The 55,785-nt window shown below is 70.8% G+C and carries 56 protein-coding genes (1 of these 56 only partly in view); 36 read left to right on the top strand and 20 right to left on the bottom strand.

Annotated features, from left to right (window positions below):
* Positions 1-149 carry the final stretch of a CDP-alcohol phosphatidyltransferase family protein gene (locus BUE48_RS13550; RefSeq protein ID WP_286990025.1) on the top strand. Its footprint begins 607 nt before the window's first position, so 149 of the gene's 756 nt are visible here — the last part of the coding sequence; its start codon lies beyond the left edge, outside the window; its stop codon occupies positions 147-149.
* A gap of 264 nt (positions 150-413) precedes the next feature.
* Positions 414-947 (top strand): DoxX family protein, encoded by a 534-nt coding sequence (locus BUE48_RS13545; protein WP_012853074.1) that lies wholly within the window; start codon positions 414-416, stop codon positions 945-947.
* 12 nt (positions 948-959) lie between these two features.
* Here the strand turns inward: BUE48_RS13545 and BUE48_RS13540 are convergent, their stop codons facing one another.
* The 4 genes from BUE48_RS13540 to BUE48_RS13525 all read right to left on the bottom strand — a co-directional run bounded on the left by BUE48_RS13540 (position 960) and on the right by BUE48_RS13525 (position 4,192).
* The gene (locus BUE48_RS13540) at positions 960-1,664 is read right to left on the bottom strand and encodes an alpha/beta hydrolase fold domain-containing protein (protein ID WP_012853073.1); all 705 of its coding nucleotides are present in this window, start codon (positions 1,662-1,664) and stop codon (positions 960-962) included.
* A 143-nt stretch (positions 1,665-1,807) separates the two neighbouring features.
* On the bottom strand, positions 1,808-2,128 hold the full coding sequence (locus BUE48_RS13535) for a DUF202 domain-containing protein (RefSeq protein WP_012853072.1): 321 nt from the start codon (positions 2,126-2,128) through the stop codon (positions 1,808-1,810).
* Positions 2,125-2,484: a YidH family protein gene (locus BUE48_RS13530; protein WP_012853071.1), complete on the bottom strand. Its 360-nt coding sequence runs from the start codon at positions 2,482-2,484 to the stop codon at positions 2,125-2,127. The genes BUE48_RS13535 and BUE48_RS13530 overlap by 4 nt, the downstream gene beginning before the upstream one ends.
* A 1,030-nt stretch (positions 2,485-3,514) precedes the next feature.
* Positions 3,515-4,192, bottom strand: a complete 678-nt coding sequence (locus tag BUE48_RS13525) for a TetR/AcrR family transcriptional regulator (protein WP_012853070.1) — start codon at positions 4,190-4,192, stop codon at positions 3,515-3,517.
* Between the two features lie 481 nt (positions 4,193-4,673).
* On the opposite strand from BUE48_RS13525, the gene BUE48_RS13520 reads away from it, so the two are divergent.
* Positions 4,674-5,072, top strand: coding sequence for an RNA-binding S4 domain-containing protein (locus tag BUE48_RS13520; protein WP_012853069.1), 399 nt, complete (start codon positions 4,674-4,676; stop codon positions 5,070-5,072).
* 49 nt (positions 5,073-5,121) lie between these two features.
* Here BUE48_RS13520 and BUE48_RS13515 read toward each other — a convergent pair whose 3' ends face one another.
* Entirely contained in the window at positions 5,122-6,501 is a 1,380-nt protein-coding gene (locus BUE48_RS13515) for an FAD-binding oxidoreductase (protein ID WP_286990024.1), read from the bottom strand.
* Positions 6,502-7,206: 705 nt separating this feature from the next.
* On the opposite strand from BUE48_RS13515, the gene BUE48_RS13510 reads away from it, so the two are divergent.
* The 3 genes from BUE48_RS13510 (at position 7,207) to BUE48_RS13500 (ending at position 8,464) form a co-directional block, all read left to right on the top strand.
* Positions 7,207-7,686, top strand: a complete 480-nt coding sequence (locus tag BUE48_RS13510) for an ATP-binding cassette domain-containing protein (protein WP_286990023.1) — start codon at positions 7,207-7,209, stop codon at positions 7,684-7,686.
* Positions 7,631-7,837 carry a hypothetical protein gene (locus BUE48_RS24610; RefSeq protein WP_245536858.1) on the top strand — a complete coding sequence of 69 codons (207 nt, stop codon included), beginning with the start codon at positions 7,631-7,633 and terminating at the stop codon, positions 7,835-7,837. The genes BUE48_RS13510 and BUE48_RS24610 overlap by 56 nt, the downstream gene beginning before the upstream one ends.
* A 147-nt stretch (positions 7,838-7,984) precedes the next feature.
* The gene (locus tag BUE48_RS13500; RefSeq protein ID WP_502694613.1) at positions 7,985-8,464 is read left to right on the top strand and encodes an ABC transporter permease; all 480 of its coding nucleotides are present in this window, start codon (positions 7,985-7,987) and stop codon (positions 8,462-8,464) included.
* 553 nt (positions 8,465-9,017) lie between these two features.
* On the opposite strand, the gene BUE48_RS24510 is transcribed toward BUE48_RS13500, so the two are convergent.
* The 7 genes from BUE48_RS24510 to BUE48_RS13475 form a co-directional block, all read right to left on the bottom strand.
* A complete protein-coding gene (locus tag BUE48_RS24510; protein ID WP_353745292.1) occupies positions 9,018-9,695 on the bottom strand; it encodes a winged helix-turn-helix domain-containing protein in 678 nt (225 codons plus the stop codon).
* Positions 9,599-9,925 carry a helix-turn-helix domain-containing protein gene (locus BUE48_RS24505; protein ID WP_353745291.1) on the bottom strand — a complete coding sequence of 109 codons (327 nt, stop codon included), beginning with the start codon at positions 9,923-9,925 and terminating at the stop codon, positions 9,599-9,601. The genes BUE48_RS24510 and BUE48_RS24505 overlap by 97 nt, the downstream gene beginning before the upstream one ends.
* Positions 9,926-10,129: 204 nt before the next feature.
* Positions 10,130-12,418 carry an SF1B family DNA helicase RecD2 gene (gene recD2 / locus BUE48_RS13495; RefSeq protein WP_286990022.1) on the bottom strand — a complete coding sequence of 763 codons (2,289 nt, stop codon included), beginning with the start codon at positions 12,416-12,418 and terminating at the stop codon, positions 10,130-10,132.
* Positions 12,419-12,606: 188 nt separating this feature from the next.
* Entirely contained in the window at positions 12,607-13,623 is a 1,017-nt protein-coding gene (locus BUE48_RS13490) for a hypothetical protein (RefSeq protein WP_012853066.1), read from the bottom strand.
* Between the two features lie 16 nt (positions 13,624-13,639).
* Positions 13,640-15,562 (bottom strand): hypothetical protein, encoded by a 1,923-nt coding sequence (locus BUE48_RS13485; RefSeq protein ID WP_012853065.1) that lies wholly within the window; start codon positions 15,560-15,562, stop codon positions 13,640-13,642.
* Positions 15,559-16,281 carry a toll/interleukin-1 receptor domain-containing protein gene (locus tag BUE48_RS13480; protein WP_286990021.1) on the bottom strand — a complete coding sequence of 241 codons (723 nt, stop codon included), beginning with the start codon at positions 16,279-16,281 and terminating at the stop codon, positions 15,559-15,561. Before BUE48_RS13480 ends, BUE48_RS13485 begins: the two co-directional genes overlap by 4 nt.
* A gap of 145 nt (positions 16,282-16,426) precedes the next feature.
* On the bottom strand, positions 16,427-17,722 hold the full coding sequence (locus BUE48_RS13475) for a helix-turn-helix domain-containing protein (RefSeq protein ID WP_012853063.1): 1,296 nt from the start codon (positions 17,720-17,722) through the stop codon (positions 16,427-16,429).
* A gap of 231 nt (positions 17,723-17,953) precedes the next feature.
* Between BUE48_RS13475 and BUE48_RS13470 the strand changes: the two genes are divergently transcribed.
* Positions 17,954-18,403 carry a hypothetical protein gene (locus BUE48_RS13470; RefSeq protein ID WP_286990019.1) on the top strand — a complete coding sequence of 150 codons (450 nt, stop codon included), beginning with the start codon at positions 17,954-17,956 and terminating at the stop codon, positions 18,401-18,403.
* A 582-nt stretch (positions 18,404-18,985) separates the two neighbouring features.
* Here the strand turns inward: BUE48_RS13470 and BUE48_RS13465 are convergent.
* Positions 18,986-19,876: an aldo/keto reductase gene (locus tag BUE48_RS13465; RefSeq protein WP_286990017.1), complete on the bottom strand. Its 891-nt coding sequence runs from the start codon at positions 19,874-19,876 to the stop codon at positions 18,986-18,988.
* Positions 19,877-19,979: 103 nt separating this feature from the next.
* Between BUE48_RS13465 and BUE48_RS13460 the strand changes: the two genes are divergently transcribed.
* Complete coding sequence (locus BUE48_RS13460) at positions 19,980-20,849, top strand: helix-turn-helix domain-containing protein (RefSeq protein WP_286990015.1); 870 nt, start codon at positions 19,980-19,982, stop codon at positions 20,847-20,849.
* Positions 20,850-21,058: 209 nt separating this feature from the next.
* Here the strand turns inward: BUE48_RS13460 and BUE48_RS13455 are convergent, their stop codons facing one another.
* Entirely contained in the window at positions 21,059-21,430 is a 372-nt protein-coding gene (locus tag BUE48_RS13455; protein ID WP_041441777.1) for a nuclear transport factor 2 family protein, read from the bottom strand.
* 378 nt (positions 21,431-21,808) lie between these two features.
* Here BUE48_RS13455 and BUE48_RS13450 point away from each other — a divergent pair, with 378 nt between their 5' ends.
* Positions 21,809-22,291: a MaoC family dehydratase gene (locus tag BUE48_RS13450; protein ID WP_012853059.1), complete on the top strand. Its 483-nt coding sequence runs from the start codon at positions 21,809-21,811 to the stop codon at positions 22,289-22,291.
* Between the two features lie 20 nt (positions 22,292-22,311).
* Complete coding sequence (locus BUE48_RS13445; RefSeq protein ID WP_286990012.1) at positions 22,312-22,986, top strand: TetR/AcrR family transcriptional regulator; 675 nt, start codon at positions 22,312-22,314, stop codon at positions 22,984-22,986.
* Between the two features lie 199 nt (positions 22,987-23,185).
* Here BUE48_RS13445 and BUE48_RS13440 read toward each other — a convergent pair whose 3' ends face one another.
* From BUE48_RS13440 to BUE48_RS13430, 3 genes are read right to left on the bottom strand one after another with little or no spacing between them, the layout of a single operon-like run.
* A complete protein-coding gene (locus BUE48_RS13440) occupies positions 23,186-23,698 on the bottom strand; it encodes a flavin reductase family protein (protein ID WP_041439709.1) in 513 nt (170 codons plus the stop codon).
* Complete coding sequence (locus tag BUE48_RS13435; protein ID WP_012853056.1) at positions 23,698-24,570, bottom strand: VOC family protein; 873 nt, start codon at positions 24,568-24,570, stop codon at positions 23,698-23,700. The genes BUE48_RS13440 and BUE48_RS13435 overlap by 1 nt, the downstream gene beginning before the upstream one ends.
* A complete protein-coding gene (locus tag BUE48_RS13430) occupies positions 24,567-25,304 on the bottom strand; it encodes an enoyl-CoA hydratase/isomerase family protein (RefSeq protein WP_286990011.1) in 738 nt (245 codons plus the stop codon). Before BUE48_RS13430 ends, BUE48_RS13435 begins: the two co-directional genes overlap by 4 nt.
* Before the next feature lie 201 nt (positions 25,305-25,505).
* Here BUE48_RS13430 and BUE48_RS13425 point away from each other — a divergent pair, with 201 nt between their 5' ends.
* The 11 genes from BUE48_RS13425 to BUE48_RS13375 all read left to right on the top strand — a co-directional run bounded on the left by BUE48_RS13425 (position 25,506) and on the right by BUE48_RS13375 (position 37,699).
* On the top strand, positions 25,506-27,008 hold the full coding sequence (locus BUE48_RS13425; RefSeq protein WP_041439705.1) for an ABC transporter substrate-binding protein: 1,503 nt from the start codon (positions 25,506-25,508) through the stop codon (positions 27,006-27,008).
* Between the two features lie 2 nt (positions 27,009-27,010).
* The gene (locus tag BUE48_RS13420) at positions 27,011-27,853 is read left to right on the top strand and encodes an ABC transporter ATP-binding protein (RefSeq protein ID WP_012853053.1); all 843 of its coding nucleotides are present in this window, start codon (positions 27,011-27,013) and stop codon (positions 27,851-27,853) included.
* Positions 27,850-28,773, top strand: coding sequence for an ABC transporter permease (locus tag BUE48_RS13415; RefSeq protein WP_012853052.1), 924 nt, complete (start codon positions 27,850-27,852; stop codon positions 28,771-28,773). The genes BUE48_RS13420 and BUE48_RS13415 overlap by 4 nt, the downstream gene beginning before the upstream one ends.
* Positions 28,774-28,780: 7 nt before the next feature.
* The gene (locus BUE48_RS13410; protein ID WP_012853051.1) at positions 28,781-29,689 is read left to right on the top strand and encodes an ABC transporter permease; all 909 of its coding nucleotides are present in this window, start codon (positions 28,781-28,783) and stop codon (positions 29,687-29,689) included.
* A gap of 11 nt (positions 29,690-29,700) precedes the next feature.
* A complete protein-coding gene (locus BUE48_RS13405) occupies positions 29,701-30,492 on the top strand; it encodes an ABC transporter ATP-binding protein (RefSeq protein WP_012853050.1) in 792 nt (263 codons plus the stop codon).
* A 21-nt stretch (positions 30,493-30,513) separates the two neighbouring features.
* Positions 30,514-31,911: a hypothetical protein gene (locus tag BUE48_RS13400; protein WP_012853049.1), complete on the top strand. Its 1,398-nt coding sequence runs from the start codon at positions 30,514-30,516 to the stop codon at positions 31,909-31,911.
* Positions 31,901-33,085: an acetyl-CoA acetyltransferase gene (locus BUE48_RS13395; RefSeq protein ID WP_012853048.1), complete on the top strand. Its 1,185-nt coding sequence runs from the start codon at positions 31,901-31,903 to the stop codon at positions 33,083-33,085. Before BUE48_RS13400 ends, BUE48_RS13395 begins: the two co-directional genes overlap by 11 nt.
* Entirely contained in the window at positions 33,082-33,984 is a 903-nt protein-coding gene (locus tag BUE48_RS13390; protein WP_012853047.1) for an SDR family NAD(P)-dependent oxidoreductase, read from the top strand. The genes BUE48_RS13395 and BUE48_RS13390 overlap by 4 nt, the downstream gene beginning before the upstream one ends.
* Positions 33,985-34,080: 96 nt before the next feature.
* Complete coding sequence (locus BUE48_RS13385) at positions 34,081-34,584, top strand: VOC family protein (protein WP_286990005.1); 504 nt, start codon at positions 34,081-34,083, stop codon at positions 34,582-34,584.
* A complete protein-coding gene (locus BUE48_RS13380; protein WP_286990004.1) occupies positions 34,584-36,107 on the top strand; it encodes a class I adenylate-forming enzyme family protein in 1,524 nt (507 codons plus the stop codon). Before BUE48_RS13385 ends, BUE48_RS13380 begins: the two co-directional genes overlap by 1 nt.
* A complete protein-coding gene (locus BUE48_RS13375) occupies positions 36,104-37,699 on the top strand; it encodes a class I adenylate-forming enzyme family protein (RefSeq protein ID WP_012853044.1) in 1,596 nt (531 codons plus the stop codon). The genes BUE48_RS13380 and BUE48_RS13375 overlap by 4 nt, the downstream gene beginning before the upstream one ends.
* Here BUE48_RS13375 and BUE48_RS13370 read toward each other — a convergent pair.
* Complete coding sequence (locus tag BUE48_RS13370; RefSeq protein ID WP_286990002.1) at positions 37,673-38,650, bottom strand: MBL fold metallo-hydrolase; 978 nt, start codon at positions 38,648-38,650, stop codon at positions 37,673-37,675. The two genes, BUE48_RS13375 and BUE48_RS13370, sit on opposite strands and share 27 nt — an antisense overlap.
* 66 nt (positions 38,651-38,716) lie before the next feature.
* On the opposite strand from BUE48_RS13370, the gene BUE48_RS13365 reads away from it, so the two are divergent.
* The 12 genes from BUE48_RS13365 to BUE48_RS13310 all read left to right on the top strand — a co-directional run bounded on the left by BUE48_RS13365 (position 38,717) and on the right by BUE48_RS13310 (position 51,006).
* Positions 38,717-40,276, top strand: coding sequence for an AMP-binding protein (locus BUE48_RS13365; protein ID WP_286990001.1), 1,560 nt, complete (start codon positions 38,717-38,719; stop codon positions 40,274-40,276).
* Between the two features lie 16 nt (positions 40,277-40,292).
* Positions 40,293-41,444: an acyl-CoA dehydrogenase family protein gene (locus BUE48_RS13360; protein ID WP_012853041.1), complete on the top strand. Its 1,152-nt coding sequence runs from the start codon at positions 40,293-40,295 to the stop codon at positions 41,442-41,444.
* A gap of 13 nt (positions 41,445-41,457) precedes the next feature.
* A complete protein-coding gene (locus tag BUE48_RS13355; RefSeq protein WP_286989999.1) occupies positions 41,458-42,486 on the top strand; it encodes an acyl-CoA dehydrogenase family protein in 1,029 nt (342 codons plus the stop codon).
* Positions 42,487-42,563: 77 nt separating this feature from the next.
* On the top strand, positions 42,564-43,652 hold the full coding sequence (locus BUE48_RS13350; protein ID WP_012853039.1) for an LLM class flavin-dependent oxidoreductase: 1,089 nt from the start codon (positions 42,564-42,566) through the stop codon (positions 43,650-43,652).
* On the top strand, positions 43,649-44,674 hold the full coding sequence (locus BUE48_RS13345) for an LLM class flavin-dependent oxidoreductase (protein ID WP_012853038.1): 1,026 nt from the start codon (positions 43,649-43,651) through the stop codon (positions 44,672-44,674). Before BUE48_RS13350 ends, BUE48_RS13345 begins: the two co-directional genes overlap by 4 nt.
* The gene (locus BUE48_RS13340; protein ID WP_286989997.1) at positions 44,671-46,236 is read left to right on the top strand and encodes a class I adenylate-forming enzyme family protein; all 1,566 of its coding nucleotides are present in this window, start codon (positions 44,671-44,673) and stop codon (positions 46,234-46,236) included. Before BUE48_RS13345 ends, BUE48_RS13340 begins: the two co-directional genes overlap by 4 nt.
* Entirely contained in the window at positions 46,233-47,219 is a 987-nt protein-coding gene (locus BUE48_RS13335; protein ID WP_286989996.1) for an LLM class flavin-dependent oxidoreductase, read from the top strand. The genes BUE48_RS13340 and BUE48_RS13335 overlap by 4 nt, the downstream gene beginning before the upstream one ends.
* Positions 47,220-47,270: 51 nt before the next feature.
* Positions 47,271-48,239, top strand: coding sequence for an enoyl-CoA hydratase/isomerase family protein (locus BUE48_RS13330; protein WP_012853035.1), 969 nt, complete (start codon positions 47,271-47,273; stop codon positions 48,237-48,239).
* 14 nt (positions 48,240-48,253) lie between these two features.
* A complete protein-coding gene (locus BUE48_RS13325) occupies positions 48,254-49,270 on the top strand; it encodes an LLM class flavin-dependent oxidoreductase (protein ID WP_169313028.1) in 1,017 nt (338 codons plus the stop codon).
* A complete protein-coding gene (locus tag BUE48_RS13320; RefSeq protein ID WP_012853033.1) occupies positions 49,267-49,587 on the top strand; it encodes a VOC family protein in 321 nt (106 codons plus the stop codon). The genes BUE48_RS13325 and BUE48_RS13320 overlap by 4 nt, the downstream gene beginning before the upstream one ends.
* Positions 49,584-50,369 carry an enoyl-CoA hydratase/isomerase family protein gene (locus tag BUE48_RS13315; protein WP_286989994.1) on the top strand — a complete coding sequence of 262 codons (786 nt, stop codon included), beginning with the start codon at positions 49,584-49,586 and terminating at the stop codon, positions 50,367-50,369. Before BUE48_RS13320 ends, BUE48_RS13315 begins: the two co-directional genes overlap by 4 nt.
* A 76-nt stretch (positions 50,370-50,445) precedes the next feature.
* A complete protein-coding gene (locus BUE48_RS13310; RefSeq protein WP_286989992.1) occupies positions 50,446-51,006 on the top strand; it encodes a TetR/AcrR family transcriptional regulator in 561 nt (186 codons plus the stop codon).
* A 592-nt stretch (positions 51,007-51,598) separates the two neighbouring features.
* On the opposite strand, the gene BUE48_RS13305 is transcribed toward BUE48_RS13310, so the two are convergent.
* Positions 51,599-52,156: a TetR/AcrR family transcriptional regulator gene (locus tag BUE48_RS13305; RefSeq protein WP_012853030.1), complete on the bottom strand. Its 558-nt coding sequence runs from the start codon at positions 52,154-52,156 to the stop codon at positions 51,599-51,601.
* Positions 52,157-52,232: 76 nt separating this feature from the next.
* Between BUE48_RS13305 and BUE48_RS13300 the strand changes: the two genes are divergently transcribed.
* The 3 genes from BUE48_RS13300 to BUE48_RS13290 all read left to right on the top strand — a co-directional run bounded on the left by BUE48_RS13300 (position 52,233) and on the right by BUE48_RS13290 (position 54,874).
* The gene (locus tag BUE48_RS13300; RefSeq protein WP_286989990.1) at positions 52,233-52,811 is read left to right on the top strand and encodes a hypothetical protein; all 579 of its coding nucleotides are present in this window, start codon (positions 52,233-52,235) and stop codon (positions 52,809-52,811) included.
* Between the two features lie 286 nt (positions 52,812-53,097).
* The gene (locus BUE48_RS13295) at positions 53,098-53,901 is read left to right on the top strand and encodes an SDR family NAD(P)-dependent oxidoreductase (RefSeq protein ID WP_286989988.1); all 804 of its coding nucleotides are present in this window, start codon (positions 53,098-53,100) and stop codon (positions 53,899-53,901) included.
* A 586-nt stretch (positions 53,902-54,487) separates the two neighbouring features.
* The gene (locus BUE48_RS13290; protein ID WP_286989986.1) at positions 54,488-54,874 is read left to right on the top strand and encodes a hypothetical protein; all 387 of its coding nucleotides are present in this window, start codon (positions 54,488-54,490) and stop codon (positions 54,872-54,874) included.
* On the opposite strand, the gene BUE48_RS13285 is transcribed toward BUE48_RS13290, so the two are convergent.
* Positions 54,841-55,785: phosphotransferase family protein (locus BUE48_RS13285; protein ID WP_286989985.1), on the bottom strand; the 945-nt coding region annotated here is incomplete at its 5' end. The genes BUE48_RS13290 and BUE48_RS13285 overlap by 34 nt on opposite strands.

Genomic DNA, 55,785 nt, shown 5'->3' with positions numbered 1-55,785 from the left:
CGGCGCTGCTGTGGTCCTTCGGACGGGACGTTCGCCGGCTGTGGCGCACCCACCGGGCAGCCGGACGGCGGGAACTGCCGGACCGGCCCGCCGCTTCCCGCCCGGAGCCGCCGCCCGTGCCCTGCCCCGCATCGGCCGGCTCGCACTGAGCCGTTTTCACCGGTCACCACCTCGCGGGTCACGGCACCGCCCCTGACCGCCGCATCCCCGCCTCGAACTGCGGGGACGGCGTGTCGAGAAAGGCTCACCCTTCGGGGTGCAGGCGCTCCCGATCGTTCGCATTCGCCGGGTTCCTCGGTGGCGGTCCCGCCCCCGGCGGGGTAATCCTGGTCACAGCCGACGCATGACGCCCGGGGACCGCACCGGGCCGACGGGGCGGCCGGCACCGGTGGGCGAGCCGACGGGAGCGCAAGATGACGGACGCCGAGGAAGTCGCGCTGCTGCTGGTGCGGGTGGTCGTGGGCATCACGATGATCGCGCACGGCTGCAACCACTGGCGGGGCGGCGGCCGCATCGAGGGCACCGCCCGCTGGTTCAGCGGGCTGGGCCTGCGGCACGGCAGGCTGCAGGCGTGGATGAGCGTGGTCACCGAGATCGGCGCCGGGGCGCTGCTGGTGGCCGGGCTGCTCACGCCGCTGGCCTGCGCGGCGGTCATCTCCGTGATGCTGATCGCCGGCATCCTGGCGCACCGGCCCAACGGGTTCTTCGTCTTCCGGGACGGCTATGAGTACGTCCTGGTGCTCGGGGTGACCACGCTGGCGCTGGCGATGCTGGGGCCCGGACGGCTGTCGGTGGACGAGGCCGCCGGCATCGCGGTGACCGGCTGGGCCGGCGGAGGGATCGCGCTCGGGGTCGCCGTGGCGGCGACCGCGGGCATGCTGGCGCTGTTCTGGCGCCCCCGGACGGGCCGGCCCGGGCGGGCCGAGCAGACCGGACCGGTCACCTGAAGGGGCCGGCCGTCAGGGGGCCTGCGCGGCGATGAAATCGGCCATGACCGGGATGAGCTCGGCGTTCAACGCCGCGGTGTCCGGCCGCACGTGCAGGTCCACCGCGACGCCGGAACGGGCCGCGCGGGCGGCCAGCGACAGCGAGTCGTCCAGCAGGGGATCGGTGCCCGCCACCAGGAGCTGGATGGGCGGCAGCCCGTGCAGGTTGGCATACAGCGGGCTCAGCAGCGGATCGGTCAGCGGCCTGCCGGCGGCGTAACGCGCCGCCTGCCGGCGCAGTTCGGTGACGTCGAAGGCGGGGTCGGCGGCGGAGTTGAACAGCAGGCTCGGCGCCTGCAGGGTCAGGTCGAGCAGCGCCGAGACCAGCACCGCGCCCCGCGGCGGCTCGGCGCCCAGGTCGCGCAGCCGCACCAGCAGGGCGGCCGCGAGCCCGGCCCCCGTCCGCCTGCCGGTCACCACCACCGGCCCCCATGCCCGGCTGTAACCGTAGGCCTCCTGGGCGTCTTCGAGCGCGGCGGGGAAGACGGGGCGGCAGCGGGCGCACACGACGGTGGCTCTCGTCCGCCGGGCCAGCCGCCGGGCCAGGTCGAGCGCCGGGTCGGGGGCGCCCTTCGGCCGCCGGTCCGCCTCGAGGTGGAGCACGACCGCCTCATCAGGGTCCGGCGGGTGCACCACCGGACCCATGGGGCCGCTTTCGACCCGCACATCGTCTGCCATAGGACATCACCCTGCCGACCGCGTCCCGGCGCTCATCGACGGTGCCGCTTGTGACCCGGCTGGACGGCGCGGCACCGGACACCATAGAGGGCTTTCCTCCCGGCGCCCAGGGACGACGTGCCGGGAAAAGCCTGGAAAAAGGCTCACCGGTGCAGCAGCGCGGCGGTCAGGTCCAGCAGCGCGATCACCACCAGCAGGCCGGTGAGCGCCCGCATCGCGCGTGCGGTCAAAACGTCGGTGCCCGACCCCGGGCGGCCTTTCCGGTAGGCGATGGCGGCGGCCAGCCAGACCGGCACGGCGGCCGCGGCCACCAGGCCACCCAGCACCAGCGCCACCGGTCCCAGCGTGGGCGCGGCCCGGGTGAGCAGCACCCCGTTCGCCGCGATCAGCAGCGCCGTGCGCCGCCAGGCCAGCACGGTGCGTTCCGGCTGGGCGCCCGGGTCCACCGGCTCGGCGGGGCTCATAGGGCGACCAGCACCACGACCGCCGCCGAGGCCAGGGCCGCCGCGGTCGCCAGCATGGGCATCAGCCACGACTCCGGCAGCGGCTCCCCCCGACGCATGGCCCGCTGGTTCTGCGACCACCGCCGGTAGCCGGCGACGGCGAGCACCAGCCCCAGGAGCGCCAGCGCCACCGCGACGCCGCGGCGCCAGGCGGCGGTCGCCACGTCCGGCAGCAGCTGCACCACCGCCAGCCCGCCGACGTCCACCGCCAGCGCCGTGCGCATGTATGCCAGAAAGGTCCGCTCGTTGGCCAGCGAGAACCGGTAATCCGGCTCCTGTTCGCCCGCGTGCGGCTCCCCGTGGCCCGGACCGCTCATCAGTGCCCCCCTGACGAAGAACTCCCGGCAGAACCCGCCGACCGCCGGGCGGCTCGCTCCTCGCAGCGGACGGGCTCGCACGCCGGCCCGCCCCGGCGGACGGGAATCCGGCGATCGGCTGTTTCATCCTCTTTCCGCCCATTGTCGACGCCTGCATCGGCCCTCCTGCCGGCGCCCTGAGCGGTATGCGCGGCGCGGTGTCCGGCCGTGCTCGCCTGACGCGGCGGAAGAGCCCGCAGGGCAGAGCCCTGGACCGCTTCCAGCACGCGGTCTCCGCGGGGCGCATGCGGGTGCCTCGCGGTCAGGGGTGAAGCTGTGGCCGGGACGTTGCGGCACCGGAAGGTCCACTGGGACGCGTGCCGAAGCGGGCGCCTTGAGCGGGCACGCCGTGAAGCGGAGCCGGACGCCGCCGAGGCCCTCTTCCCGACCCTGGGGCCATGTCCTGAAAAGGGTTCGGCGTCGGCGAGCCGGATCAGCGGCCCGGCCCTTCGCCGCCCATGGCCCATGGGACGGTGCTCGGGCATCTGCCTCTCCCGATCCGCACAGCGAACAGAGAGCAGCGTTCTCTTATTCAAATATGGCCGATATTACCGATTTTCGGCCGGTGGGAAACTCGTCTCGGCAGCGTTCTCCCTGCAATATGGGAAAACGCGCTCGCAACGTGGAAAGGGACAGGGGGCATCGAGGCGGGTGAACCTTTTTCAGCACGCCGTCTCCGCAGGTCGATGCGGGGGCGGCGCGTCCGGGGGCGATGCCGTGGCCCGGGAACGCCGCGATGCCGGACACCGAGGAGGCTCCCGCCTTCCGCCTCGTGGGCCGGGTGCCGAAAAAGGTCCGGTGATCACTCGGCGTCCGCACGTCGCGTCCGGGGGGCGGTGATCCGGACGGCCGCGGCGCTCCCGTGCGAGCGGCGCACGTGACGGCCCGGCGGCGGCATGCCGGCGGGGTCCGTCGTTCGGAAACCCGCAAGGCCGGGGACGGCGGGCGGACCGGCCGCGCCGCACCGGGACGCGGGGCGTCCCGGTCGCCTTCAGCCCTGGGTGACGCCCGCAGAACAGAACTCCCAGATCTCCTCGGCGGTGATGGGACGGCTGTCGTCGTTGCCGGAGGCGCCGCTGGTCTGGGCGATGAAGGTCACGGTCTGCATCACCAGGGCGGCGGCGCGGCGGGGGGTGAGGGCCGGGCGCAGCCGGCCGGCCTCGGCGGCCCGTTCCATCAGCTCGGTGAACAGCGCCAGCAGCGGCGCGTGGGCGATCCGCACCTCGGCCGGGTGGGAGATCAGCAGCTGCGGGGAGAAGTCGGTGAACAGCGGACGCTCGGCGTCCGGGTCGGGGCGCGACAGCTCGAACAACAGCTGGACGGCGGCCTTGAGCTGCTCCAGCGGGTCGGAGTGGCCGGCCGCGGCGGCGCGGATCTGCTGGGTCACCCGGCGCAGTGCGTCCTCGAACAGGGCCAGCAGCAGTTCGTGCTTGCCGTCGAAGTGCTGGTAGAAGCTGCGCAGCGACTGGCGGGAGCGGTCCACGACCTCCTGCACGGTGAAATCGGTGGTGCCCTTCTCGGCGATGATCGCCTGGGCGGCGTTCAAGAACCGCTCCACCCGCTGCTCGGCCCGGAGCTTGGCGGCCTTGGTGGAGCGCTCGACCGCGCGCTGCTTCCAAGCCGGCTCATCGCTCAGGGCGTGCGTGGAGATATCCGTCTTCTGCGCCATGGGCAGAACCTTACTGCAGAGTAGTGGTAGGGATTCTATGCGCCCGCAGTTTATCTCGTTGCAGTGTTGAGAACATTACTCTCTTATTAAGAGAGCACTAATACCAGCGACTTCGCGGAGCTGGGGGAACCGAGACCGATGCCACTCCTTGCCCGCTTATCAGAGAGTGGGAGTTTCGGACGTCCGGAACCTTCTGCGGCGGCGAGAACGACCCCCGATGAGCGGACCGCCGGGACCGCTGCTTCCCGTCGCGGCGAAGACGGTTCCGGCGGGCCGCGGGCCCCGCGCAGGCGGGGAGGCGGCCGCTTGGGCGTTCAAGGCCCAAGGCCCTGGCCGGCTCCGGGGGACCACCGAGCTGTTGTGCGAGCCGTCCCGGCTGTTCCGTGGCTCCCGAGCGTCCGTATCTTTTCCAGGCCCTGTCCGGAACCTTCCCCGCGCACCGGAACGCCCGCGGCCCCGGCCGCGGCGCTAGTGTCGTGCCATGGCCGATGAGGAGGGCTCGGTACGGGTCGACGTGTGGCTGTGGTCGGTCCGGTTGGTGAAGACCCGCTCTCAGGCGACCGCCGCCTGCCGTGCGGGCCACGTGCGGGTCAACGACGTGCGGGTCAAACCGGCCTCGCCGGTGCGGCCCGGCGACGAGGTGCGGCTGCGGCTGGACGGCCGGGAGCGGATCGTCATCGTGCAGCGCATCGTGCGCAAACGGGTCGGTCCCCCCATCGCCCGGGAATGCCTGATCGACAAGAGCCCTCCGCCGCCGCCCCGGGAGGCGCTGATCCCGGTCGCCCAGCGGGAGCGCGGCGCGGGCCGTCCCACCAAGCGCGAACGGCGGGAACTGGACCGCCTGCGCCGGCAGTGGCGGACCCCGCCGGGACTGCTGTGAACGGCCGGGGCGTCCCGCCCGCCGGGCCGCCTCGGCGCGCGCCGGCCGCTCAGGCGGCGGGCGCGATGTTCTGGTTCATCCGGAAGAGGTTGTCCGGGTCGTACTTCTTCTTGACCGCGACGAGCCGGTCGTAATTGCCCCCGTAGTTGTCGCGGACGCGGTGATCGTCGTCGCCGGACATGAAGTTGACGTAACCGCCCGGTCCGGAATGCGGCTCCAACGCCCGGTGGTACTCCCGCACCCAGCGGATGTTGGCGTCGTTACGGGCCGGATCGGGCCACATCCCGGCGATCACGGTCGCGAAGGTCGCGTCCCGGTGCCCGAAGGCCGTGGCCCCCGGCGGGACGCGATGGCAGGCCCCGTTGATCGGGTAGATGTGGACGGTGGAGTTGACGACCGGCACCCGCGGCCCGTGCTGCAGGTGCGCGGCGATGGCGCCGTCGGTCAGCTCCGAAGCGAACGAGGCCTTCCAGTAGTGCTGCAGCCCGTACGGGACGAGATCGTCGAAGGCGCTGTTGAGCACCGGATAGGGCATCGGCGTGCGCAGCTCGGCGGCCGGGGGCGCCACGTCACGGAGCGGGGCCAGCGCGCCTTCCCCCTGCTCCAGCGGCCCCGCCCAGCACGAGACGAGAGCACAAAGCGGCTTGCCGTGCTCTGATTCGGGAACGAACGGCAGCGGCGGGGCGATCTGGAAGGCCGGGAACACGCCCAGCTCCTCCGGAGCCGTGGCGATGAAGTCGCGGTAGAACTCCAGCACATCGCGCGTCCGCTCCAGCGGGAAGAAGAAGATGCCCGCATAGACGTCCACGACCGGGTGCAGCCGGTATTCGAACGAGGTCACCACGCCGAAGTTCCCGCCCCCGCCGCGCAGCGCCCAGAACAGGTCCTCATGCTCCTTCTCGCCGGCCTCCAGGAAACGCCCGTCGGCGGTGACGACGTCGGCGGAGATCAGATTGTCCGCCGACAGGCCCAGGCCGCGACTCAGATGGCCGATGCCGCCGCCGAGGGTGAGCCCGGCGATGCCCGTGGTGGAGATGATCCCGCCCGTGGTGGCCAGGCCGAACGCATGGGTGGCGTGGTTGAAGTCGCCCCAGGTGCACCCTCCCTCGGCCCGGGCGGTCTGCGTATGCGGTTCCACGCGGACGCCGCGCATCCGCGCCGAAAGGTCGATCACGACACCGTCGTCGTTGGTGCCGAACCCCGGAACGCTGTGGGAGCCGCCGCGCACGGAAAGACCGAGCTCGTTCTCCCGCGCGAAGTCCACGGCCGCCATGACATCCCCGGCGTCGGCGCACTGGACGATGACGCGCGGCCGGCGGTCGATCATGGCGTTGTAGACCTTGCGGGCCTCCTCATAGCCGGCGTCGCCCGGGGTGATCACCCGGCCGCGCGCCTGCTCGCGCAACTGCTCTACGGTGGGTCTGGCCATCTCATCGTCCTCCTTGCGTCATGGGCCGGAGGATCGGAACACCGCAGGCCGGGACTCTCGCCGCGCGTCCGCTCCTTCCCCCGAACGAAAATGATCGAATCCAACCGGGCGGCGCCGTTTCCGCCACCGCCGCGCGCTGCCCCTGCCCAGAACCATGCGGGCCAAACCATCCGGCCGGCACGGATGATGACCGCTGAACCTTGTCAACACGCGGTCCCAGACACCGGGGACGGGAGCCGGGGTCCAGCGCCGCGATCCGCCACGTCGCGGCATCGCCCCCGACTGCGCCGTTCCCGCCTGTGACCTGCGGAGACGGCGTGTTGAAGAAGGTTCACCGGGAAGCTCGGCGTCCGCCCGGCCGTGAACGCGCGCGAAGACACGGGACCGTCTCCGAAACCGGGGATGTATAGCATGAGCGGCGTGTATGGAGGTGTCGGCTCCCTGAAGCTCCGCCGCCGCGCCTGACGGCGCGGCACCGAGTTCTTCTCTTCCCTGTGCCCGCCGTCCCGGTGGTCAGGCCGGGCGGCGTTGTCGTGCTGCCCGGCTCCGAAACGAGCTGCGGAGCACATGGTGGAGCCATTTCCTGCAAAAAGCCGGCCGGTACCCGAACCCCTTCTGGACACCGGCACGAGCGGGCCGCTTCCCGCCGGGAGCGGCGCCCACATCCGGGCTCGCGGGATCCGGGCCGTCCTCGGCGGACGCCCAGTGCTGGACGGCATCGACGTGACGGTCTCCCACCGGTCACGGATGGCCGTCGTGGGTGAGAACGGCCGGGGCAAGACGACGCTGCTGCGCGTGCTGTCCGGTGACCTGGCACCCGATGCGGGACGGGTCGGACGCGCCGGCACGGTGGGCATGGTCCACCAGGCGCTCGGCGCCCGCGCCGGGGAGACCGTCGGGACCCTGGTCGCCGAGTCGATCCGTCCCGCACAGCAGGCCCTGCGCGCGCTGGACCTGGCCATCGAGGGTCTGGAAAAGGGCGAGGACGACGCGGACGCCCGCTATACGGCCGCGCTGGAGGCCGCGACGCGCCTGGACGCCTGGGACGCCGAACGCCGGGTCGACATCGCCCTCCAAGGGCTCGGCGCATGCACCGACCGGGACCGCCGGCTCGCCACACTGTCGGTCGGTGAGCGCTACCGCGTGCGTGCTCGGCGCGAGCCACGACATCCTGCTGCTGGATGAGCCGACCAACCATCTCGACGCCGACGGCCTGGACTTCCTGACCGCCCACCTGCGGTCCCACCCGGGCGGCCTGGCGATCGTCACGCATGACCGCGTGCTGCCGCGCGAGGTGGCGGAGGAGTTCTACGACCTGGACCCGAGCCGGGGCTGAACCGGCTGGACGCGGCCTCGCCGCGGGCGGAAGACCTGAAGACGTTCGTGCCGGGCATGCTCACCATGCCGGCCGTCATGAGCACGCTGCTGGTCGGCTTTCACCTTCCTGCCGTCCCTGCGCGCCGGCGTCCTGGAACGTCTGGCGGTGACCCCGGCCGCCAGGCCGGCGCCGGCCCTGGGGCGGATGCTCACCGACGTGGTCGGCCTGCTGGCACAGTCACTGCTGGTCTTCGCCGTGGCGGTGCTGATGGGGTTTCGCGTGAGCCTTCCCGGCGCCCTCCTCATCCTGGGCGTCATGGTCTTGCTCGGGCTGCTGGTCGCCTCGTTCTCCTACGCGCTGGCCCTCACCCTCCGGGACGAGACGGCCTTCAGCTCCCTGGTCAACTTCGTGACGCTGCCGCTGATCCTGCTTTCGGGGATGCTGGTTCCCCTGTCCTATGCACCGGCCTGGATGGAGACCGCGGGAGCGGCCAACCCGCTCCGCTATGCGGTCGACGCGGTCCGGGCACTGGCCCGCGGCGACCTTGCCGCACCCGACGTTCCGCAGGCGTTCCTCGTGCTGGCCCTTCTCACGGCCCTCACCGTCACCTGGGCCGCCCGCGGCTTCCGGCGCGTCGTCCCCTGAACCCTTTGCGGCACCTGGCACCGGGCCGGGCGCCTTGGCGGCCCTGGTGCCGCGCCCCCGCGGGTTGCAGCGTCGTCTCCGGCTGCGACCTGCGGGAACGACGCGTTGCAAAAGGCTCCTTCATGCAGCGACCACGTGCGCTGAACCTTTTTCGGTACGAAGCCAATGAACCTTTTTCAACACGTGGCCCAAGACATCGGGGACGGGAGCCCCGATGGTCTCCGCTGCCGCGACGTTGCAGGTCACGGAATCGCCCCGGACTGGGATGCCCCCGTCCCGATCTGCGGAGACGGCGTGTCGAAAAGGGTTCAATGCGCCGCAGACGAGAGCCTCGACGATGTCTGGTACTACGAGTTCCAAGCCGCGGCATCGTCCCCGACTGCGGCGTCCCCATCGTGACCTGCCGGGACGACGTACTTGGAAAGGGCTCGAAGCACTCGGCCGGCACGTGACCGGGTGCGGGCCAATCCATACGGTTTTTGCATTAAGGCTCAGCAAGCGGGCGCGTATCGACTCGATGGTGAAAAAGGACTGTGGCCTTCGGCGTCAGCCGCTATCGGTCTCCCGCAGCGAGCGGAGCGCCAGCTGAAGCTGACCGACACTCACCCGCCGGCCGTTGTTGAAGAAGACGGTCGTGGAGTGCGCGGAGTCGCACGCCACGTCCCCCAAAAGACAACCGGCCGAATCCGTTCTGGAACGTCTCATCGGCAAGTTCGGCAAGGGAGGGCAGCAAGGACAGCCGTCCCTTTGCGGAGGCGAAGAACCTGGTCACCTCCGGCGCCAGCGAGGCGGGGCCGCTTTCGGCGACCAGCGTCGCCGGGGATCTGGTCTCCTCCACCAGGACCCGGCACATGTGCAGGAACGCGGCGGTGCCGCTTTCCCCCCTCGAGGCGCGGAACCGCAGTTCCGCACGCCCTCCGCCGGCGGTGACCAAGGTCCCGGCGGGAGCGGGGGCGGGCGGGTAGGCGGGCAGCGGACCGACCCACAGATAGTGGACGGCGAACCCGGCACGCACCTGCTCTCGGACGGCGGCGAGGGTCCCGGCGGGCCATCGCCCGGCGGCCTCCGCCTCTTTGAACCGGGTGAGCGCATTGACCTGCGGTATGCCGATCCGTTCCAGGACCCGGCCGACGCTCACCGGCGACAGGTGAACGCCGAAGACCCTCTTGATGAGGCGCTGCACACTGGTGCGCGTCCATATCGCGCTTCCTTCGCGGGACGGGGCGTCCACGAGCAGGGAGCGGAGCCGTGGGCGTCGCTCAGGCTGGGCGGCGGCCCGGGGGTCGGCCTGGTCCGCAGCGCCGCCGAACCGCCCCGCCGGTAGGCCCGCCACCAGCCGAACACCGTGGAGCGGCCGAAACCGGACTGCGCTGCGACCGCATCAGGTGATTCCCCGGATTCGATACGCCGGCAGACTTCCAGCCTTTCCTCGTAGGTCGCCCTGCGCCCCAATCTCGCCATGACCCGGTTGTCCAAAGCGTGGTTATTCGGGAACCGCCCGGCGGCTTATGGGACCTCTTTTCGATCCGCCGCTTTGCAGCTCAGACAGGTGCGTTCCGGTCAGGGACGGCAGGGAAGGGGAACGGCGCCCCTTGTCTTGGAGCCGTACCTTGAAAGGGCCGCCCCTGCCGGTGTCTTTCCTGCCCCCTGTGCGATCGAATGCCCTCACTCGGGAAGCGGGGCCGGCTGGAGCCGGTGGGCGAGCGCAGTGTGGCGGCGGCCCGTTCCCGGGGTGCGGACGGCGGCGGCCAGGGCGCGGCGGGACCCGACCAAAACGACGAGCTTGCGCGCCCGGGTGACGGCCGTGTACAGCAGGTTGCGCTGCAGCATCGTCCAGGCGCTCATGGTGATGGGGACGACCACCGCCGGATATTCGCTGCCTTGAGAGCGGTGGATGGTCACCGCATACGCGTGGGCGAGCTCATCGAGCTCGGCGAAGTCGTAGTCGACGGTTTCGTCCTCGTCGGTGACGACGGTGAGGGTGCCGTCCTCCAAAGACAGCCCGGTGACGACGCCGACGGTGCCGTTGAAGATCCCCGCCTTGCCCTTGTCATAGTTGTTGCGCAACTGGGTGACCTTGTCGCCGGGCCGGAACACCCGGCCGCCGTGGCGGCGCTCGGGGACGCCCTCCCGGTAAGGGGTGAGCGCCTCCTGCAGCAGGGCGTTGAGGCTGGCGGCGCCCGCCGGCCCCCGGTGCATGGGGGTGAGGACCTGCACGTCACGGCGGGGGTCCAGCCCGAAACGGGCCGGGATGCGGCGGGCCACGATATCGACCACCAGCTTGGCGGTCTCCTCGGCCGGGTTCAGGCCCGAATCGGCGGGCGGCTCGCAGCCGAACCAGAAGAAGTCCGAAAAACCGGTCAGTGCCGGCGGTCGCCCCGCATTGATCTTGTGGGCGTTGACCACGATCCCCGACTGCTGGGCCTGCCGGAAGATCTTCGTCAGCCGCACGTGCGGGATGACATCGGCGGCCAGCAGGTCGCGCAGCACCTCCCCGGCGCCCACCGAGGGGAGCTGGTCCACATCCCCCACCAGCAGCAGGTGCGCCCCGGGCGGGATGGCCTTGACGAGCTTGTTGGCCAGGACGAGATCCAGCATGGAGCACTCGTCCACCACGACCAGGTCGGCCTGGAGCGGGTGGTCGCGGTCGTACTTGGGGTCCCCGCCGGGCTGCAGCTCCAGCAGCCGGTGCACGGTGGAGGCCTCGTGCCCGGTCAGCTCCGCCAGCCGCTTGGCGGCGCGGCCGGTGGGGGCGACCAGCAGCACGGTGGCCTTCTTGGCCTTGGCCAGCTCCACCACCGACCGGACGGTGAAGCTCTTGCCGCAGCCCGGTCCACCGGTCAGCACCGCGACCTTGCGGGTGAGCGCCAGCTGCACCGCCTGCCGCTGCTCGTCGGCCAGCTGCTGCCCGGTGCGCCGGGCCAGCCAGCCCAGCGCCGCCTCCCAGTCCACATCGCCGAAGGCGGCCAGCCGGTCGGCATCGCAGCGCAGCAGCCCCAGCAGCGCCGCGGCCAGCGAACATTCGGCCCGGTAAAACGGCAGCAGATACACCGCCGGGACCTGGTTGCCGCCGGTGGTGCGCACCGTCTCCCGCACCACCCCTTCCTCGGCGACCAGCTCCTCCAGGCAGGGCCCGACCTGCTCGGCGTCCACCTGGAGGATCTTGGCGGTCTCACTCAGCAGGTTCGGCTCCGGCAGGTAGCAGTGCCCGGCGTCGGCGGCCTGCGAGAGCGTGTACCGCAACCCGGCCTTGATCCGCTCCGGGCTGTCGTGCGGAATGCCGACCGCCTGGGCGATGGTGTCGGCGGTCTTGAACCCGATGCCCCACACATCGGCGGCCAGCCGGTAGGGCTCCTTGCGCACCACCTCGATGGCGTCGTCCCCGTAAGTCTTGTAGATGCGGACCGCCAGGGAGGTGGACACCCCCACCTCCGACAGGAACACCATCACCTCTTTGATGGCCTTCTGCTCTTCCCAGGCCTCGGCGATCCGCCGCATCCGCTTGGGCCCCAGCCCGTACACCTCGGTCAGCCGCTCGGGCTCCTCTTCGATGACCCGCAGGATGTCGGTCCCGAAGTGATCGACCATCCGCTCGGCCATCGTCGGCCCGATCCCCTTGATCAGCCCCGATCCCAGGTACCGCCGCAGCCCCTGGACGGTGGCCGGCAGCACCGTGGTGAACGAGTGCACCTGAAACTGCCGCCCGTACTTGGCATGGGAGGTCCACCGCCCCCGCAGCCGCAGGCTTTCGCCGACCTGGGCCCCATGCAGCGGCCCCACCACGGTCAGCAGCTCATTCCCCGACCGCTCGGTGGCGATGCGCGCGATGGTGTACCCGGTCTCCTCGTTGACGAAGGTGATGCGCTCCAGCACCCCTTCCAGCACCGACTCGCCCCGCACCGCCCCGGACGCAACAGCCTCGGGCAAGGGACGCCGCTCATCCACGTCGGCCATTCTGCCGCCCCTGCCCGCGCTCTTCGCCGAGATCGCCCATGCCGCCCGTATCGGCGCACGGCCGACGTGCACGGAGGGAGTGAGCCTCTCCCCACCAGGCCGTTCCCGGCGGCTCGGGACGTGGCGGTCGGGAACGCCGCCGCTGCCGTCGTGACCTGGGAGACCGCCCGGGTTCGAAGCGCCGTCTCTCACGCCTGGGGCTCCGGTGGGGCGGGCTCGTCCGGAGACTCGGGCGGCGGCATGAATCGGCGTTTGATCTCTTCGGCCTCCTCCGGGAAGCCCTCCTGCTCCAGCCATTGGGCGAGGCGGCAGGCGCGCAGGTACCCGTCCGCACTGCCCTTCGGCCAGCCCAGGGACTCCAAGAACGCCGCCAGATGATCAACGGGGGAGGACGGGGCCGGGAAGGCCCCGTTGCGGTGCGCGGCGTCCGGGACGAAACACCGCAGCACCTCCGGGAGATTCTCGTTGTTGGCCGCGGCGGACAGGGACGCGAGCAGGGGGATGCTCTCCACTGTCTGCTCCAGCTTCTCGTCGTTGCGGGCCAGCCACCACACCACCGCGCTCCCCGGGTCCTTCAGGACGTCCTTGCCGAGGTAGTCGCGTTTGCTCTGCTCATAGGTGCGGGCGTGCTCCCACAGCTCTTTCTCCTTGCGCACGCCGGCGAGCCGCTCCAGGCGCTCCCGGTCCTCCTCGGGCAGGGCGAGCTGGACGGACTCGGCCATGGCCAGGACGCTCCCGGTCTCGTCGGGCTGCGCCCAGCCCAGGACTCCGCCCAGTTCGTGCCGCAGGAGGGAGACGTGCTCAGGGGGGTAGCGGCGCGTGACGACCATGGCGCGTTTGACGATGGCGTTGGCGGCGAGCGCGGCCATGTTGACGCGGGGCTCGTCCGGGACGTGCCCGGTCGGCACCCACCGGACGGCCGCCGAGAACAGGAAGTAGTAGTCCTCCCGGGAGCTGGGGAGCCGAACGTCGGAGACCTGCTCGGTGACGGGAGAGGGCGAAGGTTCGGGCCGGTGGATGAATTCGGGCTCCGCCGTTTCGCGGAGGAGGAACTCCGGCCCGGTCCGCACTAGCAGCGCTCCCACGCCCGCGATCACGAACGCCAGGGCGAGGGACACCCACAGCGGCCAGGGCCGTAGGAAAACGAGGCCGAGGAGGATCAGCCCGGCGGCTATCGCCGAATAGGTGAGACGTCCGGTGAGCACGGTGTCCCTCCTCCGCTCAGCGGAGCCGAATGCCCTGCACGTCGTTGATCTGCCGGAACAGGAACTCGCCGATGCACGGCGGCAGCCCTAGCCGGTAGGGGAGGCTGTGCAGGTGAGCGAGGACCCGGGGGTGTTGCGCAGCCCCCTCGATGAGCACGGTGAGCAGCTCGTCGCGGTGGCGTTCGTCCTGGGCCGCCATCTGCAGCCAGCGCCGCACCGTGGGCTCCCACACCTCCTGCGGCGCGGTGAAGGCGGCGTCCCACCCGCGGGTCAGCAGGCGGCGAACGCCGGCCTCGCCGATGAGGGTCCGGTGCCGCGGATCGGGGGCGGTGATGATGTCCGGGGCCGCGATCTGCAGGAAGATGCCGGTGTCGGCCTCGGCGAACCGGCCGCCGCCCGCCCCTTCCCGGGTGAGCCGCGCCAGCAGTTGACGGAAGGAACGGCGGCTCTCGCCGGCCATCTCCACCAGCGCCCGGCGGGCTTCTTCCCGCCAGGTGCGGCGCGCCATGTGGTGCAGCCGGACCAGCGCCGCGTCCGGGTGACGGCTCGCCACCACATCCCGGCAGGCGTCGATCATGAGCTCGGCCAGGCCGCGCGGGATCTCCTTCCTCGTCGCCCATTCGTAAAGGTGCCCTCGGAACCTTTGCCCGTGCCGCTCGTGCCGTAGCCCTCCTTCCAGCAGGATCCTGGCCGCATCCCGCCGTTTGCCCTGCCGGTCGGCCCACCGTTCGATCAGCTTTTTCATCACGTCGTCGTGCCGGTCGCCCAGGCACTGCTCGGCGAACCGTTCGATCAGCTTCCGCCACTCCGCCGGTGAGATCTCCGGAGAGTCGGCGATCTGCTCCAGCCAGACCGGCAGGTGCTCGCGCAACTGGGGAAGGTTGACCCAGAAGTAAGAACGCACCGCCGCGTCGTAGGTGAACTCACGGAACCGCACGGCACGGGAGGAGGCGTCGATCTCCGCGCCGATCTCCCTGAGGCGTTCGCCGAACGTCGCCCCGTCGAGAGGAGCGTCGTCTCCGTGGGCGCTTCCCAGTATTTCCAGCAGGAGCGAGCTGGCCCGGTAGACGCCGTCAACGTGGGCGCCGTGCAGCATGCTCACGGTCAGCAGCAGGGCGCGCTGCGCACCCTCCCGCAGTTGCTCGGCTTGTTCGGCGGCGGCCTTGGGAAGGTGGAAGAACGCCCTCTCCGTAAGGGACCACCACGAGGTGAGGTTTCCCTCGCCTCCCGTGCTGTTCCGGGCTTTGATGAGGGAGCTGACGAAAGACGATATCTTCCCCAGGCTGGTCTGCTTTTCCAGGATCTGGGACGGGGGGAGCTCCCAGTCCTCCTCCGTCTGGAGGAGCCCTTCCGCTCTGAGGTGCTGAAGCAGCACGCCGCGCCGTTCCGGGGCTTTGATCTCCACTACGTACCGGCTGTGCTCCGAGGGCAGGTCGTGCCTGGGATGGGGCAGCACCACCACCAGGTGGGCCTTGCGTGCGAGCACGGTGTGACGGAGCGCGGGGAGTTCGCCGGAGAACCGCCGCCACTGCTCTTCAGACAGCTCCGACAGGTCGAGCCACAGCCGGTCGCCCTCGGCGATGCGTCCGTCGTTCAGCGGGGCTTCGCCGTCCCGGTCCTCCCAGAGCAGCTCATAGATCTCTGCAGAGCCTTCGCCTTCCTCCCAGAGCAGCATCTTCGCGGTGGCGATTCGGCCGCTGCCCGAAGGCGCGTCGAGGAACACGGTCCGGTGCTCCCGCAGGACGTCCAGGGCTCGACCGAACCCTTCCGGGCGTACGAAGCGCAGGAAAAGCCGCCGCAGGTCCTCCGCCGGGTGCCTGCGGCGACTTCTGCCGGGCGTCTGGGGCGGGGAGAAGTAGAAGGTGTTGTTCTGCGGGCCGTTGCCCAAGTGGGCCGGGCCGGCGGTGCTCTGAAAGAACGGGACCGGCGGCTCGTTCACCGCTCCTCCTCGCGGTCTTGGGACTGCCCGAAGCTGTGGCCGAGGTTCCCGCGCAGGTCACCCGCGACGTAGGTGCCGCCGTCCCTGAAGGAGATGTTGTTCTGGTCTCCTGTGCCCAGGTGGAAGGCGCCGTGGCCGCCTTTGAGGTCGTAGCCGACGACACCGTTGAAGTCCCGGGTCTGCACGACCGGTCCCTGGTGCACCTGGCCGACTGAGTTCCGCGTCGTCCCGGCCTCCGGGGCGGCCGGGGCGTTCCGGTCCGCCTCCCGGAGGGCCGGCACGAGCTTGGTGAGCGTGTCGCCGATTCGGGCCAGGTCGCCTTTGTTGTCGCGGACGTCGAGGCGAAGGGACTGCATGTCGGCGAGCCAGCGCAGCTCCCGGGGCAGCTCGGCGCGGTCGAGGCGGGCGGCGCCGCGGCCCTTCAAGACCGGAAGGACGGGGATCCCGCACTCCCGGGCCTCCAGGAGCTCGCGGCGCACCCAGTCGTCCGCTTTCCTGAGCCGGGGGTCGCGGGCCCACTCCGGCCCGATGACGGCGATCAGCACCGAGCAGCGCCGCACCGCCTGGCGCAGCCACCGGGTGTAGTCCTCCCCGGGCGGGATGGACTTGCCGGCCCGGAAGATCCGGTCGTCGCCGAAGCGGTGGGACAGGGCCTGCTCCAGCAGCGCGGCGGCTTCGTCGCCGTCTCCCGTGCGGTAGTTGATGAAAACCTCGTGCATGCGAAAATCGCCCTTTCTGCAAGTGGTGGACTGGGGTTTCGACGTGCGGCCTCAGCGGGCCGGGGCGCCTCGGCGCGTCCGAGAGGCCGGGCGGGTCACCGCGGCGCCCGCATCCGGGGCGGTGGGGACGGCGGGCCGGGAAGGTTTATCGCAGCGCCGAGCCGAGCTCCGGCAGCAGCGCGCGCACCGAGGCGTTCTTCGGGTACCGGGCCAGCGTGCGGGCCAGGGCGCGCAGGTCGGTGGCGATGGTGGCCGACCCCACCGCGGCCGCACCCTCCAGCAGGGGCCGGGTCAGCCGGCAGGCGTGCTCGATCTCACCGGCCGCCGCGTAGGCGAGTGCGCGGCGCGCCCCGTAGCGGACGCGGGTCCGCAGGGCCTGCGGCGGCACGCGGGCCAGTTGCCGGTCCAAGACCTCCGCGGCGGCCTGGGGCCGCCCCAGGTCGTGCAGGCACCAGCCTTTGACCATCTCGGCGGGGTCGGGGAGGTGCATGCTGCCGATGACCGGCGCGTCCGAGTCCGATGCACCCTTGGCGAGCAGGGCGCGGGCCCGGTCCAGGCTGCGCATGCACGCGTCGTAGTCACCCGCCAGCGCATGCCCTTGCGCCTCCCGCTGCGCCGCCAGCCCGCGGATCCGCGGGGGCGCCTTCCGGTCCTGCGCCCGGGCGGCGAGGGCGATGGTCTGCGCGGCGTCGCCGCGGTAGAGCGTGATGAGGGCGCGCCGGACGAACCCGTAGGCGCTGAGCTGGTGGTCCTCGCCCGCGGCCGCGAGATCGACGGCGCGTTGCGTCCACCACAGCGCGGCCCGCTCATCGCCGCTCTCTTGGACCAGCCAGCCGACGTACTCGGCGTAACGGGAGCCGAGCCGCAGCAGCTCTTGGCGCAGCCGGGGCCCGCCGCGCACGGCCAGCTCGCGGAGCGTGTGCGTCTGCGCGATGAGCACGGGCAGCAGCAGCCCCGGCTCGACCGACTGTCCCAGCCGCCGATAGTGATCGAACAGCGCCCGGGAAAGCCCCAGCAGCGAGGTGTCGGAGACCTTTTCCTGGAATTTCGGGCCGTCCATTCCGAAGACGGCCAGGGACGCGGCACCGGCCGTCACCGCCTGGCGGCGGCTCAAGGAATGGAACCGGTTGGGACCGTCCACGGACATTTCCATCAGCCACACTTCGTTCTCGCCGTTTTTGGAGGTTTCCTCGGCTCCCGCGTCGGCGGCTTTCGGGCCGGCCCATGTCTCCCGCGCCAGACGGACGAGCGCCCCGCCGGCCTTGAGCTCGGCGTCGCACCGGCTCACCAGCCCGGGGCTCGGCTTTTTGAGCCCTCGCTCCACTTTGCTCAACTGGCTCTTGCTGTAATGGACGCGCAACGCCAGACCGGTAAGGCTCAACCCGGCCGCAAGACGTCTCCGGCGCAGTTCCTCCCCGAACCGGCCCGGTTTCTCGACCACCCGCACCTCCTCGCCCGCCGCCTGCGTGACTGAGAGCCCTGCACGTCAGATTCCTGTAGCGAATGGTGACGAACAAGCCCTGGACGGCGTTTCCCGTTTCCTCTTGGCCGTCTCCGGGAGAGCAGAGGAATTCCTCGGCGTCGGAAGGGGAGAAAACAAGAGATCATCGCAGCGCGAGAGCGCTTCCGTGAGACGCGCAGACGGTGGGATCGGCGAGGAGGGCAGCCGGTGATGGGACGACGTGGAGTGGCCTGGGCGGGTGTGCTCGGCACGCTGGTGGCCGCGGTGGCGATGCTCCTGTACTGGCGGGTCAGAGGGCTGGAGGAGGCCGGCTGGCTGGCCGGTGTGCTGGGGACGCTGGCCGGGATGGCCGCGTTGGCGCTCACTTTGCTGGACCGAGTACGTCCTCGTCCGGCGCCCGCCCCTTCGGGAGAGCCGGAACCGGCGAGCGCGCCCGGCCGGCAGTCTGTTCACGGCGGCGGGGACACGATCAACACCATCAGGGGAGTTGTCAGCGCCGGCCCGTTGATCATGGGGCGTGACATCACCGTCGCAGACCGATCTTATTGCCGACAGGGGAGCCCTTCGATATCGACAGAAGGCCCGCAAGGCGGGACAGGACAAATGATCGGGAGCGAGCCTTCTTCTTATGAGGGGAACGGCGTACTACGTGAACTATAGCGGCTGCCGGCTGCCGACTTCCGTGTCAATCGAGAGTACGCCACCGGTACGGCGAATCATATGACCTGACTATGGTCAGGTAAATCGCGCTCCTGGAGGTGACGGCCAGGTGACACTAAAGTCTATTGGTCATCTTCATTTCACCCTCGAGTGGGACGAGTGAGACTCGGAAAGCGCGTCCTGTATCGCAGATAACGGGCTGGCGTGGGCGTCCGGCGCCACCATGGTGCTGACCTGCTTGTACGGTGGCTGCTCGCCACCCATGATCACCGAGGGTTCAATCGTGACGTGCTCTTCGGCGAGCGAACACCTCAACTAGATCGACTTGCCCGCAGGCCCGCACCCGATAGGTGCAGGTCTGCGGGCCCAGCAGTGAAACTGGCCGTCAAAACCAGACCGCCGAGAAGTCACGAAAGGTAGATGGCCGGGCGCTGCCGCATCACTTTTGAGCCCGCTCCGCCAGCCTTGAATAACCGCCGCAGGTTGACCTCTCGGAGCGCAGCCGGAATCCGTATTCGGAGCGGTACGGCCCACGAGGCGCCGACGCTCACCCCATGCCGGAGCAAGCTCCAAAAATCCCGGTCAGAGGACCGGGGGACCCAAAGGACGGACGTTCTCAAGGACGTTCAGGTCGTCTTCATCCAAAGGGATGCGGGCGGCGGCCAGGTTCTCCTCCAGATGGGCCAGGGAGCTCGTGCCGGGGATCGGCAGCATGCGGTCGTAGCGGGCCAGCAGCCATGCCAGGGCGATCTGGGAGGCCGTGGCGTGGTGCTTGGCCGCCACCGATGCGATCGCCGGGTCGTTCGCGAGGGCCTGCGGGCCTCCGGTGAACGCCGAGCCGAGCGGGTAGTACGGGACGTAGGCGATGCCGCGCTCCCGGCACAGCTCGAGGACCGGCTCGTCTGCGCGGTTTCCGATGCCGTACGCGTTCTGCACCGCGGCGATCGGGGCGATGCCCAGGGCCGCCTTGAGGTCGTCGGCCGAGGCCGCCGACAGGCCGATGAGGCCGACCTTGCCCTCATCGCGCAGCTCGGTCAGGGTGCCGAGCCGATCGGCGAGCGGCACCGGGTCCGGACCGGAGCCTCCGACGCCCAGCCGCAGGTACACCAGGTCGATCCGGTCGAGCCGCAAGGTGCGCAGGTCCTGCTCGACGGTCGCCCGGAGCTGCTCGGGACGGGAGGCGCGGATCCAGGCGCCCGTCGCGTCCCGGGCGCCGCCGACCTTCGTCGCGATGAGCAGGCCGTCCGGGTAGGGGTGCAGTACCTCGGCGATGAGTTCGTTGACGACATCGGGGCCGTAGACCTGCGCGGTGTCGATGTGGTCGACGCCGAGTTCCACGGCGCGGCGCAGGACGGCGCGGGCCGCGTCCGGGTCCTTGGGCGGCCCGAACACTCCTGGACCGGCGAGCTGCATCGCCCCGAACCCGATGCGCCGCACGGCCTTGTCACCAAGCGAAACGGTCTGCTTTGCCATGGCCCCACTGTCGGCTCCGCGCACCGCTCTCAACCAGAGACGGCGAGATCCTGGGACGGACAGACCCACCCTCATCGACGCACCCGGCGCCTACCGTGGAACCATGACCAAAAACGGCGAGCTGCGGGACTTCCTGCGCACCCGCCGGGCGCGGCTCCGCCCCGAGGACGTGGGCATCCGGGCCGCCGGCCGGCGCCGCGTCCCGGGACTGCGGCGCGAAGAGGTCGCGATGCTGGCCGGCGTGAGCCTGGACTACTACACGCGCCTGGAGCAGGGCCGCCGGAACCTGCAACCGTCCGGCCAGGTGCTCGACGCGATCGCCCGCGCGCTGCGGCTGACCGAGGTCGAACGGCTGTACCTGCACAACCTCGCCCGCTCGGCGACCGTCGCGCCTGAGCCCGAGCGGCCGCGGCTTGCGCCCTTGGACGCGGGCACCCGCCTGATGCTCGACGGCCTCGGCATTCCCGCCATCGTCGTCGACGTGCGCGGCGACGTCCACGCCGCCAACCGTCTGGGACGTGCCCTGCTGCCCGGCCTCGAACCGGGGGCCAACCACGCGCGCTGGCTGTTCCTCGACCCCGCGACGCGCGCCCTGCTGCCCGACTGGGAGATGACTGCGCGCCTGAGCGTCGCCGTCCTGCGCGAGGCCGCGGCCCGCTACCCGCGCGACAGGCGGCTGTACACGCTCATCGGTGAACTGTCCGTCGCCAGCCCCGAGTTCCGCACCTGGTGGGCCGAGCATGAGGTCGACACACGGTGCCGGGGCCCCAAGCGGTTCCGCCATCCCCTCGTCGGCGAGCTCACCTTGCATGTCGAGGCGTTGCAGCTCCAAGACGGGGAACGCTGGCTCTACGCCTACTCGGCCGAACCCGGCTCTCCTTCCGCCGAGGCGCTGCGGCTTCTCGGCACGTGGGCCGCGACCGAGGACACGGCTCCAAAACAGCGCCCCGTCTCCCGGACGGCCGCTTCGTAACGGTGAACGGTGAGGCTGAGAGTGAACCTTTTTCAGCGCGTGGTCTCAGGCGGCTGAGACGGGGCCTCGGTGGCGCGCGGTGCCGTGCCGTTGGGCACCGCCGGACAGGACGAGCCGGATCACACCGTCTGCCGTTCGAAGAGGCGAAAACAGGCTCACGATGCATGAGGGGCGAACCGGCCCACCACCCTCGGATGGGCATCGGGAACTCATCCCGCCTCGCGCGGCGACATCAAGGGAGAGGGGTCCAGGTACTCCTCGATGCGGGTGATGCGCCCGTCCCGGACCTGCAGGTAGATGGCGGCGGGAATGGCGATGTTCCGGCCGTCGGACAGCCGTCCGTGAAGGATGTGCTGCTGGAGTACTCCATCCCCGGTATCTGCCTGGCGGATGATCTCATAGCGGACGTCGGAGACGGTGCGGCGGAACGCCTTGAGGACTTTCAGGCTCTGCTCAAGGTCCTGTTCGACCTGGTCGTAGTTGTGCCAGACGACTATGTCCGGCGCGTAGATCTCACGGATCGCCTCGATGTCCCCGGACTCGAGGGCGGCGAAGAACGCTGAGACGATCTCCCGGCTCATGGGGACTCCTTCCACGGAGGTGGGTTCGAAGGCCGGCTTCTCGTGGGGGCGGACCTGGCGGCGGGTCGAGCACACTCGAGGCGACCTTCTCGTGGACCTCCTCCTACGGCAAGCCCCGCGTTCTTTTCAGGTTCACGCCGTTCGGATGCGCACCGGGCAGGTCGGCGGCGTGCTCGGGCGGCGAGAGGGTGACGTTTCGGCCGCACGCCGGTGCCGCTGCGCAGCGGAGATGGTACATTCCAACCAGTTGGTATGAAGTATCCGCCCGGTGGGCCGCCCGGCCGGTCCGCTCGCCGCGACCGCCATCGTGATCGTCGCCACGGTCCCGCCCTGCGTCCCTACCGGCTACATTACGACCAGTCGGAATGGAGTGCAGCCATGCGCACGCCTCAGCGGACCGTCGTTCGCGAACCGTACGAACTGCTCGACCTGGTCGGGCGGCAGCTCGGCGTCAGTGAGCCGAGGACAGTGACGCAAGAGGAGGTCAACCAGTTCGCCGACATCACCCACGACCATCAGTGGATTCACGTCGACGTCGAACGGGCCAAGGCCGGCCCCTTCGGCGGTACGATCGTCCACGGTTTCCTGACCCTTGCGCTCGTTCCGCGGCTTCTCGCAGACATCCTCACCGTCGAGAACTTCTCGATGGGCATCAACTACGGGCTCGACCGGGTGCGGTTCGTCAAGCCGCTCCGCCCGGGTACGGAGATTCAGGGCGTTGCCACGCTCGTCTCGGCCAAGCGGATCGACGCCGGCGGCGGCCCGGGAGGAGTGCAGGCCAAGGCGAACGTGGTCGTGGAGTTTGCGGACGACGCCGCTACCTGCTGCGTGGCAGAGATTCTGTTCCGCTACCACACGTGACCCATACCAGAGGGGAAGCGATGGCAGAGCAGGCCGCTGACACAGATGCCGGGCCGGCCGCCAGGCAGGCATCGTCGTCCCGGGCAGCCGACGCGGGCTGGAGGTGGGCCGACGGCTACGATCCGCAGCGAACCCGCCGGGAGATCGTCGACAGCGCGCTCTACCTGTTCGAGCGCAACGGCTTCGATCGCACCTCGCTCACACAGATCGTTTCCCGCGCCAACCTCACCAAGGGCGCCTTCTACCACCATTTCAAAAGCAAAGAGGACCTGCTCTGGCAGATCCAGAACGAGTACCTCGACCGGCAGATCGAACTCGCCCAGGGGATTTTGGCCGGGGACTCCGATCCCGTCGAGCAGCTTCGCGCGCTGATCCGCCTCAGTCTCGCCGGCATCGCCACCTACCGGGCGCACGTGGCGATCTTCTACCAGGAAAGGCGGCACCTGACCGGCGAGCGGCTCCGGTCGGTGACCGAGAAACGGGACATCCTGGAGAACATGTTCCGCGACGTCGTCCGGCGCGGCATCGAGGCCGGGGTGTTCCGCGGCGAGCTGAACGAGCGGATCGCCACCTACGGCATCATCGGCATGTGCGCCTCCGCCTTCCAGTGGTTCAAACCCGAGGGCGACTTCGGCGTCGACGAGCTCGCCGACCAGTTCTGTGAGCTGATCCTCGTGGGGCTGCTGACCGAGTAGGGACGCGTGCGCGAGCGGCGGTGCCCGCACCGCGCGGGCACCGCCGCCTGGGGTCACCGAACCTTTTCCGACACCTGGTCCAGGGCATCGGGGACGGGAGCCCCGATGCTCCCCGGCGCCGTGACGTTGCAGGTCACGGGCTCGCCCCGGCTTCGAGGCCCCCGCCTGCGCCCTGCGAAGACGGCGCGTTGAAAAAGGTTCACTCGGCCGTGGCGACGACCGGCGTGGTGAAACGTCCCTGGTAGAACGACAAGGCCGGCACCTCGGTGGGCTTCAGATGCACGTGGTCCACCGCCACCAGGATGATCGCGTGGTCGCCGCTGGTGATGATCTCGTCGCGGCGGCCGACGAGGATCGCGGGGGTCTCCTTCAGCAGCGGGACGCCGCCCGGGCCGGGCGTCCACCCGACACCGCCGAGCCGCTGCGCGCCGGTGAGCCCCGAGGTGGCGAACCGCCGGGCGATGTCCTCCTGGTCCCGGCTCAGGATGTGGATCGCGATGCGCTCCGCCGCGGTCAGCGCCGCATAGCTGGAGGAGGAGTTCGCCAGGCAGAACAGCACCTTGGCCGGCTCCAGCGAGACCGAGGTGAAGGAGTTGACGGTGAGCGCCGCCAGCCGTCCGTCGGCGGCCACCGCCGTCACCGCGGTGACACCGGTCGGGAACTGGCCGCACACGCGGCGGAACAGGCCAGAGTCGAAAAGCGGTTCGGTCATCATCGGGTCACCGCCGGGGAGGGGTAGTCGGGGCGCAGCCGGTCCTTGAGCTGGATCAGGCACACGGTGTGGCCTGCGGGGTCCTTCACCAGGTGCAATGGTCCGTACGGCCCGTCGATCGGGCCGATGAGCGGGGCGCCGCCGAGCTCGACCGCCTGCGCGACCGCCGCATCCAGCTCGGTGACGCCGAAGTAGGTGATCCACCTGGACGGGACGCAGTTCGGCCACGCGTTGTCCAGCTCCAGCACTCCCGCGACGGGCACGTCGTCGAGGGTGAGGACCGTGTAGGGACGGCCGGTGGGCGTGTCGGTGCGCAGGTGGGTGCCGTAGCCGAACAGCGACCGGTAGTACGTCACCGACTGCTGCGGCTCGCCGGTGTTCAGCTCGTTCCAGCACAGCGCCCCGGGGAGGTTGAGCAGCTGCACGCCCAGGCGGGCCTCCCCCTGGTAGAGGCCGAACACCGCGCCGAACGGGTCGATCACCGTGGCCCCGGTCCCGGCCGCCGGCAGGTGCCGCGGCGGCGTCACCACCTCCCCGCCCAGGGCGACGGCGCGGCGCACCGCGTCCTCGATCCCGTCGACGGCGAAGTAGGTGAGCCAGCCGTGCGGCCGGCCGCCGTGCAGGCCGCTTTCGGAGATTCCGGCGACGTCGCGTCCGTCGATGCCGCACATCCGGTAGGTCGACCGGCCGAGCCGCTCGTGCCGGACCGACCAGCCGAGCAGGGCGCTGTAGAACTTCTCGGCGACCTCCGGGCGCGGGGTGCACAGCTCCACCCAGACGGCCTCTCCCGAGCGGAACACCCGCTGTGTCGCGGCTTTGCCCGTGCCGTCGCCGGCTGTGGGGTCCGCCGCCTCGTGCACCGCGTCTGTCACGGTGTGCCTCCGTTGCGTCCGGCGCTGACGATGGTTCGTGCGGCCACCTGGTAGGCGCGGTCGGGGCGGCCGGTGGCGAGGCTGGACTCCACCACCTCGACGACCGCCCGCAGCGTGGCGCCGGGGACCGCCAGCAGCGTGTCGATCACTTCGTCGACGGCGGCGTCGAGGTCGGCGTCCGCCTCGATGACCCGGGCGACCAGCCCCCAGGAGTGCAGCTGGCGGCCGGTCGCGGTCGCCAGCCCGGTGAGCAGCGCGTAGGCGTGGGCGCGCGGCAGCCGCTGCGCGATCACGTGCCCGACCCCGGCGGGGGCGAAGCCGAAGCGCGCTTCGGGCAGGTGCGCCTGGGCGTCCGCGGCCGCCACGGGCAGGTGCACCGCGCTCAGCAGCCCGACCCCGAACCCGATGATCTTGCCGCGCACGCCCGCGACCACCGGGACCGGCAGCCCGCGGATCCGCTCCAGCAGCGCGTCGCTTGCGCGGAGCCGGTCGGCCACCGCGGCCTGCGGGGCGCCGGCCAGATCGGCGAACGACGTGGTGTCCCACCCGCCGCAAAAGTGCCTGCCGGCCATCTCCAGCCGGATCAGGGCGCAGGACGGGTCGGCCGCCGCGCCTTCCAGCGCCTCGGTCAGCTCCTGCAGCAGGGCGGCGTCGACGCAGTTGCCCCGTGCGGAGTTGTCGAAGGTCACCCGGGCGACGCGGCCCGCGCGCTCGCTCGTCACTGTGATCGACATGCCCGAATCATACATGCCGGTCGGTATGAAATCTGAAGGCCTTAGGCTGACCTGGCGAGATTTCGGGACAACTGACCTCCCGTGATGCGTTGACTTGATACCGGCTGGTCGGTACTTTGTGGCGAGCGTCACGTGCCAGGGTCCGAATGACCTGGGCGCCATCACCTGACGCTGTGGAGGACCTAGATGATCAGGAAACGTTTGGCACTCTGGCGCCTGCCGGCCATCGCCGTAGGAGCCGCGGTCGCGATCGGCGTCGCCGGTTGCGGGGGGGATTCGGGCACCGACGAGGCGTCCGGACCGGCGAAGATCCGGGTGCTGCTCAATGCTCAGCCGGCCACGCTCGACCCGATCGCCGGTGCGCGGTCGGCACAGGTCGTGTGGGCCACCATGATCGAGCCGCTCATCAACACCGACTCGTCCCTGGAGCCGGAGCGGACGGGCCTCATCACCGACTGGAAGCGCTCCTCCTCCACCAAGTGGACCTTCACGGTGCGCTCCGGGGTGAAGTTCAGCAACGGCGAGCCGGCCGACGCCGCCGCCGTCGCGAACACCCTCAAGCTCACGCGGGACTCCAAGACCTCGATCCTCAAGCCGTACTTTGCGAACGTCGCCTCGATCGAGGCGACCGACGACGCCACCGTCGAGGTCAAGACCAAGCGGCCGCAGTACGACCTGCCGTACCTGCTCACCACCGTGTACCTGGTGCCGCCGAAGTACTACGAGGAGAAGGGCCCCGAGGGCTTCTCCGCCGCCCCGGTCGGCACCGGCCCCTACGTCTTCGAGGAGGCCAAGCCCGGCCGTGAGATCTCGGTCAAGGTGAACCCGGACTACTGGGGTGACAAGCCGAAGAACACCGGGATCACGTTCACGTGGGCGACCGAGGCCTCCCAGCGCCTGGCGCTGCTGCAGAGCAAGAGCGTCGATGTGGCGCTCGACCTGCCGCCCACCCAGGCCGAGCAGGCCCGCAAGGCCGGGCTCCAGGTCGTGGAGACCGAGTCCGCCATGAAGATCACGGCGTTCCTCGACGCCACCAAGCCGCCCTTCAACAAGGCCGAGCTGCGCGAGGCGGCCGCGCTCGCCATCAACCGCGACGAGATCGTCCAGGGCATCTTCAACGGCAAGGCCGCCGCCGACGCCGGGGTGCTGAACGTCAAGCCCGGCACCCAGCCGGTCGACAAGGTCACGCCCGACCCGGCCAAGGCCAAGGAGCTCGTCGGGTCGTCCTCGCCGTCGGTCAACCTCACCTACCCGGCCGCCCAGTACACCAACATCAAGGAGGTCGCCGAGTCCATCGGCGCGAGCCTCGAAGGGGTCGGCTTCAAGGTCAAGTACCGGTCGGTCGACTACGGCACCCTCGTCAAGGAGGTCGCCGGCCGCCAGATCGACGGCATGTACCTGCTCGCCGCGGTGCCGAACGCGGCCATCCCGGACTTCTTCGCCACCGGCTTCATGAAGACCGCGTCGATCACCGGCAACTGCCCCGACCCGAAGATCGACGGGCTGGTCGACAAGGCCCGCGAGCAAAAGGACGCCACGGCGGCGCAGCAGGTCTACGACGAGCTCAACACGCTCGCAGTGGTGGACAAGCACTGCTACGTCCCGCTGTACCGGCAGCTTTACGCCTACGGCACGGGCGAGGGCGTGCAGGGCGTCGTCTACGGGCCGCTGAACACCTTCGACTTCACCGAGGCGACGCGCTGACGATGGCCGACACGCTGAGCATCGAGGTCCCGGCGGGCAACGGCCGGGACCTCCCCGGCCCCGTGGAACAGCCGGTCCTCCTGGTCGAGGGTCTCGTCGTCGAGCACCGCGACGGCACCACGGGCCGGATCTTCCGAGCGGTCGACGGGGTCTCGCTGCGCGTCGCGGCGGGCGAGAGCACCGCGATCGTCGGCGAGTCCGGATCGGGGAAGACGACGCTGGCGATGGCCGCCACGGGCCTGGGGCCCCGCAGCGGCGGCCATATCGAGCTGCTCGGACGCTCACTGGAGAGGCTCAGCCGCCGCGCCCTGCGGCGGCTGCGCCCCGAGGTGCAGATCGTGTTCCAGGACCCGCACGGCTCCCTGGACGCGCGCCAGTCCGTCCGCTCCGGGCTGCGGGAGCTGCGCCGGCTCCAGCCGGAGCGCACCGCCTGGATCGACGACGCCGCGCTGCTGGAACGCGTCCGCCTCTCGGCGGACCTGCTCGACCGCTACCCCCACCAGCTCAGCGGCGGCCAGGCCCAGCGGGTCTGCATCGCGCGCGCCCTGCTCATGCGCCCGCGGCTCATCGTCGCCGACGAGCCCACCTCCGGTCTGGACGTGTCCGTCCAGGCCGACGTGCTCAAGCTGTTGCGGGAAGTACGCCAGACCACGGGAGCGGCCCTGCTCATGATCAGCCACGACCTCGCGGTGGTCCGGTCGGTGTGCCAGACCGTCCACGTCATGCGGCGGGGACGGGTGGTGGAGTCCGGTCCCTGCGAGACCGTCTTCACCGACCCCGCCCACGAGTACACCCGCGAGCTGCTCGCCGCGATGCCCGGAGCGCGCTGGAGGGCCCGCCGATGAGGACGCTCCACCTCCGGCGCACCGCCCTCCGCCTCCTGGTGCTGCTGGCCTCCACGTTCATCGCGCTGACGACGGCGTTCGCGCTCGGCCGCCTCTCTGGCGACCCGACGGTGAACATCCTCGGCCCCACGGCCCCGCCCGAGCAGCGCGAGGCGCTGCGCCATGAGCTCGGCCTCGACCGGCCGCCGCTCACCCAGTACCTCGACTACTTCAGGAGCGTGTTCACCGGCGACTTCGGTGACTCGCTGCAGTTCTACCAGTCCAACACCACGCTGATCCTCGAGCGGCTGCCCTACACCCTGCAGCTGGTCGCCGCCGGCATGACCATTGCCGTGCTGATCGGCGTCCCGCTCGGCGTCCTGGCGGCCACCCGCGAGGGCACCTGGTGGGACCGGGCGGCCTCCACGCTCGCCCTGCTCGGCCAGTCCGTCCCGGTCTTCTGGCTCGGCATGATGCTCGTCGCCCTGTTCGCGGTGAAGCTGGGGTGGCTGCCGGCCGGCCAGTCCGGGACGCCGCGCCACCTGATCCTGCCCGCGGTGACGATGTCGCTGTACCCGATGGCGCACATCGCCAGGCTGACCCGGGCGTCCATGAGCGAGGCGCTCGCCGAGCCGTTCATCGACTCGGCCCGCGCGCGCGGGCTGAGCACCGCCGGCGTGGTGTGGCGGCACGCCTTCAAGAACGCGCTGATGCCGGTGCTGACCATCGTCATCCTGCAGACCGGGATCTTGATGTCGGGGGCCGTCGCGATCGAGTACGTGTACTCCTGGCCGGGCCTCGGTCAGCTCGCCCTCCAGGCGGTCCAGTTCCGCGACTACCCGCTGGTGCAGGCGATCGTCGTGTTCGGCGCCCTCACGTTCGTCGTGCTGAACCTGCTCGTCGACGTGATCCACTCCATCGTCGACCCGAGGGTGAGGTGAGACCGCGGTGAGTCGCCTGGACGTCAAACCCGCCGTGAAGGAGCCGCAGGCTCCCCGGCGGGCCACCGGCGGGGGCCGCCGCACCCGGCGCGCCCGCACCTCGGTGTTCTGGCTGTCGGTGCCGCTGGCGGCGATCGCCGCCCTGGTGTTCGTCCTGCCGGTGACGGGGCTGCTGCCGGACGGCGGGCAGAACCTCAGCCAGACGCGGCTGCCGCCGGCGTTCCTTGCGGGCGGCACCTGGGACCACCCCCTCGGCACCGACAAGCGGGGCCAGGACGTCCTCACCGAGCTGGTGACCAGCGGTCGGGTGACGATCCTGATCGGCCTGGTCGGGGCGCTGGTGGCGATCGGGCCCGGGGTGCTGATCGGCATGCTCGCCGGCTACCTGCGCGGCTGGGTGGACCGGGTGATCTCCATCTTCATCGACGCCCAGCTCGCCCTGCCGTTCATCCTCATCGCCCTGGCGATCATCTCCAACCGGGGCAGCTCGCTGCCGGTGCTGTTCTCGGTGCTGGCGCTCACCGGATGGGCCGCCTGCGCCCGCGTGACCCGCTCGGCCACCCGGACCATCCGCGAACAGCAGTTCATCCTCGCCCTGCGCGCCGCCGGTGCGTCCGAGACCCGGATCATCTTCCGGCACGTGCTGCCGAACCTGGCCGGCACGGTCGTCGCGTTGGGAACGCTCCAGATCGGCACGGCGATCCTCATCGAAAGCGCGCTCAGCTTCCTCGGCCTCGGGGTGGTCCCGCCCACGACCAGTTGGGGCTCCATGCTCGCCTCCGGGCAGGACGAGCTGGGCCAGGCCTGGTGGATCGCGTTCTTCCCCGGCCTTGCGATCACCGTGCTGGTCCTGCTGGTGAACCTGCTGGGCGACGCACTGCTGACCCACTACGACCCACGAAAGCGGCGCCGATGAGCGAGCCACCGATGAGCGAACTGCTGAACGTGTCGGGCCTGTCCATCACCGCCCGCGTCTCCCGCGGCGAGCTGCGGCTGCTGGACCGGGTCGATCTGACGATCGGGCGCGGCGAGATCGTCGGGGTCGTCGGGGAGTCCGGGAGCGGCAAGACCACCCTGAGCCGCGCCGTGATCGGGCTTCTTGACCGCAACGTCCGAGTGGACGGCGGCTCGATCTCACTGTCGGGCGAGCAGATCGTGGCACCCGGCGTGGACCGGACCGCCCAGATCCGCGGCAGCGCCGTCGGAATGGTCTTCCAGGACGCCTCCCGATCGCTCAACCCGCTGATGAAGGTGCGCGCACAGCTCGCCGAGGTGCTGCGCCGCCACGTCCCCGGCATCGGCAAGCAGGAGATCGAGCGCCGCTCGGTCGAGGTGCTCGAGCAGATGCGCATCAGCGACGCCGCGCGCGTCCTGAGCAGCTACCCCCACCAGTTGTCGGGCGGGTTGCGGCAGCGGGTCGCGATCGGCCTGGCGGTGGTCACCCGGCCCTCGCTGGTCATCGCTGACGAGTGCACCACGGCGCTGGATGTGACGACCCAGACCAAGGTCGTCGAGCTGTTCCGCACCCTGGTCGGCGAGCTCGGCATCGGCCTGCTGTTCGTCACGCACGACCTCATGCTCGCCAGCGACCTGTGCGACCGGATCGCGGTCATGAACGGCGGCCGGGTCGTGGAGACGGGGCCGGCGATGCAGATCCTCGACCGGCCCGAGCACGACTACACCCGCCGCCTGCTGGCGGCCATCCCGACCTGGACCTGACCGAGGAGGCACGACCTTTTCATGCCCACCTACAGCGGCATCGGCGCCTACGCAGCGTATCTGCCCGCGTACGCGCTGGCCGGCAACAGTCTTGAAGGCGCCGCGCCACGCCGTGGCGGCCCCATCCGCAGCGTCGCCGCGTTCGACGAGGACGCCGTGACGATGGCGGTCGAGGCGCTGCGGGATCTGGCGGCCCGCGCCCCCGGCGGCGACCGGCTCGTCCTCGCCACCACCAGTGCGCCCTACGACGGCAAGACCTCGGCCGGGATCGTGCACGCGGCCCTCGGCCTCGCCCCCGGCGTCGCCGCGGTGGACCTGCACGGCGACCGGGCGGGCGCGACCGCACTGGACCTGGTGATGCGCACCGGCGCCCTGGCCGCCGTCAGCGACATGCGCACGCCCCGCTCGGGCGCCCCCGACGAGCTCGCCCACGGCGACGCCGCCGCCGCGTTCGCCCCCGGCGACGGTGCGGCCGTTGTGCTCGCCCACGCCGGGCAGACCGTGGAGGTGCTGGACCGGTGGCGGCTGCCCGGAGAGCGGCACGAGCACGTGTGGGACGAGCGGTTCACCGCGAGCGTGCTGGTCGCCGCGGCCAAGGACGCCGCGCGGCGGGCCCTGGCCGACGCCGGCCTGGAGTCCGTCGATCACGTGGTCGTGGCGTCCCCCAACGCCCGCGCCGCCGCGACGCTGCGCCGCGCCTTCGGCGGCTCCGGCGCCGACGCCGAGGTCGAGCGGCTCACCGGCCACACCGGCGCCGCGCACCTGGGGCTGCTGCTCGCCGCCACGTTGGATGCGGCCGAGCCCGGCCAGACGATCCTGGCGCTGTCGGCGGCCGAGGGCGCCGACGCGTTCGTGCTGCGCGTCGGCGACGGCGTGCGCGCGGCCCGGGCCGGCCGCCCGGTGCGCGAGCAGCTCGCCGCTCGCGAGCACCTCGCCTACGGCCGCTACCTGCGCTGGCGGGGCCTGCTGGAAGTGCAGGGCCCGGCGCGCCCGGCCGCCCCGGCCCCGGCCGCCCCGCCGATGTACCGGCGGGCCGCCTGGAAGTACCGCCTGGAGGGCGCCCACTGCGGCTCCTGCGGCGGCATCACCACCCCGCCGGGCAAGGCGTGCGCCGCGTGCGGCGACGTCGCGGAGCAGCCCCGCACCGTCTCGCTGCGCGACCAGGTCGCCACCGTCGTGTCGGTCACCCGGGACCGGCTGACCACCATGCCCGAGGCCGAGGTCGCGATCGTCGTCGCCGACGTGGCGGTCGAGGGCAGCCGCGGCGGCCGGCTCACCGCCTACGCCACCGACGTCGCCCCCGGCGCCATCACCGTGGGCATGACGATGCGGCCCACGTTCCGGCGGCTGTGGAGCACCGACGCGATCCACAACTACTTCTGGAAGCTTCGCCCGTGGAAGGCCACCAATGACGACTAGACGCCTGGCCCACGACGTCGCCATCGTCGCGATGGGCTGCACCCCGTTCGGCGACCACTGGGGGGCCTCGGCCGACGACCTGCTCGTCGATGCCGTCACCGAGTGCATGGCCTCCCTGCCGGGGATGTCGGTGCACGACATCGACGCCTTCTGGGTCGGCACCCAGGGCTCGGGCCTGTCCGGCCAGGTGCTGGCCCGGCCGCTGCGCCTGACAGACAAGCCGGTGACGCGCGTGGAGAACTACTGCGCCACCGGGTCGGAGGCCTTCCGCAACGCCGTCTTCGGCGTGGCCTCCGGCGCCTACGACATCGTCATGGCCGCCGGCGTCGAGAAGCTCAAAGACAGCTCCCAATCCGGCCTGTCGGCGGTGCTGCCGCCCGCCGACGGCACCGACGTGGACTGGACCGCCCCGGCCGGGTTCTCCCTGCTGGTCCCGGCCTACCAGCAGGCCTACGGCGTCTCCGATGCGGACATGCGCCGCGCGCTGACCCACGTGGCGGTCAAGAACCACGCCAACGGCGCCCTGAACGAACGCGCCCAGTTCCGCAGGCCCGTCACGCCCGAGGCGGTGGAGAAATCCCCGCGCATCGCGGGCGCGCTCGGCGTCATGGACTGCTCGGGGGTCTCCGACGGCGCCGCCGCGGCCGTCATCGTCCGCGCCGAGGACGCCCACAAGTACACCGACAGGCCCGTCTACCTCAAGGGCATGAGCTTCGTGGCCGGGTCCGGCTCCGGGCTCGCCGCCACCGGCTACGACTTCACCACCTTCCCCGAGGTGGTGACCGCCGCCCGGCGCGCCTACGAGCAGGCCGGCGTGACCGACCCGGCCCGGGAGATCTCACTGGCCGAGGTGCACGACTGCTTCACCCCGACCGAGATCGTCCTCATGGAGGACCTGGGGTTCTCCGAACGCGGGAAGGCCTGGCGCGATGTGCTGGACGGCCGCTACGACCTGCGCGGCGCCCTGCCGGTCAACACCGACGGCGGCCTGAAGTCCTTCGGCCACCCGATCGGCGCCACCGGCCTGCGAATGATGTTCGAGTGCTTCACGCAGTTGCGCGGCGAGGCCGGTGAGCGGCAGGTCGAGGGGGCCCGGCTCGCCGTCGCGCAGAACCTCGGCGGCCAGCCCGGCTCGACGGTCGCCTTCGTCGCTGTGCTGGGGAGTGAGCGGTGAGCAGGGCAGTGGACTTCGACGGACAGGTCGTCATCGTCACCGGGGCCGGCCACGGCATCGGCCGTGCGCACGCGTTCATGCTGGCCGAGCACGGCGCCCGCGTGGTCGTCAACGACGTCGGCGGGGCCGTGGACGGGACGGGCTCCTCGCCCGTCGCCGAGGAGGTCGCCCGGCAGATCCGCGACCGGGGCGGCGTCGCCGTCGCCTCCACCGACTCGGTGGCCACGGTCGAGGGCGGCGCCGCGCTGGTGCAGCGCGCCATCGAGGAGTTCGGGTGCGTGGACGCGGTCATCCACAACGCCGGGATCCTGCGGGACCGCACCTTCGCCAAGCTGTCGGACGAGGACGTCACCGCGGTGCTGGAGGTGCACCTGCTGGGCGCCTTCAACGTGCTGCGCCCGGCCTGGAAGCACATGGTCGAGCGGCGCTACGGCCGCATCGTGCTCACCACCTCGGCCTCCGGCCTGCTCGGAACGTTCGGGCAGTCCAACTACGCCGCCGCCAAGGCCGGCCTGATCGGTTTGATGAACGTGCTGTCGCTGGAGGGCCCCCGCTACGGGATCTGTGTCAACGCGGTCGCGCCGACCGCCGCGACCCGCATGACCGAGGGCCTGCTCGGCGAGCTGGCCGACCGGTTCGACCCGCGGCATGTGGCGGCGGTCGCCACGTTCCTGGCCTCCCCGAGCTGCGAGCTGAACCGGCACATCCTCACCGTCGGCGGCGGCCGGGTCGGGCGCATCTTCATCGGGGTGACCCCCGGCTGGTACTCCGGGCCCGAGCCGGCCTCCCCGGACGACATCGCCGCCTCCATCGAGGAGATCTGCTCGCTGTCTGACCACATCGTCCCCCAGAGCGGCCAGGACGAGGTGGCGCTCATCCAGCGGGTTCTGGGCACCTAGCCCCACCGTTCGCGCCCCGCCCGCACCGGCCGCCTCACCGGTTGCGGGCGGGGCGTTCACCGAGTCGTCCAGACCGTCCAGGGGAGGAGGATCCTCATGCCCGTCAGCGAGATCCATCACGTGGCGATGATCGTGTCGGACCTCGACCGCGCCGCCGACTTCTATGAAAAGGCCCTCGGCTACCGCAAGACGCTGCGCGCCGAGGTCGGCGGGCCCGGCATCGAAGAGTCGCTCGCCCTGCCGAAGGGAACCACCGGCAGGGTCCAGTACCTGCAGGGGCCGAGCCAGATCGGCCAGCTCGAGCTCATCGAGTGGAACGCACCCGCCGAGCGCACCGCCACCGCCGGGCACCGCGAGCTCGGCCCGTTCCTGCTCAGTTTCCAGGTGCCGCACGAGGAGATCGAGGAGGTCTACCGGCGGATCTCCGGCCTCGGCGCCGAGTGCCTCGGCCCGCCGCGCCGGGTCCTGCTGGACAACTACGGCTACATCACCGCGTTCGCCGCCCGCGACCTGGACGGCAACCTGCTGGAGTTCGTCAGCCTGCCGAGCCGCGAGGAGATCAAGGCCTTCCGCGACAAGCAGGCGGAGGCAAAGGACTGATGGCCACGAGCAACTTCAGTGAGACGCTCCGGCTGCAGGCGCTGCGCCGCGCCGACCGCGAGGCGCTCGTCGATGGCGACGGGCGCTGGACCTACGCCGAGTTGGACGCCGAGGTGGACCGGCACGCCGCCGCGCTGCGCGACGCCGGGGTCACCCCCTCTGACCTGGTCGGCGTGCTGGGCCGCAACACCGCCACCTACATCTTCGAACTGCTGGCCCTCAGCCGCCTCGGCGCCATCGGCGTGCCGCTGAACTGGCGGCTGCACCCCGCCGAGCAGGCCTACATCATCGGCCACGCCGGCATCACCGGCCTGCTGTACGACGACGATTTCCGTGACGTGGCCGAGCACGTCGCCCGGCACACCGACCTGCGGGTCACCGTCGCCAACCAGCAGGAGGTGATCGAGGGCGCGGTGCGCCTGGAGGACCTGCTCGCGGCGCAGCCGCCGGGCGTCCGCGTCGCGGACGCCGAGAAGGACTCCGACGACATCCACCGGCTGCTGTACACCTCCGGCACCACCTCCCGGCCCAAGGGCGTCATCCACACCTACGGCAACCTCATCGCCAACCACCGCGCCCAGCTCCTGGAGCTGGAGCTCACCCAGGCCGACCGGATCCTCATCTCCGCGCCGCTGTTCCACGTCAGCGGCCTGGAGGCGCCGGGCCTGGCGACCTTCGTGGCCGGGGCGACGATGGTGCTGACCCCGTCTTTCAAGGCGCCCGACATCGCCCGGATCGTCGCCGAGGAACGCATCACCGGGTTGGTGCCGGCCGCGCAGATCCTGTTCGACCTGATGAAGCTGGATCCGCGGCCCGACTTCGACTCGGTGCGCTACCTGCTGTTCGCCGGCGTGGCGCCGGAGGTCCGCCGCCGGGTCAAGCGCATGTTCCCGCACGTGCGCACCATCGACACCTTCGGCATGACCGAGCTGACCAACGGCGCCTGCTACATGGACGCCGCCCACGAGGAGTCCAAGCTGGGGGCCTGCGGCGCGCCGTTCCCCGGCGTCCACATCCGGATCGTGGACGAGGACTTCCGGCCGGTGCCGCCCGGCGTGCCGGGCGAGATCATCGTGCGGGGGGACAAGGTCTCACCCGGCTACTGGAGGGACGAGGAGGCCAACAGGCGCACCCGCCGCGACGGCTGGTTCCGCACCGGCGACGTCGGCAGGCTGGATGAGGACGGCTATCTGTGGTTCGTCGATCGCCGCACCGACCTCATCAAGTCCGGCGGGGAGAACATCGCCGGCGCCGAGGTCGAACGGGTCATCGCCGAGCACCCGCTGGTCGCGGAGGTCGCGGTCATCGGCGTCCCCGACGAACGCTGGGACGAGGTGCCCAAGGCGTTCGTCATCCTGCGCGAGCCCGCACCGGAGGCGGCCGAGGAGATCCGGCGGCACTGCCTGAACAACCTCGCCAAATACAAGGTGCCCAAATACATCGAGGTCGTGGACGCACTGCCGCGCAACGACTCGGGCAAGGTCCTCAAGACCAAGCTGCGCGAGCGGGAGGGCCTGGGATGAGCACCGCGAACCTCGCCCGGATTCTGGGCGCCAACGCGATCCGCTTCGCCGACCGGGAGGCCCTGGTCTACCAGGACCGCTGCTGGACCTACCGGGAGCTGGCCGCCGAGGTGCACGCGCTCGCCGCCGGGCTGCGGGAGCAGGGCGTCGGCCGCGACAGCCGCGTCGCGGTGGTCGCCGGCAACGTCCCCGAGTTCCTCATGCTCTCGCTGGCGCTGGCCAAGCTCGGCGCGGTGTCCGTGCCGCTGAACTACCGGCTCACCGCCGGGGAGCTGCGGCAGTTGATGGAGCGCGCCGCGGTCGAGGCGGTCGCGACCGTCCCGGAGTTCGCGCCGCTGACGGCCGCGGCCACAGCGACGCTCCCGCAGGTCCGCCGCTACGCCCTCGAACCCATCGACGACGCGGGCGGCTGGATCGACGTGCGGTCCCTCATCGCCGCGCACCGGGGCGCCCGAGTGCCCGACGCCGAGTTGGACGATGCGGCGCTGCAGCGGATCGTCTACACCTCCGGCACCACCAGCCTGCCCAAGGGCGTGATGCTCACCCACGGCAATGTCAACGCCAACATGTACGCCCAGATCGTGGAGCTGGGCCTGCGCGCCGATGACCGGATCTTGAACTTCGCGCCCCTGTACCACGTCGGCGGCACCGATCTGCCCGGGTATGCGATCTGGCAGGTCGGCGGGTGCATGGTGCTGCAGCGCCGGTTCGACCCGGCTCGGGTGCTGACCGCGATCGAGGCCGAGCGCATCACCGGCATGGTGGTCGCGGCGACCATGCTCGACATGATGCGCCGCGCGGCCGAGACCACCCGGGCGGACCTGTCGTCGGTGCGCTGGCTGATCTTCTCGCAGGTGTCGCCCGCGCTGTTCAAGGTCGCCCGCGCCCTGTTCCCCAACGCCCGCCTGATCGAGGGCTACGGCCTCACCGAGACCTGCTCGGGCCTGACCTACCTGGATGAGGCCCACATGGAGACCAAGCCGGGCTCGGTGGGGCTGCCGCTGGTCGGGGTGGACGTGCGGGTCGTCGATCCGGCGGGCAATGACGTCGGGGTGGGGGCCGAGGGCGAGGTCGTCGCCCGCGGTCCCAAGGTCAGCCCCGGCTACCTGGACGATCCCGAGGCGACCGCGGAGGCGTTCCGCGACGGCTGGTTCCACACCGGCGACATCGGGTGCTTCGACGAGGACGGCTACCTGTACATCCGCGACCGCCTCAAGGACATGATCCGCAGCGGCGGCGAGAACATGTCGAGCGCCGAGATCGAGAACGTGCTGGCCGATCACCCGAAGGTCCTGGCGGTCGCGGTGGTGGGGGCCCCGCACCCCCGCTGGGTGGAGGTGCCGGTGGCCTTCGTGGTGGGCCGGCCCGGTCTGGACGCCGCCGATCTGATCGAGCACGCCCGGCGGCGGCTCGGCGGCTTCAAGGTCCCCAAGGAGATCTACCTGGTCGAGGAGCTGCCCACCAACCCCTCCGGCAAGATCCTCAAACGGTCCCTGCGCGAGATGCGCCCGAGGCTGACCCCGGACTGGGCCTATGAGGATCGCGACCGGGGGACGGGCGGCGCTTCAGCGGCCGGCGGCCAGCACGAGTGAGAGCGTATGGATCAGGGCGAACCGTTTGCCTCCGATGCCGAGCTCGTCCCACGGCTTGGACCACCTCAGGTGCGGGGCGATCTCCCAGGCCGTCCGGTGGGTCCGCAGCAGCTTCGCCACGGCCTCCAGCTCGGCCTGGTGGAAGGCCTTCAGCTCGGCGGCGCGGGCGGCGACGTCGCGGTAGGGGAACTGGTGGGCCGGGCAGGCGATCTGCACGTCCAGGTCGCGGATGCGGTCCAGGGACGCCAGCAGGTCCCCGGCGGGGTCGTCGCCCGGCAGGCTCGGCACGGCGAGTTGAGTCGGCCCTTCGGCCATCAACGTGTCCCCGGTGAACACCACGCCGCGCGACGTGTCGATGTAGACGGTGTGGCCGTAGGTGTGGCCGGGGGTGTGCAGGCCGAGGAAGGTGACGTCGCCGACGACGTGCTCGCTGTCGCCCTCGGGCGTCAGGTCCGGCTCGAGGCTCTCCGAGTGCTTGGCGACCTTGAGCGCGGCCCGGTACATGGCGTCGGTCACCTCCGGCGGCGCACCGGTCATGTCCAGGGCGCGCCGCAACTGGACCAGGAAGCCGCCGCGGACGCTCCGCTGGTGGGCGAAGTCGTCGGCGCGTCCCATGACCACTCGCGCCCCGGACAGCGCCCGCACCCGGTCGGCGAACCCGACGTGGTCGGGGTGGTTGTGGGTGAGCAGCACCAGGCGGACGGCCGCCAGGTCGAGCCCGAGCTCGGCGACCGTCGCGGTGAACGACTTCCAGCAGGAGGGGTGTTCGTACCCGGCGTCGATGAGGACGAGCCCGTCGCCGGTCTCCACCAGAAAGACGGTGATGTACCCCAGCGGGCTGTCGCCCAGCGGCACCGGCACCGCCCAGACGCCGCCGGTGACCTGCAGCGGCTCGGGAATGCGGCGGGAACGGTAGGCGGCGGCATGTGCGGTATCGACAGGTATGGACATGCTGGCTGCTCCCCTCTAGTGTGGGCAAAACATACCGGATGGTCGGAATGTACGATAGGGAGCGCAATGAGCCAGGGGACGCAGGAGCAGATCGGCTTCCGGCTGTGGGCGGTGTCCGACCCGGAGCTGTGCGCGATCATCACGGCCGACGATGAGCGCATCACCTACGGCGAGCTGTTCGCCGAGGTGAACCGGGTCTGCCACGGGCTGCGCGCCCAAGGGGTGAACGAGGGCGACACCATCGCCGTCGTCATGACCAACAGCCCCGCCATGGTCACCGCCTACCTGGCGGCCATGCAGTCCGGCATCTACCTGGTCACCATCAACTACCACCTCACCGCCCCCGAGATCGCCTACATCCTCCAAGACAGCGGCGCCAAGGTGGTGCTGTGCTCCCAGCGGGCGGAAGACACCGTGCTGGATGCGGCCGGCCCCGGCGTCAAGGTGTTCGTGGACGGCACCCCCAAGCGGGCCCGTCCGCTCTCGGAGCTGACCGCGGGGATGCCCGCGACCGACCCCGAGCGCACCCCCCACGGGTCGCTGATGATGTACACCTCCGGCACCACCGGCCGCCCCAAGGGCGTCAAGCGCCCCCTGAGCGGCATCAGCGCCGACCAGGGCGCCCTCACCTACGTGTGGCTGTTCAAGGAGTTCGGCATGAGCCGCGACGCCTTCGGCGCCTGGCTGGTGTCGGCCCCGCTGTATCACTCGGCCAACATCACGCCCGCGATCGGCGCGCTGAACTGGGGCGGCACCATGGTGCTCATGGACGGCTGGACCCCCGAGGGCTTCCTGGAGCGGGTCCAGCGGCACCGGGTGACCGGCACCGCCATGGTCCCCACCCACTTCCACCGGCTGCTGCAGCTTCCCAAGGAGGTGCGCGAGCGCTACGACGTCTCCTCGCTGCGGTATGTGCTGCACGGCGCCGCGCCGTGCCCGGTCGAGGTCAAAAAGCAGATCATGGACTGGTTCGGCCCGGTCGTCTACGAGTACTACGGCTCCACCGAGGTCGGCACCACCATCGCCCGGCCCCACGAGTGGCTGGAGCGCCCCGGCACCGTCGGTCGGCCCGCCTCGATCTCCACCCTGAAGATCCTCGACCGGGACGGCAACGAGCTGCCGCCCGGCCAGGTCGGCATCGTCTACATGCGCCAGGGCGACGATGTGGCCGAGTACCACAACGACCCGGAAAAGACCCGCGGCTCCCGCCGCGACGGCCTGATGACCGTCTGGGACATGGGGTACGTCGATGAGGACGGCTACCTGTTCATCACCGGCCGGGCCTCGGAGATGATCCTGGTGGGCGGGGTGAACGTGTACCCGGCCGAGATCGAGGCGGCGCTGCTGGAGCACGAGTGGATCGCGGACGCGGGCGTGCTCGGCGTCCCCCACGACGACTACGGCGAGGTGCCGGTGGCCCACCTGACCCTCACCGACGCCGCCCCCGCGCCCGAGGCCGCCGTGGCGGCCGTCCACGAGTACCTCGCCGGGCGGCTGGCCAAGCCCAAGCTGCCCACCGAGTACGTGGTGCACTCGGCGCTGCCGCGCGACCCCAACGGAAAGCTGTACAAGGCCCGGCTCGGCGACGCCCAGGACGCCGTCCGTCTGCCGGCCCCCGCCAAGTGAGAGCGAACAGGAGACCATGGACTTCGACGACACCCCCAAGGAGCGGGCCTTCCGGCAGGAGGTCGGCGCCTGGCTGGATGAGGCGCTCGACGACATCCCGCCCCAAGAAGGCCTGTCGGAGGCGGAGCGCGCCCACTGGTCGCGCATCTGGCAGGAGCGCATCTGCGCCGGGAACTGGGCCGGCCTGTCCTGGCCGGTCGAGTACGGCGGACGCGGCCTGGACTCCACCGCGCAGGCCATCTTCAACGAGGAGGCCGAGCTGCGCGGCGCGCCCTACCCGCTCAACGGGGTCGGCATGTACCTGGCCGGGCCGACCATCATCGTGCACGGCACCGCCGAGCAGAAGGCCCGCCACCTGCCCGGCATCCTGAATGGCACCGAGTACTGGTGCCAGGGCTTCAGCGAGCCGGGCTCCGGCTCCGACCTGGCCAGCCTGCAGACCAGGGCGGTCAAGGTCGACGGCGGCTGGGTCATCAACGGCTCCAAGATCTGGACCTCCAACGCCCACAACGCCGACAAGTGCCTGCTGCTGGCGCGCACCGACCCGGACGCGCCCAAGCACGAGGGCATCACCTACTTCCTGGCGCCGATGGACCGGTTCACGGTCCGGCCGCTGGTGATGCTCAACGGGGACGCCGAGTTCAACGAGATGTTCCTGGATGAGGTGTTCGTCCCCGATGAGGACGTGCTCGGCGGCGTCGGCAACGGCTGGCGGGTGGCGCTGACCACGCTGGCGTTCGAGCGCGGCACCATGGCGCTGAGCCTGTGGGTGTGGGCGCGGCAGGCCGTCGACCGGCTCACCGACCTGGCGATCGAACGGGGTCTGGCCGACGATACGGCGGTGCTGGACGCGCTCGGCGCGCTGTACGCCGACGCCGAGGCCGTCCGCATCGGGTCGCTGCGCATGATCGGGGAGACCCAGGCCGGCGGTGCGCCCGGCCCGGAGACCTCGGCCCTCAAGAGCCTGTGGGCGGGGGTCGTCCAGGAGGCGAACCGTCTTGCGGTGCAGCTGGACGCCGCCGGCGGGGTGCTGCTCGACGGCGAGGGCGCCGCGGCCCGGATGCGTCATTACCTCCGCTCGCGCGCCCACACGATCGAGGGCGGCACCGAGGAGGTTCAAAAGTCGATTCTCGCGGAGCGGGTGCTGAACCTGCCCCGGTCACGTTGAGCGGAGTGGCGCAATGAAAGCGACGTTCACCCCCGAGCAGCGGGACATCCAACAGTCCGTCCGCTCGATCGCCAAGGAAGAGAAGGTCACCGCCCGCGACGCGCTCGCCGGGCAGTGGCGCGAGCCCGCCTGCGACGCGGTCCTGCTCGGTGATTTCGGGCTGCTCGGGGTGCCCGAGTCGGCCGGCGGCATGGGCTCGTCCCTGGTGGATCTGCTGGTGGCGGTCGAAGCCCTCGGCGAGCACCTGGTGCCCAGCCGCTTCCCGGCGCACGCCGCCGCCGTCCAGCTGGCGCTGGGGCTCGGCGCGCTGCCCGACGATGTGCTGGCGGGCCGCACGGTCCTCACGCCCGCGGTCGACCTTCCCGGCGACCCCGGCTGGCCGGGGCGCGAGGCCGCGGACCCGCTGGTCCGCACCCTCGTGCCGTACGCGGTGCAGGCCGACAAGGTCGTGGCGCTGGCCGCCGACGGCGTCTGGATCGCCGAGCCGGAGCGCATCACCGTCCGCGAGTCGCTCGACCCCTCGGTGCCGCTGTCGGATGTGACGCTGGCGGCGCCGGCGCAGACCGCGCCGGTGGGCCTGGGAGCCGGGCGGGCCGCCCTGGTGGCCGCCGCGCAGCTGTGCGGCGTCGCCGCCGGCGCGATCGAGCTGGCGGCCGGGCACGCCCGCACCCGCACGCAGTTCGGCCGCGTCATCGGCTCCTTCCAGGGGGTGGCCTTCCAGCTCGCCGACGCGGTGACGCGCCGCAAGGCGGCCTGGGACCTGACCTTGTATGCGGCCTGGGCGGTCGACAAGGGGCGCCCGGAGGCCGAGAGCCTCGTCCACGCCGCCAAGGCGGCCGCCGGGAGCGCCGCGGTGTTCGCCGCCGAGCGGTGCATCCAGGTGCACGGCGGCATGGGCATCACGATGGAGGCCGATCCCCACCTGTTCCTGCGCCGCGCGCACGTGCTGGACGCGTGGCTGGGCCGCGGCCGGTGGCACCGCAGGCGCGTGGGGCGCCTGCAGGTGCAGCGCCGCAGAAAGGCGCAGGCCGGGGCGTCCTGAGCCGGCCCACCGGGCCCGTGACCGGTCCCTTTCTTCGGTCCTGAACATACCGACTGGTCGGAATTAGGGAGTGTTCGATGAAATTCGGAATCATGAACCTGTTCCCCGTCGCCGAGGGGACCTCAGACCATGAGGTCCTGCGTGAGACCCTCGAAGAGATCGAGCTGGCCGACCAGCTCGGCTTCGACTCGGTCTGGCTGGCCGAGCACCACTTCTCCAAGTACGGCATCCTCGGCAACCCGCTGAACCTCGCCATGGCGATCGCCGAGCGCACCAAGCGCATCACCATCGGCACCGCCGTGGTGGTGCTGCCGCTGCACCACCCGCTGCGGCTGGCCGAGGACATCGCCGCGCTGGACGTGCTGTCCGGCGGCCGGGTCGCCATCGGCGTCGGCCGCGGCTACCAGCCGGCCGAGTTCCGCGGCTTCGGCGTCCCCCTGGAGGAGTCCAAGCGCCGCTACCAGGAGAGCCTGGAGGTGCTCCGGCTGGCGCTGTCGCAGGAGAACTTCAGCTACCATGGCGAGTTCTTCCAGCTCGACGACGTCACCACCTACCCCCGGCCGCTCACCGCGGGCGGGCCGCCCATCCTGCAGGGCACCGTCTCGCCCGACAGCTTCCGCGAACGCGGCGCCCGCGGCGAGGCGATCATCACCTCCCCCAACTTCACGCCGCTGGGGATCATGCAGAAGAACTTCAACCTCTACCGCACCGCGATGGAGGAGAACGGCCACGACATCACTCAATACGATCTGCCGTTCATGCAGCAGGTGTGGTGCGGTGAGGGCGAAGAGGGCCTTCATGAGGCGGCGCAGGCCGCGCTGAACTACTACCGGACCGTCGGGAAGGTCATCCCCGGCTCCAAGGAGGCCCTGGAGCAGGAACGCTCCTACTACGAGGCCGTCGCCAAGAACATCAAGCTGCTCACCCTCGAGAAGACGCTGACCCACGGCGGCAACTTCGGCTCGCCCCAGAAGGTCATCGAGACCATCGAGATGCTGCGCGAGCAGCTCGGCATCACCCACTACATCTGCTGGCTGCGCATCCCCAGCCTGGACCGCAAGACCGCGCTGAAGTCGATGGAAGAGTTCGCCACCAAGGTCATCCCGCACTTCCGCGCCCAGGAGGACGAGCAGGCCGCCTCGTCGACGGAGGCGGTCGCCGGGTGAAGATCAGCGTCTTTCTCAGCGCCCAGTTCGACCCCGCCGCCTCGGCGGTCGAGGGACTGGACGGCGTGGTGCGGCAGGCCGCCGCGGCCGAAGAGGCCGGCTTCCACGCCGTCTACCTCGGCCACCACTACCTGGCCAAATCGGCGTTCCTGCAGCCGATCCCCCTCGCCGGGTACCTGGCCGGCGCCACTGAGCGCATCCGCATCGGCTTCGGCGTCCTGCTCGCCCCGCTGCTCAACCCCATCGCCCTCGCCGAGGACCTCGCCTCCCTGGACGTGATCACCGGCGGGCGGCTGACCGTCGGGATCGGCGCCGGCTACCGCAAGCGGGAGACCGCGGCCTTCGGCGTCGCCTGGGACGACCGGCTGCGCCGGCTGCGCGAGTACGTGCCGGCGCTGCGGGCCCTGTGGCGAGGCGAGACCGTTGACCTGGCGGGCAGCTGGGGCGAGGCGGAAGGGGCGAGCCTGCCGCTGCGCCCCGTCCAGCCGGGCGGCCCGCCGATCTGGATCGGCGCGTTCGCCGAAGGGGCCGTCCGGCGGGCGGCCCGCCTGGACGCCCCCTGGCTCATCGGCCCCAAGGGCAACGACGCCGAAGTGGCGGCGCTGCTGAAGGTGTACCGCGACACCCTCACCGAGCACGGGTTCTCGCTGGAACGCGACTACCCCATGGCCCGGGAGGCCTACCTCGCCGACACCCGCGCCGCCGCCGTCGCCGCGGTACGGCCCCACCTGGAACGCCAGTACGCCGGCTACAAGTCCTGGGACGACGCCCAACGCCTCGACATCGACCGGTACATGGCCGAGGACTGCCTCATCGGCACCGCCGACGACATCGTCGCCAAGCTCCACCGCTGGGAACGCGACCTCGGCATCACCGAGGTGTCGCTGCGGCTCCAGTTCGTGGGCGCCGGGCAGGAGGAGGCGATGGAGCAGATCCGCCGGTTCGGCGCCGAGGTCATCCCCCGGCTCGATCCCCCCGCGGCCCCGCAAGGCCCCGCATCCGACCAGGGAGGTGTGCGGTGACCGGCACCAACCTCGCCGAAATCCTCCAGGCCCGGGCCCGCGACCGCGGCTCCGTCCCCGGCCTGCACGCCGAGGACGGCCGGTCGTGGACCTTCCAGCAGGTCGATCTCATCGCCGGCGGCGTGGCCCAGGCCCTTGCGGCCGCCGGCGTCGGCGCCGGCGACCGGGTCGGCCTCTACCTGGTCAACGGCCCGGAGATCGTGTTCTTCCTGTTCGGCGCCTGGAAGATCGGCGCCGTCCCGGTGACGATCAGCAGCCTGTACAACGCCGAGGAGCTGGCCGAGTCGATCGCCAAGACCGACCCCAAGCTCCTGCTGGCCGACGTCCGGCGCGCCGAGGTGCTCCAAGACCTCAAAGCGCCGGGCGTGACCATCCGGTCGGTGGGGCCGCCCGGGGAGACGGGCGGGCCGGTGGCCGGCCACCCGCCGCTGGAATGGGGCCACCAGGCCCACGTCGAGGCCGTACCGGTCGAGCCGGACGCCGAGTCCTGCATCCTGTTCACCGGCGGGACCACCGGGCGTCCCAAGGCCGTCAGCGTCACCCACGGCGGGACCCTCGACTCGCTGCGCCGCCTCGCCAAGGTCTCCACCGGCACCGACGAGCAGGGGAGCGCGTCACCGGACGCCAAACCCAACCTGATCGCGCTGCCGCTGTTCCACTCCGGCGGCCAGCACGCGCTGATGTTCGCCTACTTCGTCGGCCGCGGCGCGGTGGTGTGGGAACGCTTCGGCGTCGATCGCCTGGCCGCCCTGATGGAACGGTTCGCGTTCGACAACTTCTTCTTCCTGCCCACGATGATCTACGACATCGTGCACGCCGAACGCGACCTGCCCTTCACGGGGGTCAAACACGTCCTGGTGGCCGGCCAGGCCATCTCCTGGAAGCTGCGGCGCGACTTCGAGCTGCGCTACGGCGTGCCGATCCTGGTCAACTACGGCTCCACCGAATCCGGCCACATCGCCGGCTGGACCGGCAAGGACATGAAGGCCGGGCTGTGGAAGCCGGGCTCGGCCGGCCGGATCTACCCCGGCGTCGAACTGGAGATCCGCGACGAGGACGGGCGCGCCCTGCCGCCCGGACAACAAGGAGAGATCGTCGTCCGCTCCCGGCTGACCAAGGGCTATGTGGACGACGCCGAGGCCTCGGCGGCGCTGGTCCGCGACGGGTGGGTCCACACCGGCGACATCGGCTACGTCGATGAGGACGGCGTGCTGTGGCTGGTGGGCCGCAAACGCGACATGATCAAGTGCGGCGGCTTCCAGGTGTGGCCCGAGGAGATCGAGGATGTGCTGCGCGAGCACCAGTACGTGCGCGACGTGCGCGTCCTCGGCCGGCCGGACGACCGGCTGGGGGAGATCCCGGTCGCGCTCGTCGTCCGCGATACCGCCGCGCCGCTCTCCGACGCCGAGCTGGCCGAGGAACTGATCGCCTTCGCCCGGGACCGGCTCGCTCACTTCAAGGCCCCGCGGCGGGTGGAGTTCGTCCCCGAACTGCAACGCACCGCATCCGGCAAGATCAGCCGCGTCGCGGTGCCCGACTCAGAAGGGGGGCCGCGCCGGTGAAGTTCGGCATCATGGCCTCGCACCAGTACCCGCACGGCGACGACCTGCGAAAGCGGCTGGATGAGCTGTTCAGCACCGTCGAACTGGCCGCGGAACTGGGCTATGACTCGGTCTGGACGATCAACCACTTCCAGTCGAACCTGGCGACGCCGCAGCCCATCTCGATGACGGCGAGCCTCATCCCGCGCTCGGGCACCATGACCCTCGGCACGGGAATCCTCATCCTGCCGCTGTTCCACCCGGCGCACATCGCCGAGGAGTTCGCCACCCTCGACCACCTGTCGGGCGGGCGGGTCGTCCTCGGCGTCGGCGCCGGCTACCGCGACAACGAGTTCGCCGCCTTCGGCGTCGATCCGGCCACCCGGTTCCGCCGGTTCGACGAGAGCATCCGCCTCATCCGGGCGCTGTGGTCGGGAGAGACCGTCGACCACGACGGCGAGTTCTACCCCCTCTCCGGCGGCACCATCGGCATCCGCCCGCTCACTCCGGGCGGCCCGCCGATCTGGATCGGCGCGGGCGGCAGGACGGCGGTGCGCCGGGCCGCCCGGCTCGGCGACGCCTGGTACGCCCCGGGCAACTCGCCCAACCCCGGATACCTGCCCAAACACGTCGCCGTCTACAACGAGGCGCTCGCCGAGTACGGCAAGGACCCCGCCTCCGTCGAACGGCCGATCGGGGTCGAGCTGTACTGCGCGCCCACCACCCAGCAGGCCGTGGAGACGGCGCTGCCGTATGCCCGCACCGAGTACGCCACCTACGCCGAGTACCCCGCGCTGCGCTGGCAGCGCGACCGGTTCGACGAGCTGGTGCGCCACACCCTGCTGCTGGGCTCCCCGGAGTTCCTCATCGAACGCATCGGCGCCCTGCGCGAGCTGGGGTTCAACCACGTCATCTTCCGGCCGGGCTGGCTGGGCATGCCGGTGGAGAAGATCCACGCCTCGCTGCGCCTGTTCGCCGCGGAGGTCTTCCCCGCCTTCCGCTGACCACCCGCCCCTGCACATCCCTTCCCACAGACGAGCTTTCCAGGAGAACCCGTGAAGAAGAGCGAAGCGGAACTGCTGCGCAACCACTGGGACGCCGAGCACATGGAGACCGACCCCGAGGTCCTCGCCTCCTACGTCAAGTACCACGTGGACGAGCAGCGGTCCGTCGCCACCATCACCTTCGACCGGCCCGAACGGCTCAACGCCCTGCCGGTCGCCGCCTTCGAACGCATCGGCGACCTGGTCCGCGAGGCCGAGGCCGACGACCGCGTCAAGGTCATCGTCTTCAAGGGCGAAGGCGACCACTTCGGCACCGGCGCGGACGCCTCCGAACTCGGCCACTACATCGGCTACAAGTCCGGCAAGGACAAGGAGTCGCGCCGCCGGCCCTCCCAGCGCCAGCGCATCCTCCCCGACCGCAACGTCCTGTCCTCGGGCTTCACCCGCCCGATCATCGAGTCGCTCAAGGCGACGATCTGCCAGGTCCAGGGCTACTGCTACGGCGGGCACTTCCAGATCGCGCTCTCGTCCGACATCGTCATCGCGACCCCCGACGCCAAGTTCACCCACCCGGCGTTCCGCTACCTGGGGCCCGGCCCGCAGGACATGTACCACTGGATCGAGAAGGTGGGCCTGACCACCATGAAGGACGTCATGCTCACCATGCGCGCCATCGGCGCCGAGGAGGCCGAGCGCAAGGGCCTGGTGACCAAGGTCGTTCAGCCCGACGAGCTGGAGAAGTGGGTCAACGACTACGCCGACGCGATCGCGGTCATGCCGCTGGACTCGCTCATGATGGGCAAGGCCATGATGCAGATCATCATGGAGGCCCGCGGCAAGGGGCTCGGCGCCATGACCGGGTGGGTCGGCCACGGCTGGGCCACCAACCTCAGCTTCGACGAGGGGGACTGGAACTTCCTGCGGGAGCGCCGTGAAAAGGGCGTCGCCAAGGCCCTGGAGGAGCGCGACAAGCTCGTCGCCCCCTACTTCCGCCTCGGCGAGACCCGCGCCGCCGAGTAGAAGTGGAAACCGCCGTGAAATTCGGAATCCTCCTCGACCACCAGTACCGGCACGGCGACGACATCAACCGCCGCGTCGGCGAGCTGGTGGAGTTCACCCAGCACGTCCGCGACCTCGGCTTCGACTCGATCTTCGGCATCCACCACTACCTGTCCTCGCTGAGCACCCCCCAGCCGCTTCCGCTGCTGGCACGGCTCATCGACCACTCGGGATCCATGCAGATCGGCACCGGCATCCTCATCCTCCCGCTGGGGCACCCGGTGCACTGGGCCGAGGAGATCGCGACCATCGACCAGATGTCGGGCGGCCGGTTCGTCCTCGGCGTCGGCGCCGGCTACCGGGAGGACGAGTTCGCCGCCTTCGGCATCGACCGCCGCACCCGCGTCTCGCGGATGTATGAGGCCCTGGAGTGCATGCACAAGCTCTGGACCGGTGAGCCGGTCTCCCACCAGGGCAGGCACTTCGCACTGGAGAACGCCCGGTGCAGCGTCCTGCCGGTGCAAAAACCCGGGCCCCCGGTGTGGATCGGCGCCAACGGCCCGGTCGGCATCCAGCGCATCGCCCGCGCCGGCCACCCCTGGCTCGCCTCCTCCAACGTCCGGCGCAACTGGGCGGTCGGCAACCTCGCCGAGTACCGCGCCCAGCGCAAGGCCGCCGGGTTCGACGAAGAGGACATGGTGTTCCCCATCCACCGGGACCTGTGCGTCGCCGACTCCTTCGAGGAGGCGTACGCGATCGCCGGGGCCGCGGCCCGCGCCTCCTACGGCGAGTACGTCCGCTACGGCATGGACTACTTCGAAACCCAGTGGGAGGCCATCAAGCACAAGGCCCTGTTCTTCGGGTCGCCGGACGACATCGCCGCCAAGATCGAGGACTTCGCGTCCGCCGGCTTCAACCACTTCATCTTCCGCACCCAGTGGCTGGGCCTGCCGATCGAGCGGTCCGTGGAGATCGTCGAGCGCTTCGCCCGCGAGGTGATGCCACGGTTCCGCCCGAAGGCCGAGCCCGCGAAGGCGAGGACATCGTCATGAAGATCGGTCACGTCATCGTCCCGGCCGCCGACCTGGACGCCCAACTGGAGTTCTACACCGCGCTCGGCTTGACGACGCGCTTCCGCGACGGCGACCGCTACGCCGCCGTCACCGACGGCCACACCACCATCGGCCTGGCCGACGAGTCCCAGCAGCCCGTCGCAGGCCGCACGGTCGTCAGCATCCAGGTCGATGACCTGGACGCCCACGCCGAGCGGCTGTCGGCCGGCGCCCCGGTGACCGGCCCGCACGAGCGGCGGATCGTGGTCACCGACCCCTGCGGCAACCCCGTCGTCCTCTACGAGAGGCTGTCGTGAACGAGGTCCTGCTCGACGTGGCCGACGGGGTCGCTCTCGTCCGGCTGAACCGCCCCGCCCAGGGCAACGCATTGAACACCGCTTTGAAGACGGCTTTGCTGAGCGCGCTGCGGAAGGCCGCCGGCGACGAAGCGGTCCGGGCCGTGGTGCTGACCGGGGAGGGGGAGGCGTTCACCGTCGGGCAGGACCTCCGCGAGCTCCGGCAGGCCCTCGCGGCCGACCCCGGGAGGGCCGGGGAGACGGTCGAAAAGCACTACAACCCGATCACGTTGCTGCTGGCCACGATGCCCAAGCCCGTGATCGCGGCCGTCAACGGCACCTGCGTCGGCGCCGGCCTGGGGTTCGCGCTCGCCTGCGACCTGCAGGTCTGGTCGTCGCAGGCCACCTTGGCGACGGCCTTCCACAAGGTGGGGCTGACCTGCGACTCCGGCCTATCGGCGACCCTGGTGCAGGCGGTGGGACGCGCCCGCGCCCTGTCGCTGATGCTCCAGGCGGAACCGTTCACCCCCCACCAGGCCGCCCAATGGGGGTTCGCCGGGGACATCGTCGCCCCCGACCAGGTGAGGCCGCACGCGATGGCACTCGCCCGGCGGCTCGCCCAGGGCCCGACCAAGGCGATCGCCGCGACCAAACGGCTGCTGCTGGCAGCCCCGTCCCGGACGCTCCCCGAAACACTCGCCGCCGAGGCCGCCGAACAGACCGCGCTGGGCTGCACCCGCGACCACTCGGCAGCCGTCGAGGCGTTCCTGACACGCCGAAAACCGGTCTTCACCGGCTCGTGAACCCGCCCACAGAGAAACGGAGGACAATACGGAGAACAGTTCCGCGACAGCCCGCCAAGAAAATCAGGAGCTCGCCATGGGATACCGAAGGAGGCGGGCGCGCCCCCGTGACCCCGCCCTCGACCGGGCGGTCCTGCGCGAGACGCTGACGCTGCTCGACGGCGGCGGCTACGAACGGCTGCGCATGGCCGACGTCGGCCGCCGCGCGGGAATCGGCCTCGGCTCGCTGTACCGGCGCTGGCCGACCAAATACGCTCTGGTCGTCGACGCACTGCGCAGCGCCGCCCCGCCCGTCGCGGTCGAGCCCACCGACGACCCGGCCGGCGACCTGGTCACGGTGCTGATGAAGTTCGCCGTGCAGCTCCGCAGACACCGGACGCTGCTGGCGGTGCTGCTGACCGCCCCGGACTCAGAGGTGGCCGCCGCAGTCCGCGAGGCGAAACTCGCCCCCGCCCGCGAAGCCGTCCGCACTCACCTGACCCGCATCATCGGCACCCCCGCCGACCTGGACGCCCGCACCGACCTGGGACAGGCCCTGATCCTGCAGCACCTGTTCCACCACGGCACGACCCCCGACGAGGCGCACATCCGCGGGACCATCCTTCCCCTGATGACCGGCCAGTCGGTCGGCGTCTGAACGGTCTCGGAACGACGATGCCCGGCAAGCGGCAGCCGATGTGAGGAAGCCAACGCCCAGAGCCCGACCGCCGGTAAGGCCGCAGCGTCACAGACCCGCAGGCCTACGGAATGCGCGGCCGGGTGCCGGAACGAGCCGACGAGCAAGGCCACAGCTCTCCGCGCGCCCGTCCGCACATTCCCGCGTGGCCGCTTCGTGTCATAGGTCCGGCCTGGGACGTCGCGTGTGGACGGCCGTCCTCGACAACTTGCTCATTTTTCAGAAGTATTTGTGCTGCTCTGCGGGGTCAGCGGGTCTCCCGTGCCGGTAAGAGGTCTGCCCAGCTAAAGGTGTAATTGAGCCTGAGACAATTGCGGGGGACAAACGTCCGTCAGAGGCAGTGTCGAAAACGGGACTGTCTCTGCGTGCGCGTAGGGATCTGTCGTTGTTGAGCGCCCGAGGCTCTCACCACGTTCTACCGGCAGGTTGCAGGGGCGTTCCGGCGGTGAGGAGAGCTTCGGACAGGGGCGTCGAGGAACCGAACGACTCTCCAACGCCCCGCCGGGAGCGGAGGCATTGCCGCCGTTGCGATGCGGGCCCGTGTGGTTCCCGGTCAGGTGCGGGTCGGCGTGGTGGTGAGCCTGTGGACGAGGAGGTCGATCACGGCTCGTTTGCCGGCCTCGTCGCGCCGGTGGGTGAGGAGGCCTTCGATGACGAAGGTGCCGATCGCGATCATGGCGGGGAGGTCGGCTTCGGCGGCGCCGGCTTTGCGGAGGTCGTCGGCGATCAGGGTCTCGGCGAGTTCGTGGAAGCCGGTGTGCCAGGCGTGGACGGCGGGTGAGGCCGCGGCGCGGGTGTGGACGGTGTTGACGAGGCCGTGCAGTCTTTCGAGCTGGTCTACGGCCCATAGGAGGCGCTCGTTGAGCGGCCGGTCGGCGATGGTCGCGTACTGGGCGAGGGCTTCGGTCAGCAGGCGGTCCAGGACGGCGATGAGCAGGTCGTCCTTGTCGCGGAAGTACCAGTAGATCGTGTTGACGGTGACGCCGGCGTGCTTGGCGATCCGGCCCATGGACGTCGACTCGTAGCCGTCGTCGATGAACAGCCGCTGGGCGACGGCGAGGATCTCCTCGCGCTTCTCCTCGCGGTCCTGGGGACGTCGGTTCCGGGGCACCTCCGCATCCTATCTTGAATGCCCTTCAAGAACACGCTAGCTTTCTTGAAGACCATTCAAGACATGAGGTGGGCCCATGAAGACCGATCCCGCGGCCGCCGAGCTGCTCGGTCTGAACACGACCGAGCTGCTGGCGCTCTTCACCACGCTGCCCGCCCCGTCCATTGAGGAGATGAACGGGGAGTACGCCGCCCGGCTGCTGGCTCAGCCCAACGCCTTCGCCTCGGTGACCGGGCACGCGGCGGTGTCGAACCCGTTCGCAAGGTGGCTGTGCAAGGGGTTCCGGCCCGTCGATGACCGGACCGGGCGCGGCTACAACACCTTCCGCCAGTTCGGCCGCGTCCGGCAGCGCTATGCGATGCACACGCTCATCGCGCCGTCACGCTATGACGGCCGTCCCGCCTACACGCTCGTCTACCGCGCCTATGGCTCGGTATGCGGGGCGATCAACATGGTCGACGAGGTCCGCCGCGCGGCACCCGGCGTCTACCTGGGCATCGGGACCTGGGGGTTCACCGAGCGTCAGCGCCGCATCCCGCTGCCGTTCCTGCTCACCGGCCCCGTCGGCCCCTACCGCGGCGACGTCGGCACCGCCCGCCGCGGCTTCACCCCCGGCCCGCGGGAACTGCCCAGCCGCAGGGAAACCGGCCCATGACGAAGCGGCCGCGGCATGGCGCCGGCGGCCATACCGGTGAGCCGAGCGCCCGCCCGACCCGCAAGAGCGGCCCGGCGCCGGCCCTCGCCGCCGGAGGCCGCGCCCGCATCGACGGCCGGATCACCCCGGCCTCTCTGGGCCGACGCACCGCCGTCGCCGAGAGCTTCGCCGCCCCCGCCGCCCGGCCCGGGGCGCACACGTCCGCGACCCTGCCCGGCGTCGGCCTCATCACCCGGCTCCCCGGCAGCGGTCTTCTCGCCATCAGTCCGACCGAAGGAACCTTCGCATGACCACCACCCCCCGCACCGCGCTCATCACCGGCGCCTCCGCAGGCATCGGCGCGACCTTCGCCCGCCACCTGGCCGCCCGCGGCTACCAGCTCCTGCTGGTCGCCCGCCGCACCGACCGCCTCCAGGACCTGGCCGCGGAGCTGGCCGACCGGCACGGCGGCAAGCGGCGCTATGAGGTGTTCACCGCCGACCTCACCGACCCCGCCGCCCCCAAGGCGATCGTGGACTACGCACGCACCCAGGGCCTGGACATCGACGTCCTCATCAACAACGCCGGGCTGTCGGGCAAGACCGCGTTCGCCGACACCCCCTGGGAGACCCTCGCCGGGGAGATCCAGCTGATGGTGACCGCCCAGACCGAACTCGCCCACCTGGTCATCCCCGGCATGAAGGAACGCCGCTGGGGACGCATCGTCAACCTGTCCTCCCTCGCCGCGTTCGCCCCACCCGCCGCGAGCCTCCTCTACACCGGCATCAAGTCTTACGTCCTCAACGTCTCCCAAGCCCTCGACATGGAGCTCAAGCCCTACGGCATCCACGTCACCGCTCTGTGCCCCGGCTTCACCTACACCGAGTTCCACGACGTCATGGGCACCCGCGACAAGGCCAACCGCCTTCCCCGCATCCTGTGGCAGCACCCCGAAGCCGTCGTGGCCGAGGGCTGGAAAGCCGTCCAGGACGGCAAACCCGTCTGCATCCCCGGCCTCGTCAACAAGATCTCCGCCGCCCTCATGAAGCCCCTGCCCATCCGCCTGAGCTACCTTGCGGGACGCACCTTCAACCCCTTCAAGAACAGCTGACCCCCTCACCTCCGTGCACCGGCCGCTGGACCGGCCCGCCGCGGAGCTCATGGAGGACTTCTCAGACGCCCTGAAGAAGAGGGGCGAGGCGAGCGGCCGCCCGGCGGCGTCGGACGGCGGAGACGAGGCAGAGGCCACCCGCTCCACTCCCGGGTCCCGGTGCAAAGCCCAGAGCCCTGCCTCCTGGCGACCCAGCGACGGATCTATGAGCAGGCGCCATGACTGAGGTTTTCTCAACGAAATTGAACGGAACACGCCGGGACGAAGCGTGCACCAGGGATGTTGAACACGTTGGGAGACGTTGCCTCGTTGCGCTCTGAAAGTCATAAAGCCCCTGGGAGGAGGTGTCTGCACCACCACAACGACCCACTGCCCAGAAGTTTTGCGTCGCTTCCCCATCGACCATGCTCGACGTCCTCCGCCCCGGAGCCGAGCACCCCGTTCGGCTGTCGGCCGCTCACCGCCGCCGGGCCCTGACCTGCAGTGGCCAAGCCCTGCCGGTGCTGGCCCACCTGCATACCGGCCAAGCCGTATGCCCAGGTCGGAACCGGATTCGGGGCGCAGGCCCCCACCTACCTGCAGCTACGTGCACGAGGCGGTGAACCCGCCGGTCGCCCGCGCGCCCAAGCTGGACCGGGCGCTGCAGGCCGCCCGGGCGTGTGGAGAGCAGCCGCTGGTGCCGGACCGCACGCTGATCCCGATCGGCTGGCCGACCGCCGACCGGCCCTTCTCCCTCGGCAAGCACCACTGCCATGGGATGAACCTGCAGATCATCGCCACGCTGGAGGCCGGCTGGCGTGGGCGTCGGGAGCGCTGCCCGACAGCGTCCATTGGCCCGGCTCTTACACGCGGCGGCGGGCTGGTGTGTGTTCGTGGGGGGGCAGGAAGGGCAACGGATTTCTCGGCTTGGGATGGGGTGGTGGTGGCCGCTCTCGGTGGTCACCTGGTGGAGGGTGGGTTCCAGCGGGCGTGATCGTCGCCCTGTCGGAGAGTGGCGAGCCGGTGGGTCACCTCGGCTCGCAGCGTCTGCTGGGTGGGGGCGCGGCGGATGTAGGGGCTCAGCCCGCTGATCTCTCGGATGCGCAGCAGTGTTTCGAATCCGTCCCAGTTGCGGATGTCCCAGCCGTAGACGGCGGTGAACTCCTCGATCTCTTGGTCGGTGTGTCGGGCGAAGCGGCGGTGCATGTAGTGGATCTGGATGAGGTCCCATTCGCAGGGGCCGATCGTCGCATGGTCCCAATCGCCCAGCAGTACTCCTCCACCGCGCAGAGGAAGAAGGTTGTTGGAGTGGGCGTCTGCATGGATCAGCCGCGGCGGGTGTGGGAAGTTCAGCCTGGCCCAGTGGTGGCGCAACTGCCGGATCCGTTGCAGTAGCCATGTCCGGTCGGCAGTGGTCATCGCATCGGGGTGGTGTTCGATGGCGGCCGCTACCCCGGCGAGCGGGTCGTGCAGCGATGGCAGTGAAAACGGTGGGTGTGGTTGATCGTGCAGCCGGCGCAGCAGCATGCCCAGATCACCGCCGCTGCCGGCCCGGTCGGGGTCGATGTCGGCTGCCTGCCATGCCGACACCACTCGTCCCTCGACCCGGAATGGTCCTGCTGGGTCGGCTGGGATCACACAGGGGTAGCCGCGTTCTGACAGCCAGCGTGTGACCTGGATCGAGGTGGCCACTTTTGTGAAGGCGTCCGGGTTGCCGGCGATGCGGATGATCAGGCCGGCGGATGGCAGTGCGATGACGGTGTTGCTGTGTCGGCGCAGCATCCTGGCGTCACCGGTCGGCACCTGGCAGCGCTCGGCGACCACGGCCAGGGCCTTACGGACATCAGTGGGAAGCGCATGATCCATACCGGTACCGTTCTCCCCGCCTACCTGCTCGGACGCAGC

It is taken from the genome of Thermomonospora sp. CIF 1 (assembly GCF_001896795.1).
GTDB lineage: Bacteria > Actinomycetota > Actinomycetes > Streptosporangiales > Streptosporangiaceae > Thermomonospora > Thermomonospora curvata.
The sequence above is the reverse complement of the archived record's forward strand: the minus strand, read 5'-3'. Positions and strand labels throughout refer to the sequence as shown.

What these genes read in the sequence shown, in the direction of transcription:
- BUE48_RS13400 (WP_012853049.1), top strand. Translation starts at nt 30,514, where the DNA reads ATGCCCACCTACAGCGGCATCGGCGCCTACGCAGCGTATCTGCCCGCG.
- BUE48_RS13455 (WP_041441777.1), bottom strand. Translation starts at nt 21,430, where the DNA reads ATGAGCCGGGAGATCGTCTCAGCGTTCTTCGCCGCCCTCGAGTCCGGG.
- BUE48_RS13355 (WP_286989999.1), top strand. Translation starts at nt 41,458, where the DNA reads ATGAAAGCGACGTTCACCCCCGAGCAGCGGGACATCCAACAGTCCGTC.
- BUE48_RS13465 (WP_286990017.1), bottom strand. Translation starts at nt 19,876, where the DNA reads ATGGCAAAGCAGACCGTTTCGCTTGGTGACAAGGCCGTGCGGCGCATC.
- BUE48_RS13380 (WP_286990004.1), top strand. Translation starts at nt 34,584, where the DNA reads ATGGCCACGAGCAACTTCAGTGAGACGCTCCGGCTGCAGGCGCTGCGC.
- BUE48_RS13415 (WP_012853052.1), top strand. Translation starts at nt 27,850, where the DNA reads ATGAGGACGCTCCACCTCCGGCGCACCGCCCTCCGCCTCCTGGTGCTG.
- BUE48_RS13460 (WP_286990015.1), top strand. Translation starts at nt 19,980, where the DNA reads ATGACCAAAAACGGCGAGCTGCGGGACTTCCTGCGCACCCGCCGGGCG.
- BUE48_RS13440 (WP_041439709.1), bottom strand. Translation starts at nt 23,698, where the DNA reads ATGACCGAACCGCTTTTCGACTCTGGCCTGTTCCGCCGCGTGTGCGGC.
- BUE48_RS13430 (WP_286990011.1), bottom strand. Translation starts at nt 25,304, where the DNA reads ATGTCGATCACAGTGACGAGCGAGCGCGCGGGCCGCGTCGCCCGGGTG.
- BUE48_RS13530 (WP_012853071.1), bottom strand. Translation starts at nt 2,484, where the DNA reads ATGAGCGGTCCGGGCCACGGGGAGCCGCACGCGGGCGAACAGGAGCCG.
- BUE48_RS13375 (WP_012853044.1), top strand. Translation starts at nt 36,104, where the DNA reads ATGAGCACCGCGAACCTCGCCCGGATTCTGGGCGCCAACGCGATCCGC.
- BUE48_RS13480 (WP_286990021.1), bottom strand. Translation starts at nt 16,281, where the DNA reads ATGCACGAGGTTTTCATCAACTACCGCACGGGAGACGGCGACGAAGCC.
- BUE48_RS13350 (WP_012853039.1), top strand. Translation starts at nt 42,564, where the DNA reads ATGAAATTCGGAATCATGAACCTGTTCCCCGTCGCCGAGGGGACCTCA.
- BUE48_RS13360 (WP_012853041.1), top strand. Translation starts at nt 40,293, where the DNA reads ATGGACTTCGACGACACCCCCAAGGAGCGGGCCTTCCGGCAGGAGGTC.
- BUE48_RS13420 (WP_012853053.1), top strand. Translation starts at nt 27,011, where the DNA reads ATGGCCGACACGCTGAGCATCGAGGTCCCGGCGGGCAACGGCCGGGAC.
- BUE48_RS13470 (WP_286990019.1), top strand. Translation starts at nt 17,954, where the DNA reads ATGGGACGACGTGGAGTGGCCTGGGCGGGTGTGCTCGGCACGCTGGTG.
- BUE48_RS13395 (WP_012853048.1), top strand. Translation starts at nt 31,901, where the DNA reads ATGACGACTAGACGCCTGGCCCACGACGTCGCCATCGTCGCGATGGGC.
- BUE48_RS13515 (WP_286990024.1), bottom strand. Translation starts at nt 6,501, where the DNA reads ATGGCCAGACCCACCGTAGAGCAGTTGCGCGAGCAGGCGCGCGGCCGG.
- BUE48_RS13520 (WP_012853069.1), top strand. Translation starts at nt 4,674, where the DNA reads ATGGCCGATGAGGAGGGCTCGGTACGGGTCGACGTGTGGCTGTGGTCG.
- BUE48_RS13370 (WP_286990002.1), bottom strand. Translation starts at nt 38,650, where the DNA reads ATGTCCATACCTGTCGATACCGCACATGCCGCCGCCTACCGTTCCCGC.
- BUE48_RS13310 (WP_286989992.1), top strand. Translation starts at nt 50,446, where the DNA reads ATGGGATACCGAAGGAGGCGGGCGCGCCCCCGTGACCCCGCCCTCGAC.
- BUE48_RS13365 (WP_286990001.1), top strand. Translation starts at nt 38,717, where the DNA reads ATGAGCCAGGGGACGCAGGAGCAGATCGGCTTCCGGCTGTGGGCGGTG.
- BUE48_RS13545 (WP_012853074.1), top strand. Translation starts at nt 414, where the DNA reads ATGACGGACGCCGAGGAAGTCGCGCTGCTGCTGGTGCGGGTGGTCGTG.
- BUE48_RS13525 (WP_012853070.1), bottom strand. Translation starts at nt 4,192, where the DNA reads ATGGCGCAGAAGACGGATATCTCCACGCACGCCCTGAGCGATGAGCCG.
- BUE48_RS13535 (WP_012853072.1), bottom strand. Translation starts at nt 2,128, where the DNA reads ATGAGCCCCGCCGAGCCGGTGGACCCGGGCGCCCAGCCGGAACGCACC.
- recD2 (WP_286990022.1), bottom strand. Translation starts at nt 12,418, where the DNA reads ATGGCCGACGTGGATGAGCGGCGTCCCTTGCCCGAGGCTGTTGCGTCC.
- BUE48_RS13385 (WP_286990005.1), top strand. Translation starts at nt 34,081, where the DNA reads ATGCCCGTCAGCGAGATCCATCACGTGGCGATGATCGTGTCGGACCTC.
- BUE48_RS13295 (WP_286989988.1), top strand. Translation starts at nt 53,098, where the DNA reads ATGACCACCACCCCCCGCACCGCGCTCATCACCGGCGCCTCCGCAGGC.
- BUE48_RS13300 (WP_286989990.1), top strand. Translation starts at nt 52,233, where the DNA reads ATGAAGACCGATCCCGCGGCCGCCGAGCTGCTCGGTCTGAACACGACC.
- BUE48_RS13540 (WP_012853073.1), bottom strand. Translation starts at nt 1,664, where the DNA reads ATGGCAGACGATGTGCGGGTCGAAAGCGGCCCCATGGGTCCGGTGGTG.
- BUE48_RS13450 (WP_012853059.1), top strand. Translation starts at nt 21,809, where the DNA reads ATGCGCACGCCTCAGCGGACCGTCGTTCGCGAACCGTACGAACTGCTC.
- BUE48_RS13445 (WP_286990012.1), top strand. Translation starts at nt 22,312, where the DNA reads ATGGCAGAGCAGGCCGCTGACACAGATGCCGGGCCGGCCGCCAGGCAG.
- BUE48_RS13320 (WP_012853033.1), top strand. Translation starts at nt 49,267, where the DNA reads ATGAAGATCGGTCACGTCATCGTCCCGGCCGCCGACCTGGACGCCCAA.
- BUE48_RS13405 (WP_012853050.1), top strand. Translation starts at nt 29,701, where the DNA reads ATGAGCGAACTGCTGAACGTGTCGGGCCTGTCCATCACCGCCCGCGTC.
- BUE48_RS24505 (WP_353745291.1), bottom strand. Translation starts at nt 9,925, where the DNA reads ATGGCGAGATTGGGGCGCAGGGCGACCTACGAGGAAAGGCTGGAAGTC.